This window comes from Bradyrhizobium oligotrophicum, assembly GCF_051168495.1.
In the GTDB taxonomy this organism is placed as follows: Bacteria; Pseudomonadota; Alphaproteobacteria; order Rhizobiales; family Xanthobacteraceae; genus Bradyrhizobium; species Bradyrhizobium oligotrophicum_A.
The window spans coordinates 227,124-283,350 of sequence record NZ_JBNPVB010000002.1 but is presented as its reverse complement, the minus strand read 5'-3'; the positions used below and the strand labels follow the sequence as shown (position 1 = coordinate 283,350).

The window sequence follows — 56,227 nt, the reverse complement described above, 5'->3', positions numbered from 1 at the left end:
GCGACGGCGCGACAGCGCCGGCGTGCGCCGACCCGGGACCCATAACCCCGATCGCTTGTGAGGCGGCAGGCTCGAGCAACACCGTGCCTCACACGAATGATGGTGGCTATGGGTCCCGGGTCGAGGCAGCTCTGCGGCCCGCATCGCGAGGCCGTGTTCGTGGCACTCGTCGTCGGTGCTGAGTCGCCCGACGGGCTGTCAGGATCCAAGCCTACGCGCACCACGAACTAACAAATTCGGCTGTACCGAAGTTTTCTTTTCGCGAGCAGATCCAGCGTGATCGGCCGATCCAGCCCCGTTCGCACGAAAATTCTTCTTTCATATTTTCCGAAATCGTGGTTGTCTATCCCCATCCCGCCTCAAAGCGAGGGGCGTACGCGTCGTCACGGACGTGAGGTGGGATGCGATGGACGTGGTGGCTGCAACTGACGAGTGCGGCCGGCACGGACGGCGAAGTCGCGTGGTCCTGGCACCCCGACGCTGGTGTCCCGCGGCAGCGCGCAAGCGTTGTCGCGCACGGTGGCCAAAAAGCCCGGTGCACCGAGGAGAGCGCGTATAAGTCGTAAGCCATCGCGCAGGGAAGGCCGGGTCGCTTTGGCTGAACCTGTGGTTCCTGCCCCGTGCATTCTTGTTCGCACGGGGGCCGCGGGTGCCAGCCGGCATCCGGTCTTCCCTGCGCCCTCTGCTTCGTGGAGGGAGAATGTCTTGCAGAGCTCGGGCGCCGGTCGCGCCGCGGGAAGGTAAAGCTGCGCGGATCGGGAGAAGACGGTTCCGCGGGCGGGCTGTCTGTGAAGTCGTCGGCTCTCTCCAAGTCATTGCGAGGAGCACAGCGACGAAGCAAGCCAGAATCCCGCCCACCACCCTGATTGCTTTGCTTCGCTCGCAATGACGGAGGAGCAGCAGTTTTGACGAGCAGTCTCGACTGGAGCCCGGCTGGAAGCCACATTCCCCGCCATCATCCCCGCGCAGGCGGGGATCCAGTACGCCGCGGCGGCGCGGTCGACCACGGCCGTCGCGGCGTGCTGGATGGCCCGGTTGAACCGGGCGATGACAGCGGAGTGGGGAGGGGCATCGGCCCGGCGCGACATGCCGCCTGCCGCTCCAGGACCCGCCCGTAACGCCGCCGTAACCCGCCGCCGTGACCATCCCGCGGCAACAACCGGTTTCGCGCGCGGGGCAAAACCATTATGGTGCCGGACCATGTTGCCGCCGGGCGGTTTCGATCTCGAATTCAATCAACGGGTTATGGCCTGGTGACCCAGGTCTGGAGAGCGGTTTGACGCGCTATGTTTCGACCCGCGGGGAAGCCCCCGCGCTCACCTTCTGCGATGTGATGCTGACCGGGCTCGCCCGCGACGGCGGCCTGTACGTGCCCGAGACCTGGCCGCAGCTGACGCCCGCGACCATCGCCTCGTTCTTCGGCCGGCCCTATTGGGAGGTCGCGGTCGAGGTCATCAAGCCGTTCGTCGCCGGCGAGATCTCGGACGCCGAGCTCGGCCGCATGGCCAACGAGGCCTATGCCACCTTCCGCCACCCCGCCGTGGTGCCGCTCGACCAGATCGCGCCGCATCAGTTCGTGCTGGAGCTGTTCCACGGCCCGACGCTCGCGTTCAAGGATGTGGCGATGCAGCTGATCTCGCGGCTGATGGACCACGTGCTGGCCGAGCGCGGCGAGCGCACCACGATCGTGGTCGCGACCTCCGGCGACACCGGAGGCGCCGCCGTCGACGCCTTCGCCGGCCGCGACAATGCCGACCTCATCGTGCTGTTCCCGCATGGCCGCATCTCCGAGGTGCAGCGGCGCATGATGACGACGTCGGGCGCGGCCAACGTCCATGCGCTGGCGATCGAAGGTCATTTCGACGACTGTCAGGCGCTCGTGAAGGGCCTGTTCAACCATCACGGCTTCCGCGATTCCGTCAAGCTGTCCGGCGTCAACTCGATCAACTGGGCGCGCGTCGTTGCCCAGGTCGTCTACTACTTCACCTCGGCGGTCGCGCTCGGCGCGCCGCACCGCGCCGTCGACTTCACCGTGCCCACCGGCAATTTCGGCGACGTCTTCGCCGGCTATGTCGCCAAGCGCATGGGCCTGCCGGTGCGCACCTTGCGCGTCGCCACCAACGTGAACGACATCCTGGCCCGCACGCTGACAACCGGCATCTACGAGGTGCGCGAGGTGCACGCGACGGCCTCGCCGTCGATGGACATCCAGGTGTCGTCGAATTTCGAGCGGCTGCTGTTCGAGGCCGGCGGCCGCGATGCAGGCACGGTGCGGCGGCTGATGGAAGGCCTGAAACAGTCGGGCCGGTTCGTCCTGCCGGATGCGATGCTGGCGGCGATCCGGGCCGATTTCGAGGCCGGGCGCGCCGACGAGACCGAGACCGCGGCGGCGATCCGCGCGGCGTTCCGCGAGGCCGGCGATCTCGTCGATCCGCATACGGCGGTGGCGCTCGCCGTGGCCGACCGGGACGGCACCGATACATCGGTGCCCAACATCGTGCTGGCGACGGCGCATCCGGCCAAATTCCCCGATGCGGTGGAGGCCGCCTGCGGAATGCGGCCGCAGCTGCCGGTCTGGCTCGAAGGGCTGATGAGCAAGCGCGAGGATTCGAAGATCATGCGGAACGATCAGGCCGAGGTGGAGACATTCATCCGCTCGGTCAGCCGGGCCGCCAAACAGGGAATGGCATGATGGGCGTGGAAGTCACCAAGCTGCCGACGGGTCTGACTGTCGTCACCGACACGATGCCGCATCTGGAGACGGCCGCGCTCGGCGTCTGGGCCGGCGTCGGCGGCCGCGACGAGAAGCCGGACGAGCACGGCATCTCCCATCTGCTCGAGCACATGGCGTTCAAGGGCACGACGACGCGCAGCGCCCGCGAGATCGTCGAGTCGATCGAGGCCGTCGGCGGCGATCTCAATGCCGGCACCTCGACCGAGACGACGGCCTATTATGCGCGCGTGCTGAAGGCCGACGTGCCGCTGGCGCTCGACGTGCTCGCCGACATCCTCGCTAATCCGTCCTTCGTGCCGGAGGAGCTGGAGCGTGAGAAGAGCGTCATCGTGCAGGAGATCGGCGCGGCGCAGGACACGCCCGACGACGTCGTGTTCGAACATCTCAACGAGCTCTGCTTCCCGGACCAGCCGATGGGGCGTTCGCTGCTCGGCACGGCCAAGACGCTGGAGGCGTTCGACCGCGACAAGCTGCACGGCTATCTCTCGACGCATTATCGCGGACCCGACATGGTCGTCGCCGCGGCCGGCGCCGTCGACCATCAGCGCGTGGTCGAGGACGTGACCCGGCGCTTCGCCAGCTTCAATGGCGGCCCCGCGCCGAAGCCGCAGCCGGCGGCGTTCGGCAAGGGCGGCTCGCGGGTCGTGCATCGCGACCTCGAGCAGGCGCATCTGACCCTGGCGCTCGAGGGCGTGCCGCAGGCCGATCCGTCGCTGTTCTCGCTGCAGGTGTTCACCAACATCCTCGGCGGCGGCATGTCGTCCCGGCTGTTTCAGGAGGTGCGCGAAAACCGGGGACTCTGCTACTCCATCTACACGTTCCACGCGCCCTATAGCGATACCGGGTTCTTCGGCCTCTACACCGGCACCGATCCGGCCGACGCGCCGGAGATGATGGAGGTCGTGGTCGACATCATCGGCAACGCGGTGGAAACGCTCGGTGACGCGGAGGTGGCGCGGGCCAAGGCGCAGATGAAGGCCGGGCTCTTGATGGCGCTGGAGAGCTGCAGCGCCCGCGCCGAGCAGCTCGCGCGTCACATCCTGGCCTATGGACGGCCGCAGACCCTGCAGGAGATGATCGCCAAGATCGAGGCCGTCAGCGTCGAGAGCACGCGCGATGCGGCCCGGGCGTTGCTCGCCCGCAGCAAGCCCGCGGTGGTGGCGCTCGGCAGCGGCAGGGGTCTGGACACGGCGGTGACTTTCGCCGAAGGTCTGACCGGGCCGAAGTCGAAGGCCCAGCTGCATTGAGCACGCGTCCCAAACTGCGGTGCACCGGGCGAATCGCCGCCGTCAGGCGCGCCGATCGCGGATTCGGCTGCTGAAAGGCAGGGGGAGCATCAGCGATGGCCCTGTTTCGCTTACCGTCCAGCGGACCGGCCGCGCTCGCTCCGCGCGGCAACGGCCTGATGTTGCGCGCGCCGCAGATGGCGGACTACGCGCAATGGGCGCGGCTGCGCGAGATCAGCCGGGACTATCTGACGCCCTGGGAGCCGATCTGGCCGTCCGACGACCTGACGCGGTCGGGCTTTCGCCGGAGGCTGCGCCGCTATGCCGAGGACATCTCGGCCGACCGCTCCTATCCGTTCATCGTGTTCCGCGAACAGGACGGCGCCATGCTCGGCGGCATCACTCTGGCCAATGTCCGCCGCGGTATCGTCCAGGCGGGAACGATCGGCTACTGGATGGGCCAGCCGCATGCCCACCACGGCTACATGACCGCGGCGCTGCGGCTGCTGCTGCCGACCTTGTTCGGCGAGCTCAATCTGCACCGGGTCGAGGCGGCCTGCATCCCGACCAATACACCTTCCATCCGCGTGCTGGAGAAGTGCGGTTTCACCCGGGAAGGGTTGGCGCGGCGCTATCTCTGCATCAACGGGGTCTGGCAGGATCATTACCTCTACGGCCTGCTGCAGGAGGATTTTCGGGGGTAAATTGTGATCGGGCGGTGAATGGAGGCCGCGGATCGGGGCTGGTCCGGCGCTCCGAAATGGGTATAGACGCCGTGTGCAGCTGCCTGTGTTCCGCCGTCATCGCGTCCGAGCGTGTGCGGCGGTACGCTAGGCGGCCGAGATGCCGGGGACTTCGAGAATGCGACAGACGCGTGTGATTCGGGTTGGGACATTGGCAGCATTGCTGCTGGCCGTGGGCGCCGCTGGCGCCGCGCCGCCAGCCGCCGCGCAATCGCTGACCGACCGTTTCAAGAGCCTGTTCGGCGGTGGTTCGGACGACAAGGGGCAGCAGAACCTGCCCGCCGGCGGCCCGCCGGTCGATCCGACCGATGGCTTGACCTGCCCGCCTGTAAACATCCGGGCGGGAGCCTCGACCTATGCGGTGGCCGCGCCCGGCAAGCAGGCGGTCGGCAACGATGTCCGTTTCCAGGCCTCGATCACCAAGACCGCCCGCGAGTGCAATCTCAACGGCGCCGAGATCGTCGCCAAGATCGGCATCCAGGGCCGGGTCGTCGCCGGTCCGGCCGGCGCGCCGGTAACCGTCGACATTCCGATGCGCATCGCGGTGGTCCAGGGCGGCATCGGCGAGAAGGTGGTCGCCACCAAGGCCTATCGCACCACCGTGCAGATGACCGGCGAGGGCAGCGTGCCGTTCACGATCGTGGCCGAGGACATGGTCTATCCGGTGCCGGCGCCCGGCACCAACGCCGACAACTACGTGTTCTACATCGGCTTCGATCCGCAGGCCCTGACGCCGGAGCGGGGGGCCAGGAAGCGGAAGTGAGGCCGGCCTTCGCGCTGGCGCTGCTGCCGATCGCCATTTCCGGTCGCAAGGACGGAGGTGGCCGGACCAGGTTCAGAAAGCAAAAGGCCGGCGCATGGCACCGGCCTTTTGAAAGATGTTGGAGGATGATGGACCGCGGCTCAGTTCAGCTTGCGGCCGACTTCCGCGATGCCCTTGGCGACGAGGTCTTCGCCGAGAGCGCCCTTGACCGATTGCGACAGCACGGTCGCGGCGGCCTGGACGGCGGCTTCGGCTGCCGCAGACCTGACGTCGGCGAGCGCCTGGGCTTCGGCGAGGGCGATCTTGCTCTCGGCGGCCTTGGTGCGACGGGCGACGAAGTCTTCCATCTTGGCCTTGGCGTCCGCCGCGATGCGCTCGGCTTCCGCCTTGGCGCTGGTGACGATCTCCTCGGCCTCGCGTTCGGCGCTGGCGCGGCGGGTCTTGTAATCGGCGAGCACCTTGGCCGCCTCTTCCTTGAGCCGCTTGGCCTCCGCCAGCTCGGTCCTGATGCGCTCGGAGCGATTGTCGAGCGCCTTCAGGACCGTGCGGTGGACACCGAGATAGGCGAACAGGCCCATCAGGATCACGAAGGCAATCGCAACCCAGGTTTCCGGATCAGCGAGCAAATGCATCAGGCTGTTCCCTTCAACGATGCATCGACCGCAGCGTCGACCGTCTTGGCCGTGGGGGCCTTGCCGGTGAGCTGCTTCACGATCGCGCTGGCCGCCTCCGCAGCGATGCTGCGGACGTTGCTCATGGCGGTCGTGCGCGTTGTGGCGATCGAGGTCTCGGCAGCGGCCAGCTTGGCCGCCAGGCTTTCTTCCAGTGCCTTGCGTTCGGCGTCCGAAGTGGCCGCAAGCTTTTCGCGGGTCTCGGCACCGATGGCCTGGGCGCGGGCGCGGGCCGTCGCCAGCTCGCTCTCATACGCCTTCATCGCGGCTTCGGATTCATCCTTCAGCCGCTGCGCTTCGGCCAGGTCGCCGTCGATCGACTTCTGACGGGCGTCGATGACGGCGCCCACCTTCGGCAGTGCCACACGTGAGACGATCACGTACAGCGCCACGAAGGCGATCACCAGAGAGACGATCTGGGAGGGAAAGGTTTCCTTCTGGAACGGAGGGAAACCATGCCCGCCTTCGGCCTCCGTATGGGCGCTTGCGGTGCCCTTGGCCTCGCCGCCCTTGGCCTCGCCATGACTTTCAGCCACGGGCTTCTCCTGTCCGGCTCGGGCCGTCTTAGACGGCGTACAGCAGGAGCAGGGCGATCAGCAGCGAGAAGATGCCGAGCGCCTCGGTCACCGCGAAGCCGAAAATCAGGTTGCCGAACTGGCCCTGGGCGGCCGACGGATTGCGCAGAGCGGCCGACAGGTAGTTGCCGAAGATGATGCCAATGCCGGCACCCGCGCCACCCATGCCGATGCAGGCAATGCCCGCGCCAATGTACTTCGCTGCGACCGGATCCATGAAACGAACTCCTTTGAGAGGTTTGGTAGGGTGGGCCGGATCAGTGGCCCGGATGGATAGCATCGTTGAGATAGATGCAGGTGAGGATCGTGAAGACGTAGGCCTGAAGGAACGCGACCATCAGCTCGAGGCCGGTCAGGGCGACCGTGAGACCGAGCGGCAGCAGCGCGCCGACCTTGCCGACGAAGCCGAGCGCGCCCAGCATGGTCACGAAGCTCGCGAACACCTTCAGCGTGACGTGGCCGGCCAGCATGTTGGCGAACAGACGGACGCTGTGCGAGATCGGGCGGGAGAAGAAGGAGATGATTTCGATCACGACTACCAGCGGCAGGATCACCACGGGAATGCCGGAAGGCACGAACAGCTTAAAGAACTTAAGGCCGTTCTTGTAGAAGCCGTAGATGATGACCGTCAGGAACACCAGCAGCGCCAGCGCGAAGGTGACGATGATGTGGCTGGCGATGGTGAACGTGTAGGGGATGATGCCGACGATGTTCGAGACGAAGATGAACATGAACAGCGAGAACACCAGCGGGAAGAACGTCATGCCGTGCGAGCCGGCGCTGGTTCTGATGGTGTTGGCGACGAATTCGTAGGACAGCTCGACCACCGACTGGAAGCGGCCCGGCACGAGCTGGCGCCCGGCGGCCATCATCATGACGACGATGAGTGCGACCGCCAGCAGCATGTATGCGGTCGAATTGGTGAAGGCGATCTCCTGATTGCCGATATGGCCGATCGTGAAGATCTTGTTGAGGTGGAATTGATGGATCGGATCGATCATCCGCGTGGCGTCTCATTGTTGACCGGCCACGCCGGCGCTTTGCAAAATCACTCGACGGTCTTCCGCGCGCGTCTCATTGACGGGGCCTGTCCGGGGCAATGCCTGCGGATCTGACCACGTTCAACACGCCGGCGGCGAAGCCGAGCAGGAAAAACACGATAAATCCGAAGGGCGATGTCGACAGCAACCGGTCGAAGCCCCAGCCAAGCAACGCACCGACGAGGACACCGGCAATCAACTCGGACGACAGTCGCAGGCCACGCGCCATGGCCGAAGCCCGGGCTGCAGTGTCACCGCTGCCGATTCCAGGTTGATCAGTCCCGATGCTGCGGCCGTCACGTAGTTTGGACAGCCGCTGGTCGAGACTTCCGAGCCTTGCGGAAAGCGCGGCCTCATCCGGCGACTCGTCGCGATCCCCATGTCCGCTGCTCTCGTTCGTGCCGTCCGCCATGTGCCATCTGCCACGTGTGGAGACCCGACGCGTTGCCGCGAGTGTCAGGAAATAGCGCCCCATCGCCCTTTGAAGCCGCGCGGACCATACTGACCGCATCCCCCCAAGTCAAGATTGCGTGTTGATCTGCTAGATACCTGAATTTGCACGCTTTCTCGGCTTTTTCGTCAGATCGGTCGCACGTGTCACCGCGCCGCATCAACAGCGTTCTCTGCGGTTGTGACCTTGCGCGCCTGCGGGCCGTCTGATCCGATACCGCTCGACGCCAACCCGCGCAGGAATCCGCATGTCGCGCCAGATCGACTATTATTTCTCGCTGCAATCGCCGTGGGCCTATATCGGGCACCGGCTGTTCCGTGACATCGCCGCGGATCATGGGGCGGGCGTGACCTACAAGCCCGTGATGCTGGTCGATCTGTTTGCCGAAACCGGCGGGCTGCCGCTCGCCAAGCGCCATCCGGCGCGGCAGCGCTATCGGATCGTCGAGCTCAAGCGCTGGCGCGACAAGCGCGGTCTCGATTTTCATCTGCAGCCGAAGAACTGGCCGTTCAACGCCCGCCTCGCCGACGGCGTCGTCATCGCGACGCTGCAGGCGGGGCTCGATCCCGAACCGTATCTGCAGCGCGCCTTCCCGGCGATCTGGGAACAGCAGCTCAATCTTGCGGATGCTTCGGTCATCGCGGGCCTCGCCGATGCGGCGGGCTTGCCGGGCCGCGACCTCGTGGCGCGGGCGGCAACGGATGCCGTCGGTGCGGTCTACGAGCAGAACCGCCAGGACGCCATTGCAGCCGATGTGTTCGGTTCGCCGGCCTATGTTCTCGATGGCGAGATGTTCTGGGGCCAGGACCGGCTCGAACTGCTGGCCGACGCGTTGAAATCCGGCCGTTCCGCCTATACGTCCGAGGTCTAGGGGCGGCCCGTGGCAGGTGACCGCACCCGAGGCAATGTCATGGCGTCGACACAATGCGGGCGTGCATGACGGCCTCTGCGAAGGTGCCCCGTCACGTGCCTTGGAGATCCAGCCATGAGCCTCACGAAGCCATATCGGCGGCCCCTGATTGCCCTCCTGGCGATGGGCTGCCTGGGCGGAGAAGCGCTGGCCGTCGAGGACGCCGCGCCCGATGGTGACAAGGGGCGCTACACGATGTCGACGACGCCGGACGGCGTGGTCCGGCTCGATACCCGCACCGGGGCGGTCTCCACGTGCAACAACAATGCCGGCACCGGCTGGGCCTGCTACGCGGTGCCCGACGAACGTGCCGCTTTGGATGCGGAGATCGGGCGTCTGCAGGCGGAGAATGAAAGGCTCAGGTCCCAGCTCGCCTCGCGCGATCACAGCATTTCCGGCAAGATCGACGAGCCGCTGCCAAAGGATCAGGCGCTGCCCAAATCCGATCAGTTGAAGAAGTCCGAGCCCAGAGTCGGCGAGCCGAAATCCGCCGACGGGACGCGCAAGCTCGAGATTCCGTTGCCCAGCGACCAGGACATGGACCGCGTGATGGGCTTTCTCGAGCAGGCCTGGCGCCGGCTGCTCGACATGGCGACACGGGTGCAGAAGGACGTCTCGGGCAGGATCTGAGGCGAGGCCGGGGAGGCCGCCAGCATGCATGCAAGATCGACCTCGCGCAGTGTGCCCGTGGCCGCCGCCGTCACCACGGTCGTGACGTCGGTCCTGACGGTGCAGACCGCGGGCCGCGGCTTCACCGACCTCACGCGCGAGGTCGAGGCGTTCCTGCGCCAGATCGCAGCGAGCGAAGGCGCGGTGACCGCGTTCATCCGCCACACCTCGGCGTCGCTGACCATCCAGGAGAATGCCGATCCGACCGTGCTGCGCGATCTCACCACGGCCCTGGCGCGGCTGGCGCCCGAGAATGCCGGCTGGGTTCACGACACCGAGGGGCCGGACGACATGCCGGCCCACATCAAGACGATGTTGAGCGCGGTGTCGCTGCAGGTGCCGGTGCATGACGACCGCATGATGCTCGGCACTTGGCAGGCGATCTATCTGATCGAGCATCGGTCTCGCCCGCATGTCCGCGAGGTGGTGTTGCAGTTCATCGGTGCGACCTGACGCCAAAAAGAAAAACTCCCGGCCTGAAATGCGGAACGGCCGCGGAGTGATCCGCGGCCGTTCGTCGTCGAAAGAGATGCGAGCGGCGTGCCGCTCGCGTGGTGAATCAGGTCGACTGGATGTCGACATCCTTGGTTTCCGGCAGGAGCAGGAAGCCGACGACCGCCGTGATCACCGCGAAGAAGATCGGGTACCACAGGCCGGCATAGATATCGCCGGTCGAGGCCACGATCGCGAAGGCCGTCGCCGGCAGCAGGCCGCCGAACCAGCCGTTGCCGATGTGATAGGGCAGCGACATCGAAGTGTAGCGGATCTTGGTCGGGAACAATTCGACCAGCATCGCGGCGATCGGGCCATAGACCATGGTGACGAAGATCACCAGGATCAGCAGCAGGCCGATGATGGCCGCGACCTGCGGCCGGAAGACGTCGAACGGATGCGCCATCTTCACGATGGCCGCGTCGCCCGCCTTCGGGTAGCCGACCTCGGCGATTGCGGCCGTCAGCGCCGGATTGCTGGTCTTGGCGTCGGTGTAGGGCACGTCCTTGCCGTTGAAGGAGACCTTCACACCTGAGCCGGCCGGGCCGGGCACGGTCGCGTACTTGACCGACGACTTGGCCAGGAAGTCACGGGCGGTATCGCACGGCGCGGTGAAGACGCGGGTGCCGACCGGGTTGAACAGGGAGCCGCAGCCGGCGGGATCAGCCGCCACTTCCACCTTCACCGATTCGATCGCCTTCTCCAGCGCCGGGTTGGCGTTGCTGGTGATCATCTTGAAGATCGGGATGAAGGTCAGCGCCGCGATCAGACAGCCGCCCATGATGATCGGCTTGCGGCCGATCTTGTCGGAGAGGATGCCGAACACGATGAAGAAGCCGGTGCCGAGCAACAGCGACCAGGCGATCAGGAGGTTGGCGGTGTAGCCGTCGACCTTCAGGATCGATTGCAGGAAGAACAGCGCGTAGAACTGGCCGGTGTACCAGACGACGCCCTGGCCCATGGTGGCGCCGATCAGCGCCAGCAGCACGATCTTGCCGTTGTTCCAGTTGGCGAACGCTTCCGTCAGCGGCGCCTTGGAACTCTTGCCCTCTTCCTTCATCTTCTGGAACACGGGCGATTCGTTGAGGCGCAGACGGATCCAGACGGAGACGCCGAGCAGCAGCACGGAGACCAGGAACGGCACGCGCCAGCCCCATTTGGCGAAGTCGGCCTCGCCGATGATGGTGCGGGTGAACAGGATCACCAGCAGCGACAGGAAAAGGCCCATCGTCGCGGTGGTCTGGATGAAGGAGGTGTAGTAGCCGCGCTTGCCCATCGGAGCATGCTCGGCGACATAGGTGGCGGCGCCGCCATATTCGCCGCCGAGCGCGAGGCCCTGGAGCAGGCGGAGGCCGATCAGGATCACCGGCGCGGCGAAGCCGATGGTGTCGGCGTTCGGCAGGATGCCGACGATGAAGGTCGACAAGCCCATGATCAGGATCGTGACCAGGAAGGTGTATTTGCGGCCGACGATGTCGCCGATGCGGCCGAACACGATGGCGCCGAACGGACGGACCAGGAAGCCGGCGGCGAAGGCCAGCAGCGCGAAGATGTCACGGGTGGCCGGCGGATAGGCCGAGAAGAACTGCGCGCCGATGATCGAGGCCAGCGACCCGTAGAGATAGAAGTCGTACCACTCGAACACGGTGCCGAGGGAGGACGCCAGAATGACGAAGCGTTCGTCCTTCGTCATGCCTCCCGATCTCGCTTGTGTGGCTACCATTGTTGACATCGGCATTCGCTCCCCAAGATCGTTGTGATGATGGCTTCGCCTCCGCATGCCGGACTTGGACGGCGCTCGTCGCGGAGACATTGGCGCTTAAGTAACATTGCAGTGAAAGTCGGCCCAATACGACTTTCGGCCCTGGCCGGCTGCGGCGCACAGGACGCTCGCGGCCGTGACGGCGACTCGCGTTCGCTGATTGGCCGTCGCGCAATCGATGTTGCGTTGCACAAGGCGCGGATTAACCGCCTTCCCCGCGCGTGGAATTGCATGCTTGCATGCAACCGTTCGCCGGGCGAGTATTTCCGGAAACGAAGGCGGCGCGCAGCCGACGTGCGTGGCCGGAGTCGCAAGGTCAAGTCAGCATTCATGGCGGTTGCCAGCACCCATCTCGTCATCGCCGATGATCATCCGCTATTTCGCAATGCACTGCGGCAGGCGGTTGCGAGCGTGCTTGCGGAGGCCGTGGTCGACGAGGCCGGCTCATTCGAGGACCTCACCGCTCTGCTGGAGAAGGATTCCGAGGTCGACCTCGTGCTGCTCGACCTGACCATGCCCGGCATCTCCGGCTTTTCCGGCCTGATCTATCTGCGCGCGCAATATCCGGCGATCCCGGTCGTCATCGTCTCGGCGAGCGACGATGGCGCCACCATCCGCCGCTCGCTCGATTTCGGCGCGTCCGGCTTCATTCCGAAGCGTTTCGGCGTCGAGACGCTGCGCGACGCCATCAAGAAGGTGATGGAGGGCGATATCTGGGTGCCGCCGGACACCGATCTCGCCGCCGGCGCCGATCCGGAGATGACGAAGCTGCGCGACCGCCTGGTCACGCTGACCCCGCAGCAGGTGCGGGTGCTGATGATGCTGTCGCAGGGGCTGCTCAATAAGCAGATCGCCTACGAGCTCGGCGTCTCCGAGGCGACCATCAAGGCACATGTCTCGGCCATCCTGCAGAAGCTCGGCGTCGAGAGCCGCACCCAGGCGGTGATCGCCGCGGCCAAGATCGCAGGCAGCGCGTGGCGACAGGACACGCCGACGGGGAAGTGAGGGGATGATCATTTCCATGCTCCGGTGTGCAGCGGCCTCTGGCGCTTGACCCTCTCCACGAGCGCGCGGCTGACGATCAACCTGCAGCGCCGGCCTCGGAACCCACTCCTCTCCATGAACACGGCTCTCGGCGTGTTCATGGTCCGGTGTGCAGTGCCTCGGCTTTTGCTCCTCATGGTGAGGAGCGCCGCGCCGCACATGTCTGATGTAAGGCGAGACTGCCTCGGCGCGGCGCGTCTCGAACCATGAGGCCACCGAAGCCAAGGTCCGGGCCTCGCCCTTCGAGACGCCCGCCCAGGGGCGGGCTCCTCAGAGTGTGAGAATGTTTTGTCGTTTCCACCAGTTTGCGACTGTTGGGTGGGGTTTTCCAAGAAACTCTCGGTCAAGCGGGTTGCGAGGCAGCATGCCTCGTGGAACGAGGTGGTGGGATGCTTGGTTTGCGCTTTTGGCATTCGTTTCCGCTGTCATGCCGTTGCTTCCGCGCTCAAGGCAAAGAGACGCATCATGTTGTGAGCGATCGCAAACCAGAGCAACTGTATCCGAGCCTTGACCCGGCCGCGGAGGGACAGCTGCCGAAGGCCCATGCGGCGGGCTTGGGCGTTGATGCATTCGTGCTGAGCACGCAGCCGATAGAGCGCCTCGTCTTTCTTCCCTTGCTCGGCCTTCATGCGTTCTCGCCAGTCCGCAACGCCGACACCATCATCCTTCTTCGGAGCATAAGGGTCGCTTCCGTGCTTAGTCTGCCCCGGCGGGCACCACATTTTTATGCCGTTGGCATGTGCCCACTCGATGTCGTCCTTTTTGGTGAAGCCGCCGTCGACCAGATAGTTGCGGGGATTGTAACCCTGGGCCTGCACGGTCTCGATCCCTGGCCGGCCCAGACCTCGATCCGAACCGGTGGTGTCGATGTCGACGGCGACGATTACCTGATACGCGGGCGCCGATATGATCTGCATATTGTAGGAGGGGCGCCAGCCGCCATCCGCCATCTTGATGACCCGTGCCTCGGCGTCGGTGGTGGAAGCGCGTGGCTCCTTTTGCTTGGCCACTTCCTTCTTGTTGGTCTTTTCCCGCCGCTCCCGTTCGGCCTCCAGCTCCTTCATTCGCTCTTGGGCCGCTTTGATCCGCGCCTCGCGCTCGCGAGCGCCCCGCTCCTTTGCCGCGCGCTGTCGCCGATCCCCGGCAGCTGGATCCGTCTCGACCTCCGCACGCAGGCGTTCCACACGCTCCTGTGCCGCGGCGAGCAGCTTATCAAGTCGCTCATGCCGCCGGAACGATCCGGCGCCAGCACCCGCGCGAACCCGCAAGCCATCCTGCGCCAGAGTGTCGGCCGACACCAATCCTGCCTGGACCATCGCGGCGACGCCCTGCGCCAGGAGCCGCTCCAGAACCGCCATGTGGGCAATCCGGAAGCTCGACAGCGTATGGTAGTTCATCGATACGCCGCCGCAGAGCCAGCGGTAGACCAAGTGATCGCGGCACAGCCGATCCAACTGACGGGCGCTGCCCACACCTTCGACCGTCGCCCACAGCCAAAGCGCAACCATCAGTTCCGGCGCTGCCGGAGGATGTCCGGGGTGACCTTCCCGGGCTTTGACGAGGTCGTACAGATGCGACAGGTCCAGACCCTCGACGAACGCCCAGACCGAACGCACCGGATGATCCTCTGCAATCAGATCATCCAATGCCGCTACCTGCATGGCGATCTGGCTACGCTCCGGCACCCGCAGCCGAACCGAACCGCGCCCGCCGGGCTGAGACTTATCCTGCTCAGGCAAGTTCTCGAACAATTGCTCGTCACCCATGGCCCGCCCACCACCGCTACGATTGACAGCGAATCACACCGGTCATCCCCTGGCAAACCCGAAATCTTTGAGAAAGATTCACACCCTCTCAGGGTGAGGAGCGTCACTGTCGGCGCGAAAGCCGTAGGGCCCGCACTGTGCGGCAATCCCAAGAAGCCCAAGTCATCTGGCAGATCCATCGCGACACACCAACTCGACCTCGCGGCGCCATCAGCGTCCGAGCTTTGCCAGTCATCCGCCCTCTCGAAACAGAGGGCGCAGGGAAGGCCGGGCGCTGGCCGCGCCCGTGGCCCGCCTGCGAAAAAAATGCAGGCGGCAGGAACCACAGGTCTGGCCTGGAACACCCGGCCCTCCCTGCGCGATGGTTTTGACGGCTGCTCCGTGCTCTCCCCGGGGACCGGCGTTCTTGCCCCCGTCATCCGCAACATCGTCGTCACGGACTTGGCATCAGCGTCGGGATGCCAGGACCACACGGCTTGACCGTGCGCGCCGGATCGTTCGTCCGCGGGACAAAGCCCGCTGCGACCCGACGCGCCCACCGCATCCCGCGCCCCACGTTCGTGACGATCGCGAAGCGCCCCTCATGGCGGGCACGGGATGACGCGACTCATAGCATGATTTCGGGGAAAAAGAAACAGAATTTCTGGGAAATTCTGAAGTCCAGATAGATGGCGTTTGGTGGGATTTCGATCGGCGTTCGCTGGCGGGGCGACGACGCACAGTCCGGCTGCGGTAACGGAAAGCCGGCGACCGCTCGCCGTGCCCGATCAGGGATTGACGTTGTGTAAGTAAAGTATATTGTACTAGATAATGCATACACAGCTGATGAAATCGCTTTGTCTGGAGGATTCGGGGGTCCCGATCTACGTCCAGCTGCGCGACCAGATGCTGCGCAGTCTCGGCGCGGGCGTTCTGCGCCCAGGTGACCGGATGCCGACGATGCGCGAGATGGCAGTCGCGTTGAGGATCGACCTCAATACGGTTCGGCACGCCTATGACGAGCTGGAGCGGATCGGCGCGATCACCCTCATCAGAGGGCGCGGCAGCTTCGTCGCCCAGCCGCCGCGGCCCCCGAATGCGCGTGCGCTGGCACAGCAGGTCGACGGTCTCGCCAAACAGACGCTCGCGACGGCCGCCGCCGCCGGCGTCGATCCAATCGCATTGGCTCAACGAATGATCGCGCTCGTCAAACAGGAGGCCTCGAATGACTAGATATCTCGGTACAAGGGGGGCCAACCAACCCGCCATCGTGCTCGCCATCCTGATGCTGGGGCTCGCCGCATGGATCGCCTCGTCTGGTCGCGAGGCCGGTTCAGTCGTCCCGTACGTGGTCGCTGCGTTGTTGGCCGTGACCGCAGTCCTGATCCCGAAGGCCATCATGATCGCCGATCAGTGGGAGCGGGCCGTCGTGCTCCGGCTAGGGCGATTGGCGGCAATCCGGGGACCCGGCCTGTTCGTCATCATACCCTTTATCGACCAGGTGGCCGTCTGGCTCGATCAGCGCATCCAGACCACGGAGATCGATGCCGAGCAGGCCCTGAGCAAGGATACCGTGCCGGTCAACATCGACGCCGTGGTGTTCTGGCAAATCCACGATCCCGAGCGCGTCGCGCTCGAGATCATCGATTATCGTCAGGCGATCACCCGTGTGGCGCAGACCTCGCTGCGGGAGATGGTCGGCTCGTCCTTGCTCTCGACCCTCTTGTCCGAGCGCAAGCAGGGCGACGCTTTGCTGCGCGAGGAGATCGGGCGCAAGACAGCGGATTGGGGCGTGGCGGTCCTGTCGGTCGAGATCAGGGATATCGGCGTGCCGCCAGCGCTCCAGGATGCCATGAGCCGGCAGGCGCAGGCCGAGCGCGAGCGGCTGGCCCGCGTTCTCCTGGGTCAGGCCGAGCAGGAGGTCGCACAGAAATTCGTCGAAGCCGCCGACATCTACGCCCGCAGCCCCGCAGCGCTGCAGCTACGCGCGATGAACATCATCTACGAGACCACCAAGGAGCGTGGCGCAACCATCCTGATCCCGACGGCCATGGTCGACAGTATGAACCCGGTCAACGCGCTGGGGATCGTTGCTGCGGCGAGCTAGATTTAGGAGGCGATGAGGGCCCATGTGTCATGGTTTTCCCGAAGCCATGCCTGGGACCGTCGCCCGGACAAATTCGGCCTCGCCGAACCAGTCGTGCCATCGGAGTCGGTCGATTCGATTGCTGGCCGGTTGAAACCGGATTTGCGCGCGCTCACCTCTCGGCGCCGTCGGGATGGCGATCGCCGGCCAGGCCATGGCGTCGCGGTCGCCCTGGTACTCGAAGCTCAGGCCGGAATAGCGCATCAGCGGGCCATCGAAGCCTGACAGGCCGTCGATGCGAAACCACAGGTGATCGGCGCTCGGCTCGACATGCAGCGAGCCGAAGCCCTGGTGATGGTAGGTGCCGACGAAATCATCCTGCGACCAGCGAGATGCCGAAACAGGGTCGCTCGATCTCTCCCCCTCGAACCGGGCGACGCGTTCGCGGATCTCTCTGTTAGCCATGTCGTCGAAATGTTTGATCCAGTCAGTCACCGTCTCGCCGCGCATCTCCTGGATGATGCGATAGGTGACGGCGAGGTGAGCGAAGCCGGCGCCGAGATTGGTTGCCACGAAGATCGCGAGGTCGCCGTCCAGATCGCACCAGACGTTGGCGCGAAAGCCGCGGATGGCGCCATCATGCTGAATGCGTCGGTTGCGCACATGCCAGCCGAGGCCGTATCCGTCGTTCGCCGTCCGATCCCTTCGCACGGTTTGCAGCAGATGCGTCTCCCAGAGCTGAGGCGCCGAGACGGGATGGGCTTCGCGCGCGCCCTCTTCCAGATGGAGCCTGAGCCAGTTCGCCGCTTCGCGGGCACTCATCGAGCGGTCGATCGCCCCCTGAAGGTTATCCGTCGCCATCGGCGGCACCGTCTGAACCTTGCCGTCGATCTCGTAGTGGGGAGCGGCGAAGTTGGACGTTGCTCCCGTTGATCTGCTCCGGTCGAATTCGAGCCGCTTCAGCAGACATTCGTTGATCAGCCCGTCGAACGACTGACCCGCAGCCGCGGCCATCGCCTCCGCAGCGACGACGAAGCCGACGTTGCAATAGGTGAACTGATCGCGAAATTGCGCGATCGGCTGAATGAAGCGGGCGCGGCGCAATGTTTCCGCCCGTGTCAGGTCGGAGCCGTATTCGCCAATGCTCGCGCGCGACAGGCCGGTCCGATTGGCGAGGACATCCCGGAACGTCAGCTGGTCGCTGATCCAGGGATCGTACAGACTGAACGACGGCAGATATTTGCGAATCCGATCATCCCATCCGATCACGGCGGCATCCACCAGCACCGCCGCCAGCGTGGCGGTGAAGGCCTTCGAGCACGAGCCGACCGCAAAGGCCGTATCGATGTCGGCGGGAGCGGAGGTCGCGACATCACTCACGCCATAGGCTTCAACGAGCAGCGGACCGTCGCGACGCACGACGGCGACGGCCATGCCGGGGATCCGCCAACGCTGCCGCACTTCCGCAATGAAGGGATCGAGCCGGGTGGACAGGGACACGGATGGAATCTCCGAACCTGAGACCGTCGATGCTATACGCCGAGTGGTTGCAGGCTGTTCCGCCTCGGGAAGCGATCGACAGATTCCATGACATATCCCACGGAGGCCGGCCGCAGTATACTGCAGCTGTTCAGGAGTGCGACGATGCGGCGAAGAGATTCGTGGCTGCCTTCGGTTGGGCGGCGGCTTGGTCTCTGGCTTGGCCACCCCAGGCGCAGGCGCAGCCGTTGCCGACGCCGGAACGCCTGGCTCGCCCTCCCGGCTCATCAGAGCTATCAGCTCGTCGAGATGGAGCGGGAATGACGAGAAGCATCACGGCACGGGCGGCCCTCAACAACGCCATCTGGTGCGATGCGGTGTGCCGGGCGCAGGATCATCCCGGCGAATTTGGCGAAACGCTCTGGCTGACCCGGCTGGGAGCGCCACGCTTCTATCCCGACGTGGTGACGACGGCCGGCGTGGAGGCCGCGGCGGCCCAGCTGAAGGCCATCGCCGACCTGGTTGGCTCGACGCGACCAAGGGAGTGGTTCGTCAAGGACAGCTTCAATTGCCTGCACTTGGAAGCGCTCGGCTTCGCGCCGTTGTTCGATGCCGATTGGATCGCGCTGACCCGGGCGCAGCCCGACGTCAGGCCCGATCGGTCAGGCTACCGTTCGACCATCGTGACCGACGAGGCCGGCTTGACCGCCTGGGAGCGGTCCTGGGCCGGCGACGCACCCAATCCGGTTGCGAGCCCGCCGCCACGCGTGTTCATGCCCGGCCTGCTTGCAGACGACAGCATCGTCTTTGTCTCCCTGCGGGGAGACGATGGCCTCGTGGGCGGGGGCATCCTCAATCGAGGAGCCGATGCCGTCGGCCTGTCGAATCTGTTTGGCTCACGAATGGAGCTGGTGTGGCAAGATCTCATCGCGCTGGCGGGCGACATCTTTTCCGGCCTGCCTTTGGTCGGCTACGAGCACGGCGATGATCTGGCCGCCGCCAAGCAGGTAGGATTCGAGAGTCTCGGTTCCTTGAGGATCTGGAGACGTCGTGCCGGGGCGCTATAGGTGGCTCGGGCGAAGGATTGCCATCACGTTCTGCTGCAGAGCGGACGCAAGGATCCGCGCGTGCATCGCTTCTATGAGAATTGCGGCTTCGAGCCGGGACGTCGGACCGCCTACGTCGCGCATCGCCCGGCACGCTGAGCCGCGCAGGCTCCCGATCCGCGCCTTGCGTTCGAGATGACCGCAGGCGCCCTCATGGGGCAGGGCTATCGCATATGAAGCTGAGGAACTGTCCCGGCGGGTAATCCTGCCGAATGAGCTACTCCGTCATGCCCGGGCTCCGTCCCGCCTGCGCGGCCGAAGCCGCTTCGGCGCGGCGAAGGCCCGGGCATCCACGTCGTTCTCAGCATGCCGGACGACGTGGATGGCCGGGACGAGCCCGGCCATGACGACGTCGAGAGAGACGAGGACAAACCGCGATCATCGTATGCGATAGCCGTGCTCATGAGGGATGATCCGCAGTGTGACGTCTTGAAAAAGAAATCAGGATAGGGATCGCTGCGCCAGGAGCTCCGATGTCTCTTGGCGGGCGCTGCAGCTTCCGGCCGCTTGGCAGCCTGATCTGTCATAAACAGGTACCTTGTAATACACACTACCTTGTGATACCTTCTCTCCATGACCGAACAGATGCAGGTGCAGCTCAAGAAGGGAGCGCTCGAAATGTGCGTGCTGGCGCTATTGGCGCGGGGCGAGAGCTACGCCTACGAGATTGCCAGCGAGCTCGCGACCGGAGTCGGCATGGGCGAGGGAACGATCTATCCGCTGATGCGGCGCATGCAGGACGACAAGCTGGTGGAAACGCGCCTCGCCGAATCCAACAGCGGCCCGCCGCGCAAATATTATCGGCTCACGCCGGCGGGCCGTGCCGCCTTTGCGGCGCAGAAGCGCGAGTGGCGAACGTTCGCCGACGCGGTCAACAGATTGCTGGGAGAACGCTGATGAACCGCGTCGCCTTCCTGGGCCTGCTCAAGGACGGTCTCGCCGGGTTGCCCGCTGATGACGTCGACGAGATCATCGCGGACTACATGTCCTATTTCGACGAGGCCGCCGCCTCGGGGCGCGACGAGGCGGAGGTGGCCGCCGCGCTGGGTGACCCGCGGCGCTTGGCGCGCGAGCTGCGCGCCGAGACCGGACTGCGCCATTGGGAGAACCACCGCAGCCTGGGCAACTCCGCCGCCGTGCTGCTGGCGCTCGGCGGCCTGGCCACCGTCGACATCCTGCTGCTGCTGCCGCTGCTGTTCGCCGTCATGCTGGTGACGCTGGCGGTTGGTCTCGTGGTCTTGGTGCTCGGCATCGTCGGCATCGGCTTGCTCCTCAGTCTCCTGAAGATCGGGCACTTCGCTTCGGTTGCCGCGATGGCGTTGCGCGCGGTGGCCGGCATCGGGTTCATCGCCGGCAGCGTCGGCTGCGGCGCGCTGCTGCTGTTGGCGCTCAATGCTGCGGTGAAGATGCTCGGCAATTATGCGCGGCTGCACTACCGGCTGCTCAGGCCGGAACACGACCCTGCTTGACCAAGATCGGAGGTGCGCAATGAGCGGACAACTCGGAAGGATCGCGGTGGTGTCATTGGGCATCGCCGCAGCGTGCGGGATCATCACTGCGCTCGCGTCGGCGGAAGATTGGACCGCCGGCGAAGATCTCCCTTGGGCAGGACGGTCCTGGATCGGCAGATCTTGGGTGGGAAAATCCTGGGCAGGCGGGCCAAGCTGCGGAGCGATGCCGTGGTCGACCAATTCGGCCTCGCGCGAGCGCCGGACCGTCGATCTCGCATGGTCCGGCGGCAACGCCGTCAAGATCAGGATTCCGGCGCATGTGCACTATTCGCCTGCGCCGACGCCAGGGGCCAGCCTCACGGGTGACGCCGATCTGGTCGGCCACGTGCGCCTGCGCGATGGGATCCTGGAGTGGGACGCGGCCGAGTGGGGCAGGCTGGTCGACTGCTTCCGCGCAGATGATCTCGTCGTCCAACTCTCGGGCCCTGCGGTCACGGAATGGACCGTCGATGGGGCGGCGGGCCTCGATCTTTCCGACCTCCGCCAGAATGCGCTGCGCGTCACCGCGCGCGGCAGCGGCGCCGTCACCGCCAGCGGCGAAGTCGGCGACGCCGCCGTCGATGCGTCAGGCTCGGGCCGGGTCGATTTCGGCCGCCTCGTCACCCGCGCCACCACTGCGAGCCTGCGCGGCAGCGGAAATCTCAATCTCGCCGACGTGCAGGAACAGCTTCGCATCACGTTGCACGGCAGCGGAGGCATCACTGCCAGCGGATCGGCGCATGAGGTGTCGCTCGCCTCCACCGGCTCCGGACGCGCCGATCTGGGCAGGCTGATCGCCGAACGCGCCACCGCCAAGGTTCACGGCAGCGGCGACGTCGATCTCGCGCCACGACAGGACGCCGATATCTCCGTCTCGGGCAGCGCCGCGGTGCGACTGCATGGTGCGGTCGCACGGCTCAACTCCCACGTTTCTGGATCAGGACAGATCAAGCAGATGCCTTGAGCCCCTCCGACACCCGTCGGATCACTCCAGGAGAGGTCGATGTCCCGTTTGATGAGTAGCTGCCGCGTCGTTTCGACGCTCGTCGTCTGTCTCACCGCAACGCTGACGCAAGCCGCCGGCCTGCGCTCGATCGACATTCCAGCTGACGCAGAGGGGCCGGCGATTCACGGCATGGTCTGGTATCCCTGCGACGAAAAGGCGGACGAAATTTCCGTCGGCATCTTCACCCTGAGAGGCGTGAAGGACTGTCCGCTCGCGGGGCAGCATCTGCCGCTCGTCGCGATGTCTCACGGACGCGGCGGCTCGTTTCTCGGCAATCACGATACGGCCGAGACGCTTGCCGACCACGGTTTCGTGGTCGCAGCGATCAATCACCCCGGCGATACCGCGCGGGATCTGAGCCGGTCCGGCGATCTCTCGGTGTTCGTCGAGCGGCCGACCGACATCAAGCGGCTGATCGATGTCATGACCGGCCCGTCGCCGTTTGCGGCCCACATCGACCGCGACCGGATCGGCTTCTTCGGCTTTTCCCGCGGCGGCTATACTGGGCTCGTGCTGCTCGGGGCCGATCCGGACTGGGCCGGCGAGGCGTCGCATAATTGTCAGCAAGCCCAGCGGCGGTTCTGCCAGGAGATCCTGGCCAAAGAATACCCTGCCCAACCGCTCGCGCATGATCCGCGGATCAAGGCCGCCGTGCTCGCCGATCCCTTGGCGATCTTCCTGTCCGCCGAGAGTCTGGCCCCGATCAAGGCGCCGGTTCAACTCTGGGCCTCGAGCCGCGGCGGCGACGGCGTGCTGCCCAGCCATGTCGCCTTTATCGACGCAAATCTTCCAGCAAGACACGACTATCGGGTGGTGCCGAACTCCGGCCACTTTGCCTTCTTCCCCTGTCCGCCGGCACTGATCCAGGCGCAGTCCGACCTCTGTGCCGATGCGCCGGGCTTCGATCGCGCCGCCTTCCACGCAGAATTCAACGCCGAGGTGCTCGCCTTCTTCCGGGCGCGGCTGGCCCGACCGGCGGAGTGAGGCCTCAATTCGGCTCCGTTCGTCACGACACGGAACATGGACGGCACCTTGCACGGCTGATCCAACTCGGCCGCCCCGCTCACTTGCCCCAGAAAACAGGACGCCTGCTCCATGACCGCCCACAACCGCGTCGTGCTCTCCAGCGACCACGCCGCCATCCCCTTGCGACAAGCCATTGCCGCTCATCTCGCGCTGAAAGGCTGGGTGGTGGTCGATATCGGACCGACGACGCCGGAGAGCACGCACTATCCGAAGCATGGCGAAGCCGCCGCGCGTCGCGTCGCGTCCGGCGATTGCCGGCTGGGTATCATCCTGTGCGGCACCGGCCAGGGCATCATGATGGCCGCCAACAAGATCAAGGGGGTCCGCTGCGGCGTCTGCGCGGACACCTTTTCGGCGCGGATGATCCGCCAGCACAACGACGCCAACATGCTGTCGATCGGTGCGCGCGTGGTCGGCGAGGGGCTGGCGCTCGATATCGTCGACGCGTTCCTCACTGCGGATTTCGAGGGCGGCCGCCATGCGGCGCGGGTGGATATGATCACCGCGCTGGAGGCGTAGTGCCGACGCCTGACTGCGAGCGGACCAGAAATTGCGGCAGACAAGGGCAGGTCCAGGTGCGCCGCGCTGCTGCGGGTCAGCGTTCCCGCCCTGGTGAACCTTTCACTTCTTCGTCTGACCTATTTCAAGACGGGGGAGGTAGAGGTCGCATATGACTGCCATGGCCAGGGCTCTTTCGAGGGCTTTTTCCGAGTCATCGGATGGTGCAAAAGACGAGTTGCTCAAACATCTGGTGCTGTTTTTCGCTGCTTCATTTTTCGTATGGATATTGACGCTGACCTACGGGCTGGATCTCAGTCCCGGTCTTTTCTGATCGTCTTGTTCGCCCGGCGGGGCTGCCTGTTTTTCGGGTGAGCCGCTACGCCTTTGCGAACTACTCCGCCGCCACCATCTGCTGGATCCGCCACTGTCCCAACAGCGCGCGCAATGAGGCCGGCTTCAGCGGCTTGTTGAGCACGGCGATGTTGTCGTCGCGGGCGGCGGCACGGACGTGGGGGCTGCGGTCGGCGGTGATCAGGATCGCGGGCAGCGCCTCGTTGAAGCGGCGGCGGATGTCGCGGATCGCGGCGATGCCGTTGCCGCGGTCGAGGTGATAGTCGACCAGCAGGCCTGTGACGGCGCCGCCGCGGGCCGCGATGGCGTCGACGGCGGATTCGGGGTCGGGCACGGCGATCACCTCGGCATCCCAGGCGGTCAGCAGCGTCTTCATGCCGTCGAGGATCGCCGGGTCGTTCTCGATGCAGACGATCAGCGCGCCGGAGATCGGCGTGGTCGCGAGCGGCGTCGCGCTGGTCACGGCTGCGGTGTGGTTGATCGCCGCGGCGATCGGCACCGTCACCGAGAACACCGAGCCGCCGCCGGGATTCGCGGCCAGCGCGATGCCGTGGTTGAGCACGCGGGCGATGCGCTCGACGATCGACAGCCCGAGGCCGAGGCCGCGCGCGATCCGTGCGCCCTGTTCGAGCCGGTGGAATTCCTTGAAGATCTCGCCGCGCTTGCCGGGCGGCACGCCGACGCCGGTGTCCCATACGCCGATCTGCAGCGATCGCCCACGACGGCGGCAGCCGACCAGCACGCGGCCGTGCGGGGTGTATTTGATGGCGTTGGAGATGAAGTTCTGCAGCAGCCGGCGCAGCAGCAGGCGGTCGGATTCGACCGGCAGTGATGACGGCACGAACACCAGTTCCAGGCCCTTGGCGCGCGCGGCCGGCGCGAACTCGATCTCCAGCGAGCGCATCAGGTCGGCCATCTTGAAGCTCGACACCTGCGGCGTCATCGCGCCGGCATCGAGCCGGGAGATGTCGAGCAGCGCGCCCAGGATCTCCTCGATCGCCTCGAGTGAGTCGTCGATGTTCTCGACCAGCCGCGAGTCTTCGCCGGCCGTCTGCCGCTCGACCAGGCTGGTGACGTAGAGCCTCGCCGCGTTCAGCGGCTGCAGGATGTCGTGGCTGGCGGCCGCGAGGAAGCGGGTCTTGGAGATGTTGGCGTCCTCGGCGGCGCTCTTGGCCAGCGCCAGCTCCGAGTTCAGCCGCGTCAGTTCCTCGGTGCGGTCGCGCACGCGCTTCTCCAGGGTCGCATTGGCGCGCTCCAGCGCTTCCGCAGCCTCGAACGACGGCGTCACGTCGGTGAAGGTGATGACGAGGCCGCCATCCGGCATGCGGTTGGTGCGGACCTCGATCACCATGTGGCGGTCGGCGAGGCGCTCCAGGTACGGCTCGCCCTCTCTGGTGTAGGCCGCGAGCCGGCGCGCCAGGAGCGCCTCGCCGTCCTCATCGGTCGGCGCGCCGATCGTGCCCATGAATTCGAGGATCTCCTTCAGCGGGCTGCCGATCTGCACCAGATGCGGCGGGAGGCCGAGCAGGTCGACGAACTGGCCGTTGGAGCAGATCAGCTGCAGATCGGCGTCGAACACCGCGATGCCCTGGCGCACATGGTTGAGCGCCGTCTGCAGGATCTCGCGGTTGAAATGCAGCGCGGCGTGGGAATCGTCGAGCAGCTTCAGCGCGGCCTTGGCGGAGACCGTGCGCTTGCGCAAGAGCAGCGACATCACGAGGCGCGACGAGGCGGCGCCGATCGAGGAGGCGATCAGGTGCTCGGCATGACGTAAGAGCTCGAAATCCGCCGGCGCCGATGGATCGAGCGACATGTTGCGCTGGGCCGCGAAGGTCTCGAACGAGGCGCGGGCGCGGTCGGGCCCGAGATATTGTCCGACCGTGCTCTGGATGTCCTGCACCGTCACGGTCGAGCGCCAACGCCGGAAGCTCGGCGCGCTCGGCGTCAGCTCGGCCGGTACGAACAAATCGGCCTGCAGCAGCTCGATCGACGACGGCTGCCGCGCCAGCGACAGCACGACGTAGGTCAAGAGATTGAGCGACAGGCTCCACAGCACGCCATGCAGCAGCGGCGGCAGGTCGGTGCCGAGCAGCGCCTGCGGCCGCAGCGGCTCGAAGCCGAACGGACCGTGCTGCAGGAACAGGATGCCCGTGGTCGAGGTGTCGAGGAAGCTCGGGATGAACAGCGTGTAGAGCCAGACGCAAAAGCCGACCAGCATGCCGCCCATCGCGCCGCGCGCGGTGGCGCGCCGCCACAGCAGGCCTCCGAAGAAGCTCGGCGCGAGCTGGGCGATCGCGGCAAAGGACAACAGGCCGATCGCGGCGAGCTGGGCGTTGCCGAGCGCGCGGTAGTAGAAATAGGCCATCACCATGATGGCGAAGATCGCGATGCGGCGGGTGCCGAGCAGGAAGCCCGCGAAGTCGCGGCCGACCTCGCGCTGCTCCTGCTGGCGCTGCAGCACCAGCGGCACGACGATGTCGTTGCAGACCATGATCGACAGCGCCACGCATTCGACGATCACCATCGCGGTCGCCGCCGACAGGCCGCCGACGAAGACGAGGATCGACAGCCATTGCGAGCCCGCCTCGATCGGCAGCGCCAGCACATACATGTCGCTGTCGACGGCGCCGAACGGGAAGGTGACGAGGCCGGCGAGCGCGATCGGAATCACGAACAGGTTGATCGCAACCAGATAGAGCGGGAACAGCCAGCGGGCGCGCGACACCTCGACATCGCTGGCATTCTCGACCACGCTGACATGGAACTGGCGAGGCAGCAGCATCGCGGCGCAGAACGACAACAGCGTCATGGTGAGGAAATTGCCGATGCCCGGCACATATTCCAACGCCCGCTCGGCCTCCGGCGATTTCATCGCGCGTTCGATCAGCTCGACCGGCGAGAACATCCAGAAGGTGACGAAGGCGCCCGCGGCGATGAAGGCGACCAGCTTGATGATCGACTCGGTCGCGACCGCCAGCATCAGGCCGTGCTGGTGCTCGGTGGCGTCGGTCTGCCGCGTGCCGAACAGCACCGCGAACACGGCCATCGCGAGCGTCACCATCAGCGCCATGTCGCCGACGAAGGGGATGTGGGCGAAGGCGCGGTCGTCGATCAGGATGGTCTGCAGCGAGGAGGCGACGGCCTTGAGCTGCAGCGCGATGTAGGGCACCGAGCCGATGATCGCGATCAGCGCCACGGTGGCCGCCACCGCCTGGCTCTTGCCGTAGCGGGCGCCGATCAGGTCGGCGACCGAGGTGATGTTCTGGGTCTTGGCGAGCTGGATCACCCGGCGCAGCAGCGGCGTGCAGGCGCCGACCATCAGAATCGGGCCGAGATAGATCGCCAGGAAATCGACGCTGGTGCGCGAGGCGAAGCCGACCGAGCCGAAGAAGGTCCAGGAGGTGCAGTAGATCGCCAGCGACAGCGGGTAGATCAGCCCGGACAGCCGCCCGCGCCCCTCCGCCGGCCGCCGGTTGCCGGCCCGGTTGCCGCGGCTGGCGACCAGGAACAGGAAGCCGATATAGCCGAACGCGGCGGCGATCACGCCCCAGTCATGCAGCATGGCCTAAGCGACCTCCTCAATCGCTCCGCCCCTTGAATTGGGCTGCGAACTTAGCGCTTTGCAGCAGGCGCGGCGATAGGGATGTGGCGGTTCGTGGTGTTGGGAGCCGAACTCGTTCGGTGCGGCCGGTCGGCTCCCCTCCCCGCAAGGGGGAGGGGAGCGCACCGCCTTGCGGCGGGAGCTGTGCGCTCACCAAAACAGAAGCTAGAACTACTCCGCCGCCATCGCCGTCTTGCGCAGCGGAAGTCCGAGACGCTCCCAGACCTGCAGCAGCGCCTCGGCGAGGCGGTCGATCAGGCCGTCGTCGTGATAGGGCGAGGGCGTGATGCGCAGGCGCTCGCTGCCCTTGGCCACCGTCGGGTAGTTGATCGGCTGGATGTAGATGCCGTGCTGTTCCAGCAGCAGGTCGGAGGCCTGCTTGCACTTCTCGGGATCGCCGACGAACAGCGGCACGATGTGGGTGTCGTTGGCCATCACCGGCAGGCCGGCGGCGTTGAGGATCGCCTTGAGGCGGGCGGCGCGGTCCTGATGGCGCTCGCGCTCCCAGCTCGATGATTTCAGGTGCTTGATCGCAGCCGTCGCGGCCGAGCAGATCGGCGGCGGCAGCGCGGTCGTGAAGATGAAGCCCGGCGCGTAGGAACGCACGGCGTCGATGATCTCGCCCCTGGCGGCGATGTAGCCGCCGAGGCAGCCGAACGCCTTGGCAAGCGTGCCTTCGAGAATGTCGATCCGGTGCATGACGCCGTCGCGCTCGGCGATGCCGCCGCCGCGCGGGCCGTACATGCCGACCGCATGGACCTCGTCGACATAGGTCATCGCGTTGTAGCGCTCGGCGAGATCGCAGATCGCAGCCAGCGGCGCGACGTCGCCGTCCATCGAATACAGGCTCTCGCAGGCGATCAGCTTCGGCCGGGCGGGGCCGGCGGCGATCAAGAGCTGCTCGAGATGGGCGAGGTCGTTGTGGCGCCAGATCTGGCGCTCGCAGCCGGACTGGCGCACGCCCTCGATCATCGAATTGTGGTTCAGCGCATCCGACAGGATCAGGCAGTCGGGGATCAGCTTGGCCAGCGTGGCGATGCCGGTCTGGTTGGAGACGTAGCCGGATGTGAACAGCAGCGCCGCGTCCTTGCCGTGCAGATCGGCGAGCTCGGCCTCGAGCTGGACCAGGGGATGGTGGGTGCCCGCGATGTTGCGGGTGCCACCGGCGCCGGTGCCGACGCGGGTCGCGGTCTCGACCATGGCGCCGACCACCTTCGGGTGCTGGCCCATGCCGAGATAGTCGTTGGAGCACCAGATCACGACGCTGCGCGGACCGTCCGGCGAATGCCACGTCGCATGGGGAAAGCGGCCGGCGATGCGTTCGAGATCGGCGAAAACGCGGTAGCGGCGCTCATCATGCAGACGACCGAGAGCGGCACTGAAGTACTGGCTGTAGTCCATCACGAAACCTGCGTGCTGCACTGCAGCGCAGCGCATGGAAACGGACCCTCGCAGCGGCGGGGTGTGCAGGCCTTATTAGAGCGTTTCCAGAGCGGCTGTCGAGCCGGAATCCCACGGTCCGAATTGGGCGATTTGTCCAAGAGGTTTGTCCAAGAGACATGATGACGGCCGAACCGCGTCGGCTTTGCGGCAACGCCGCGCATCAGCGCGAGCCCTCGGCCTCAAGAGCCGCTGTCGGGCTCCTCCGAGGCCGATTTCACCATCGGATGGGCGAGACGCTCCTGGTAACGGCGGATGTTTGCCACCACCTCCGGCGGCCATTCGCGCGAAGTCAGCTCGGCCGGATCCACGCTGCCGATGCGATCAGCCTCGCCTTCGGTTTCGAACGCCACGGCACCGCCGCCAAGATTGAGACGAAACATGGTTTCTCCTGAAGTCCCGTGGATCGATTCTCGCCGTGCACCCGCAGCCGACCAATTTACGATAATGGCCGATCCGCTGCGCCGCAAGACGTCGAGCCGTCCGCCTCGTCGCGCTCGCCGCGTACCGCACGGATGATGTTGTCCATCTGCGCCTGCGCCAGCGCGCGCAGCAACAGCCGCTGCTTGTCGTCCATGTCCTTGATAGAAGAAGCATAAGAGGATGAATCGACGGTAACCACGCCGATCGTGGCCCAGGGCGGCGGCCGTCGGGCGTCCTCGGTGCCGGTATGATAGACCGGCAGGGCGAGAACGTGGACCGCCTCGTCGCCATCCTCGGTCGGCGGATAGGGCACCGGCGTGATCAGGGACTGTGCGACCCCTTGGGGGTCGCTGATCACGCCACGATGGCTCCAGGCGATGGTCCGCCGCTGCTGGAAGGCGGCCCCGCTGACGCCGTCGCCATAGGGGATGCTGAAGCTGCGGGGCAGCTGCTCGCGCCGTGGACCGGAGCGCCGGCTGAGAACGGGCCGCAGGACCAGCTGCGCGGCGTCGTGGACCAGCAGCGCGATGGTCCATTTTTCGTCCCGGCTGGCGCGGCCCAGCCGCAGCTCTTTTTCCAGGGTCTGGATCAGAAGCCCGAACTGCCGGATCGCCTCGCGATCGTCATCGGTGGTCTCGCCATCATCGATGCGCTCGCCCAGATTGAGCAGCGTGCGATGCCATTCCCGTGTATTGCCCGCGATCGTAACATCCTCGGGCTCACCAGGCACCTGCCAGCGCAGTGAATATTGGTAGCCCACCAGCGGGTGGTCGATCACCAGCTTCCACGTCTGCGAGCGTGCGTCGTAGCTGAGGGCCGGCGCTTCTTCCTGCAACGTCCCGGAGTCGATCTCCAGCCCGGACGGCGCGTCGACGGCGCCGTCGTCGCCATCGAGCTTCGCATCGCCCCATTCGTCAATATCGTAGTTGGGATAGCGGGGAGGCCGCCGGCATTCGACGTAGGGCTGCACGTCGGCCAGACTCTTCGGAAACCGCACCTTCAAGATCAGTGTTCGTGCCGGAAAGGTGACACGCGTCGCGACCCATTCATCGTCGAAGCCTGGCGGATGCTGCTTTCGGGTGCCGCGTTCCAGCCGCTCGACGGCTTCCCACTGCGTCATCATCATGCAGTTGGCGCAGCCATGGCTGAACTCGTACGCCAGCGGCTTGTCACCCTTCGAGATGCCGCCGCCGGGAAATTTGAGCCAGTAGTAGTCGCGTTGCTGGTCGTTCCTCGCGCTCCTCGGATAGTCGGGCGCCGGAACGATCGCGAAACCCGCTTTCGCCGTCTCCGGCGCCGGCATGAGGGTGTCGTGCACGAAATGGCCGTAGGTCGGCAGATACATGATCAGTGGACGCTTTTCGTAGCGGCCGATGTCGCCCTGCACCCGCAATCCCTTGATCCGGTGGGTCAGCCAGAGATCGCCATTCTCGGTGATTTCGCAGCTCTGCTCGCGCTCCTCGCACTCGATCGGGTGCCGCTCGCGGGCACGCACATGGGCACGACGCTTCGCGGCCGCGAGCGGCTCCTTGTAGACGCGGTAGTCGGCGCCCGCCGTGCCGTCCGGTCGCGGCGACTGGCCGGCGCCATAGAACACGCTCTTGACCTCGATCTGGCCGGTCGGCGCCACCCTGATCAGGTTGATGCTGTTGTGGTTGGTATTGTCGGGCGTGGCCATGGCGGCGCTGCCGGCCGACACCACCGCCATCGGATAGCCGTCGCTGGAATCGTCGCCGAAGTCGATGCGCGCGAATTGCGCCTTGTGCCAGTGGCCGTGCAGGACGAGGTCGAACTGATGGTTGGCGAGAATTCGCAGCAGCGCGCCTGCGTTGCGGAACACCATCATGGGCTCGCCGGTCTTCTTGTTTCCGTTCGGCGCAAAGGCGATCGGCAGCACATGGTGGTGCACGATCGCGACGCGCGCCACATAGTTCTCCTTGGCCTGCTGCAGCTTGGCCGGCAGCGTCAGCAGCACGTCGTTGTCGACGGTGCCGGTCGCGAAGCCGAGATCGCCGCCTGGGCCGTTCGAGTCGAACAAGGCGAGCAGGATCGGCGCCGACCGGGCGACGCGGACCATCGGCATCGGCGCTGCGGCGGGCAGCAGCCGGGCGAAGTCGTCGGCCTGATCCCAGGGCATGATGGCTCGCCCGCCGAACAGCGCCGTCGTTCGTGCCCAGGCCCTGCGAAGCCAGCCGGCGTCCTCCGGCCGCATTCCGGCCGGCAGCCCGAGCGGTTGCGGGCCGAAGTCGAGCGCGGTCGTGCCGAGCTTCGTCTTCAGCGCCTGCTCGGCACTCGTGGTGTCGCCCCCGAAGAAGATGCGCTCGAACCAGGGCAGTCGCGGTATGCCCATGGCGATACCGCTTTCGAACACGTCGTGATTGCCGGGCACGACGAACAATTCGGCATTGCGGCCGTTGCCGCGCCAGCGCGTGTTCGAACCGGTGCGGGTGCGCTGCAGGAGCGCATCCAGCGCTCCCTTGGCGGCCAGCAGATGTTCCGGCGACGGATCGTCGACGAGGTCGCCTGATACCACGATGATATGAGGATCGAAGTCGGCCACGCAGGCGACGACCGCCTGCCACGTGGCCTCGCTGAATTTCTGTCCGAAATGGATGTCTGAAATATGCGCAATATGGATCATGACCGCTCCACCCGATCATTCTAGTTCGGGTTGAGCGCACGACGAAAGGGGAGTCTTCGAGCCGCGGGTCCGTTCCCGCCCGGCCCTCAGGTGGTGCGATAATGCAGCACGCCGTCGACCTCGCGGGCGGTCAGGCGGCCCTCGACCAGCATGTAGTTGACGTGGGCGATCAGTTCGCCGGCGGCGAAGCCCATCTGGTGCGGGTCGAGCACGTGCTTGTGGAACACGACCGGGACGAGCTGCGCCGACGTCTTGGTCTCGTCGCGGCAGGCGTCCGCGATCATGCGGCAGCGCTCCTCGTGATGGTCGGCGAGCTGCTTGATGCGGGTCTTCAGGCCGTAGAATGGCACGCCATGGCCGGGCAGCACCAGCACGTCGTAGGGCAGGGTGGTGGTGAGGCTCGCCAGTGACGCCAGATACTCGCCGAGCGAGTTCTGGTCCGGCTCGACCGCCCAGACGCTGACATTGGGCGAGATCTTGCTCAGCACCTGGTCGGCGGACAAAAACAGCTTGTCGGCCGCGCAATACAGCATCACCTGGTCGAGTGCGTGGCCGCCGCCGGTGATGATCTTGAAGCGCCGGCTGCCGATCTCGATCTCGTCGCCATGGGAGATGCGGCGGTAGGACGCCGGCAGCACCGAGACGCGCTGCAGATAGTCCTGGCCGCGGCCGAGCAGCTTGTCGGTCAGGGTCTCGTCCATGCCGTGGCGGCGGAAGAACAGCCGCTGCGCGTTGCGGCGCTCCTCGGTGCCGCGGCTCTGGTGATATACGGACTGCAGATATTCGACCTGCGACATCACCAGCGGGCAGTCGAAGCGCTCGACGATCCAGCCGGCGAGCCCGACATGGTCGGGGTGGGAATGGGTGACGATCAGCCGGCTGATCCTGACGTGCTTGAGCGGTCCGTCGAGCAGCCGCGTCCAGGCGGCGATCGACTCTTCGTTGCCGAAACCGGAATCGACTGCGACCCAGCCGTCGCCGTCGGCCAGCAGGTAGATGTTCACATGGTTGAGGCGGAACGGCAGCTTCAGCCGCAGCCACAACACGCCGGGCGCGACCTCGACGACCTGGTCCTCGCCGGGATGCTGCTCCCAGGGGTACCGCAGGGCTTCGGCCGAGGAGTGAACGGTGTCTGTCTTGGTCATGCCTCATCGATTAACGGCCGCCGCGGGCGAGCGCCAGCCGAAAAACACGCCGACAACACATGGCTGGACGGCATTACATGGCTGGACGGCATTCCGGGACGCGGCAGGCGGGGCCTCATGGTTCGAGACGCGCCGCGAGCGGCATCCTACCTTAGATTGGCGCAATCGGCGCGGCGCTCCTCACCATGAGGGGCAAAAGCCGAGGCACTGCACACCGGACCATGAACACGCCGAAAACGCATTTAGGGGGAGCGGAGAATTCTTGCTTCGATCTTTTCTGTTGCCATGTGTCGAATTCAAACCCTCACCCTGAGGGCCCGCCGCAGGCGGGCGTCTCGAAGGGCGAGGCCCGGATGGTAACTACGCCGCCCTGATGTTGCTCAGGAACGCATCGACCTCGGCGCGCAGCGTGTCGGCCTCGCGGCGCAGCGCCGCCGAGGCGCTCAGCACCTCGCTGGCGGAGGTGCCGGCCTGGGCCGAGGCGCTGGAGACGCCGGTGATGTTGTTGGAGACCTCGCTGGTGCCCGAGGCCGCCTGCTGAATGTTGCGGGCGATCTCGTGCGTCGCGGTGCCCTGTTCTTCGACGGCGGCGGCGATCGCGGTGGTGACGTCGTCGATCTCGGCGATGGTGCCGCCGATGTTGCGGATCGCCGACACCGCCGACGAGGCGACCTGCTGCATCCCGGCGATCTGGGTGCGGATCTCGTCGGTGGCCTTGGCGGTCTGGCTGGCGAGGCTCTTGACCTCCTGGGCGACCACGGCGAAGCCGCGGCCGGCCTCGCCCGCGCGCGCCGCCTCGATGGTGGCGTTGAGCGCGAGCAGATTGGTCTGCGAGGCGATCGCCTGGATCAGGTCGACGACCACGCTGACGCGGCTCGCATTGTCGGCGAGGCCCTGCATGGTGGCGTCGGTGGCCCCGGCCTCCTCGACCGCCTTCTTGGCGATCTGCGCCGAGGTCACGACCTGGCGGCCGATCTCGGCGATCGACGACGACAATTGCTCGGTGCCGGCCGACACCGTCTGCACGTTGACCGACGTTTCCTCCGCGGCGGCCGCGACCGCGCTGACCAGCGCGTTGGACTGGTCGGCGGTCTGTGACATGCTCTGCGCCGTCGTCTGCATGGTGGTGGCGGAGGTCTGCAGATTGGCAAGCGCGCTACGCACCGTCGCCTCGAATTCGGCGATCCGTGCCTCCATGCGCGCGGCGCGCTCGGCCTTGCCGGTGTTCTCGCGATCCTGCTCCGCGGCCAGCGTGCGGGCGCGGACCATGTTGTCGCGGAACACCTGCAGGGTGTCGACCATCGCGCTGATCTCGTCGCGCTGCTTCGAGACCGCAATCTCCGTCTCGAGATCGCCGCTCGACAGCTTCTGCATCGCCTGCTGCAGCCGCCTGATGCGGCGCAGGATGTTGCGGCCGACATAGAGCGAGACGAACAGGAACGAGCCGAGCAGGGTGGCGGCCCCCGCACCGATCATGGCGAACGTCGCCAGTTCGATCTCGCGGCCGGCGGTGCCGGTCGCGCCTTCCGTCGACCTGCGCACGCCTGCGACCAGCTGCTGTACGCTGATGTCGAGGCCGACATTGAGCTTGCGCGTCTCCTCCAACACGGTCTGTCCGTAGTCGTTGGCGTCGAGCTCCTTCTCGCGCGTCTTGAACACGCGGGTCTTGCCTTCGCCGAGCGCGGCGAGCTTCAGCGCGGCCTCACGGATCGCCTTGGTGCCCCGTCCGCTCGGCAGCAATTCGAGATTGGATTTCAGCTGGGCGAGCGAGTCCTTGAACTGGCGTTCGATCGTCTCCAGCGTGTCGCTGTCGTTGGCCGAGAGCGCGGCAGCCATCTGCGCGACGATCAAATTGCCCGATGCGATGACGTTGCCGAGCTGCTCGACGAAGCGGGCCGCGGCGGTGGCGTCGTCGGCCGACACTTCGGCCGCGCCGAGCACGGCGTTGAGCTGGGTCTGGGCGTCCAGCATCGGCTCACTGGCCGCGACGGTGAACTCCGCCTGCGCCTTGCGCAGCGCATCATACTGCTGGTTGTGCATGGCCGCGACCGCGAGGCGCTCGCGCGCCGCGGAGACCAGGCTCTGGTTGGCCTCGTTGATGTTCTTGATCGTCTCGGCCAGCGGCGCGACCACGCTCTTCTCGGCGCCGAGCGCGCTGATGTCGGAGAGCCGCTGCTGGGTGGCCTTCTGGATGTCCTGCATCGTCTTCAGGCGTTCGTTGAGCGCGTCCTCGCTCTGCGAGCCCAGCAGCGCAGGCCCGAGGCTCGCGAGGCTGGAGCTCTGCGCCAGCAGTTGCAGGCTCGCGGTCAGCCGCGGGATGTCACGGCCCGAGAGCTCGACCATGGTGCTGCCGATATGGCGCAGCATCAGCCCGGCGCCGATGCTGATGACGATGGCCATGCCGGCGATCACGCCGAACGCTGCGAACAGGCTGCCCCGGACGCCCCATTTGGGTCGCAGGACTCCGAACACCCTGCCGAAACTGAACCTCATCGCCATTTCTGTTTCCCCCGATACGCGCTACTTGTAGCTGAAGCTTTCGCGCAGTATCGCGGGAGGCGGTTAACAAATCCGGGAAACTACGGGATCGTTGTTGAACTTTCGCGCATTTCTGCATTTCATCGTGCGGGATTTAACGGTGCGGAAAGGATTGCTGGGGCGCGCATCGCTTCATCCATGACGGAAAAAGGCCGGCATCGCTGCCGGCCTTTGCCCTGGTTTCTTGTTTGACGCCTGCGGATCAGTAGCGGGCCGCGACCGGTGCGCCCCAGTTGAAGCGGTAGTTCACGCCGGCCTTGAAGGTGTGATCATCGGTGGTGAAGCTGCCGGTCGGGATCAGTGCGGCCGGGCCTGCGAAGCTGGCTTTGCCGAAATTGTAGTACTGATACTCGGCCTTGGCCGACCAGCTCGGTGCGAACATGTATTCCAGGCCGCCGCCGACGGTCCAGCCGTTGCGGTGATCGCCCGACGTGGCGAAGCCGATCGGCGTGCCGGCCAGCGTCACCTTCTCGTTGTTGTCCGAATAGGCGTAGCCGCCCTTCACGTAGAGCAGGCCCGGACCCCAGGTGTAGCCGAAGCGGCCGGTAATCGAGCCGAGGCCGCGCTGGCTGTTGGTGTAGGTATAGCCGCCGGGGAACGCCGCGCCGACGCTGCCGCTCAGCCAGCTGTACTGGCCTTCCGCACCGATCACCCAGGTCGGGGCGAACTGCCAGTCGGCGCCGACCTGCACGCCGCCCAGGAAGCGGCCGTTGGAATTGTTGCCGGTGGCGAGGCCGGAGAAGTTGTTGTCGCTGGAAAATGCGCCGCCGAGATGGGCGCCCAGATAGAATCCGGTCCAGTTGTAGATCGGCGCCGCATAGGCCGGCGCCTTGGTGGCATAGGGATAGTTGCGCGCGCCGAGATCGGCGGCGAAGGCGGACGGGGCTGAGGCGAGCGCGGCAAGTGCGGCGGTTGCGAACAGGAACTTCTTCATGGCGGATCTCCAACTCAGACTAACAAGGCTCGCGCATCGCGCGCCGTCGATGGATTGGAGATAGATCGGATTTGAGTAAAATGCTGTCACTCGCGCAGCACACCGGTCCCGAAGCCCGCTTGTTCGCGACCAAACGTTTTCGCGTAGTTAGCAAAGCGTAAACGAAGCCGCGAGCAGGCGTTGAGGACGTGCGCCGCCGTGCCGCCGTGGCACAACCGGTTAACGCGCGTTAAGAGCCTGGTGCAGCGTCGCGACGGCGTCGCGCAGCTGGGCGCGGTGCAGGACGTCGTCCTCGGGAATGGCGCCGATGCCTGCGGCGATCTCGTTGAGGATCGCGGCGAGCAGCCCGTAGTTCAGATGCATGTGGATCGACTTGCGGACATCCTCCGGTCCGGGCCGCTCCAAGGTCAGCGCCAGCCCGGCGGGTTCGAGGTGGGCCTCGAAGCGTGAGGACCGTTCGAATGTGCCGACATAGAACTTGTCGGGGTATTCGAGCGCGATCTCGGCCTTGTCCGGGACGGGTTTCGACATCGGCATTCCTCGTTGGCGGAGGCTCGTATCCTGGCAGACGCGCCAGGGCGCGCCTTGCGCCAGATCAGACGGCCGCAGCAGCGCAGGCTGGCCTGGAACGGTGGACCCCAACCTGGACGAGGAGGCCGCAATGCTACGGGGTCGAAAATTTACAATCCTTGAAAACAGGCCGTGCACGCTGATCGCGGCTCAAGATCCAAGACGGGCGCGAATGGAGACATGGTCTGACCGGCGGCTTCGCGCGAAATCCACGCTGAGGGTGTCCCCGACATGAATATGCGCTTCTCGACGTCCGCGATCATTGCCGGGCTACGCGACATTCTGGACAAGGTGGCGCACACGCCGGACGCCGATCGCCGCCGCTCGCCTCGTATCCGCACCAGCCTGCCGATCAAGGTCATCGACGACCGTACGGGCCCCGTGAACGCCGAGCTGGTGGATATTTCCGAGGGCGGTGCCTGGTTCCGGTTCGACCTCGAGCCCGGGATCGGCGATCGCGGCATCCTGCAATGCGCGGGTTTCGACGCCGACATTCCCTATCACGTCCGCGCCCGCGACAATGACACGCTGCACGTCGAGTTCGAACTCGGCGATCAGCGCGAGGCCTACCTGGCCTGGTTCAGATCATCGTTTGAGGCCGGCGGCGCGATCCCGGTGCGAAAGCTCATGAAATGAGAAGAGCCTCCGTTCCGGTCGAGGAACGGAGGCTGCTGTGTCCTGCAAAGGCGCGCCCTACGCTCAACGGCCGGAGCGCAGGAGATCGCTGATCCGCACCGGGAAGCGCCGGACGCGAATGCCGGTCGCATGCGCCACGGCATTGGCGACGGCACCGGCCGAGCCGGTGATGCCGATTTCGCCGACGCCCTTGATGCCGAGCGGATTGACGAACGGATCATGCTCCTCGACCGTGAACGCCTCGATGGCGGGGACATCGGCGCTCACCGGCACATGATACTCGCCGAGATTGGCGTTCATGATCCGCCCGCTGCGGCGGTCGGTGATCGCCTCCTCGTGCAGCGCCAGCGAGATGCCCCAGATCATGCCGCCGGTGAGCTGGCTGTTCACCAGCTTCGGATTGATGATCCGCCCCGCAGCGAAGGCGCCGACCATCCGCGTGACGCGCACCTGGCCGAGATCGGGATCGACCTTCACCTCGGCAAAGACGGCGCCGTGCGAATGCATCGCGTATTGCGCGTTGGCGGCCGGATCGGGCACGCCTGCGCCGGAGCCCTCGACCTCGGCAAGCCCGGCGCGCGCGAGGATGTCGGCATAGCTCTCGCCGCGGCCCTCGTCGTCGCGCCGGAGCAGCCGGCCGTTGCGGGCGATGACGCCGGCATTGCCGGCGCCGTAGAGCGGCGAGCGCTGGTCCGCCGTGGCCAGTTCGGCGAGCTTGGCGATGACCGCGGCGCCGGCATTGTGGATCGCGGTGCCGACGGTGGCGGTGTGGGCCGAGCCGCCGGCGATGCCGGCATCCGGCAGGTCGGAGGTGCCGGCCTTGAACGTCACCTGATCGAGATCGAGCGCCAGCGCGTCAGCGGCGATCTGCGCGAACGCGGTCCAGGCGCCCTGGCCCATGTCGTGGGCGCCGCTCTCGACCACGCCAGAGCCGTCACGCCGGATCACCGCACGTGCCTGGCCGGCGAACATCAGCGCATGGAAGGTCGCGGTGCCCATTCCCCAGCCGACCAGGAAGCCGTCCTTGTCGCGCATCGTGCGCGCTTTCAGCGGCCGCTCCCACCAGCCGAACCGCTCGGCGCCTTGCGTGTAGCATTCGCGCAGCGCCTTGGATGAGAACGGCTTGCCCGTGGCCGGCTCGACTTCGGCGTAGTTCTTGACCCGGAAGGCGAGCGGATCGAGGCCGCAGGCTTCGGCCATCTCGTCGACCGCGCTCTCCAGTGCGACAGATCCTGGCGCAATGCCGGGGGCGCGCACGAACAGCGGCGTGCCGGTGTCCATGCGCACCGCGTCGTAGGTCGTGGTGATCGCCGGCGCCGCATACAGCGTGTGGGTCAGATGCGCCGCGGATTCGTAGAAGTCCTCGAAGCGCGAGGTCGCGATCCGCGCATGGTGATGGATCGCCGAGAGCTGCCCGGTGGTGCTGGCGCCAAGCCGCAGCGTCTGCCGCGTCGGCGAGCGATGGCCGAACGGGCCGTAGAGCTGCTCGCGGCGCACCACCAGCTTCACCGGGCGGCCGACCAGCTTCGCGGCGAGAATGCCGAGGATCTGCGGGCCGGCGACCAGCCCCTTGCCGCCGAAGCCGCCGCCGAGATAGGGGCTGCGGATCAGGATGCTCTCCGGCGGGATGCCGAACAGCTCGGCGAGGCGCCCGCGCATCAACACCAGGCCCTGGGTCGGCGTATCGATGACGAGCCTGTCGTCCTGCCAGTCCGCCACGATCGCATGCGGCTCCATCGCATTGTGATAATGCGCCGGCGTCTCATAGGTCGCCGTGATCAGCTTGTCGCTGGCTGCGAGCGCAGCCTCGACGTCGCCATGGCGCTCTTCGGCCGGCGAGCCCATGCCGACGGCGGGCGGGACATAGGCCGCATCGGAATCGAGACCGATGCGCGCCGGCTCGGCCTCGTAGCGCGGCGCCAGCAGCGTGGCTCCTTCGGTGGCCGCTTCCAGGGATTCGGCGACGACGACGGCGATCGGCTGGTTGGCGTAGCGCACGCGATCGTTCTGCAGCGCCTCGAACCTGAAGGCGAACGGGTTCGGTTTGCCGTCGGGATCCGCATGCAGCGGCGGACGGTTGGCGGAGGTCATGACCTCGACCACGCCGGGATGGGCCCTGGCGGCGTCGACGTCGAGCGCGACCACGCGGCCACGGGCAATGCTGCTGACGGCCAGCACGGCATAGAGCAGGCCGGGCGGATTGTTGTCCGCGGCGTAGCGCGCCGTGCCGGTGACCTTGGCGCGGGCGTCCACACGCGTCAGCGACTGGCCGATGTTGGAGCCGTGGCGCAGATGGGCGGGATCGCGGGAGAGATTGAGCTCAGGCGTCATGGAGCACTCCTGGAACGGAGGAGAAGGGAGAGGCCGGCAGCGCCGGCATGCGCGCCGGCGTGCCTTGGGCCGCGGCCGTGAGCGCGCGCACGATCAGGCTGCGCGCCAACGGGATCTTGTAGGCGTTGTCGCCGGAGGGTTTTGCGTCGCGCAGCGCCGCCGCGGCGGCACGTTCGAACACGGGCACGTCCGCCGGCTGTCCTGCGAGCAGCGCTTCCGCCTCATGGGCGCGCCATGGCTTGGCCGCGACGCCGCCGAGCGCCAGGCGCGCCTGGGCGATGCGGCCGTTCGCGATCACCAGGCCGGCTGCGGCCGAGACGATCGCGAACGCGTAGGAGTTGCGCTCGCGGACCTTCAGATAGCGCGCGTGCCTGGCGAAAGCCCGGGCCGCTGCCGGCAGCCGAATCGCGACGATCATCTCGCCCGGCCCGAGCGCCGTCTCGCGCTCCGGCGTGCTGCCGGGCAGCAGATGCAGCGCTTCCAGCGCGACCTCGCGCCGGCCGCCCGGACCTTCGATCTCGACGACGGCATCGAAGGCCGCGAGCGGCACGCAGAAGTCCGAGGGGTTGGTGGCGATGCAGGCCTCGCTCCAGCCGAGCACGGCGTGCTGATGATTGTCGCCGCCCCGCGCATCGCAGCCCGCGCCTGGGGTGCGCTTGTTGCAGGCCGAAGCCACATCGTAGAAATAGGCGCAACGCGTCCGCTGCAGCAGATTGCCGCCGACGGTCGCCGCGTTGCGCAGCTGCGCCGATGCGCCGGACAGCAGCGCTTCGGCCACCGCTGGAAAATCGCGCGCAAAGACCGCATCATGCGCGAGATCGGCATTGCGCACCAGCGCGCCGATCCTGACATCGCCATTGCCTGATGTCTCGATCCGCGTGAGCTCTGTGAGCTGGGTGATGTCGACCAGCCGCGACGGCCTGACGACATCGCCCTTCATCAGGTCGAGCAGGTTGGTGCCTGAGGCGAGATAGGCCGCGCCCGGCGCGCTGGCGGCTGCGATCGCGTCCGCGATCGTCGACGGCTTCACGTAGTCGAACCGGTTCATGCCGCGCGCTCCTTCGCATCAGTGAGCGTCGCCTGCGCGTCGAGCACCGCCTCGACGATGCCGACATAGGCGCTGCAGCGGCACAGATTGCCGCTCATGGCCTCGCGCACGCGCTCGGGATCAGCGCCGGCCTGGCCCTCGCTGATGAGGCCGACCGCGCTCATGATCTGGCCCGGCGTGCAGAAGCCGCATTGCAGGGCGTCATGGGCGACGAAGGCCTCCTGCACCGGGTGCAACTGGTCGCCGGTGGCGAGCCCTTCGATGGTGGTGATGGCGGCGCCGTCGAGACTGACGGCGAGCGTCAGGCAGGAATTGATGCGGCGGCCGTCGACGAGGACTGTACAGGCGCCGCACTGGCCGCGGTCGCAGCCCTTCTTGGTGCCGGTGAGGTGGAGGCGCTCGCGCAGCAGGTCGAGCAGGGTGACTCGGGGGTCGTCGAGCGCAAGGGTTCGCGGCTCACCGTTGACGGTGAGTCTGACAGTCCAATTCATGCGTTGTTCCGATCGAAGCAATGGCCTAATCGGATCGCAGCGGACACCGCCTTACGGGCAGTGCTCCGTCCAGATCCAGCGCACGGGGGACGACGGCAGGAAAGTTGGCGGTCCCGGGTGGCAGGTCTATGTATACGGAGGATGCCTCCGTTTAGCAAGGGGCGATCGGGAGCCGCCGTTCAAGAGCTGGTGAGATGACCACGAATTCACAAGAGCGGTCGCGCAAGCCTCGCGCGGATGCGCAGCGCAACCGCGAGCGCGTGCTGGAGGCGGCGAAGGCGGTGTTCAGCGTCGGCGGCGCGGAGGCGAGCCTCGAGGCCGTGGCTCGTCAGGCCGGCGTCGGCATCGGCACGCTGTATCGCCATTTCCCGACCCGCGAGGATCTGTTCGAGGCGGTGTATCGCCGCGAGGTCGAGCAGCTCTCGGAACTGGCGGAGGCGCTCAAGAGCGAGCCGTCGCCGGTCGAGGCGCTCCGGCGCTGGCTGCGCTCGACGGTGCAGTTCGTCGCCACCAAGAAAGGCATGATGGCCGCGCTGGCGATCGTGATGACCGCGAACTCCGAACTCGCCGCCTATTCGCACGGTCATCTCATGCGCGCGATCGGCGCGCTGCTGGCGCGGGCCGTCGACGCCGGCGAGATCCGCGCCGACATCAGCGCCGACGACGTGCTGCGCGCGCTGATCGGCATGTGCTACATGCACGACCAGACCGGCTGGCAGCAGAGCGTGCTGCGGCTGCTCGATGTGTTCGTGGATGGGATGAAGGTGGGGAAGGCATAGGACCGTCGTCGGGCTTTGATTGAGGACGACCCGCGGACCCTCGCGCGATTGAAGATGCTCTGGGCTACGAATCGCCGCCTGCGATCGCTTCGTCTTCGGTGGTGTATTCAAGGAGTGGAAAGCGATCGTCGCCCGCCTCTTCCAGGCGTTGCCGTATTTGCACCAGCGTGTCGAGGACTGCTTCACCCTCGATCTTGGCACCAAGAGCCGGGCGCAGCACGGATCGTGATCCGCAGGGCTTCGCGGCCTTCGGAGTCCGCACGGGGCGATGTCGTGACGTCTGTGACGGCGGCGGAGCTGCCCAGATTCGTAGTGGCGACCTGACGGGCGATGTTGGCGATCTCAGCGTTCTCCAGCATTGGTGGTTTACGCTGCATTCGGAGAGTTGCCATCGGCGACCGTCCTGAGTTTCGATTGCGGCAACGGAAGCCTCACCCCCGCAGCCACTCCATCAGCGCCTGGGCCGTCTCCTCCGGCTGCTCGGGCTGCGGCAGGTGACCGCAATTCTCGAGTACGACGAGCCAGCTGCCGGCGATCTCGTCGGCCATCTCCTTGGACAGGCTGTTCGGGATGGTGTTGTCGGTGTCGCCGGTCAGGATGAGGGTCGGGCAGCGGATCGCGGTCAGCGTCGGCCGCGAGTCCGGCCGCGACATGATGGCCGTCAGCTGCCGGACGAAGCCGTCGACGCCGACCTCGTCGGCCATGTCGTGCACGAGTTGGCGCAGCCGCGGATCGTCCTGGCGCGAGGGATGGACGAAGCCTGAGAACAGCTCGTCGACCACGCCGTGATAGTCGCCGTCGCGTGCGCGCGTGATCATGGTGCGGCGGCGTGCGCTCGCCTCCGGCGTATCCGGTCGCGCCTGGGTGTTGATCAGCGCCAGCTTGGAGACGCGTTCCGGCGCCTGGCGCATGATCTCGAAGGCGATGTAGCCGCCCATCGAATGGCCGGCGAGCGCAAAGCGCAGCGGCGCCTCGGCCAGGATACGGCGCGCGATCGCGGCCATGGCGTCATCGCGGATGTGGTTGGCGATCATGACGGGGCCGAGCCGCCACAGCGCCGGGATCACGGGCGCATAGATTCGGGGCGACGAGATCAGTCCGGGAACCAGCACGAGCGGCAGCGCGTCTGTCATGGCTTGTCCTCTGGAACGGCGTTTCCCTGTCGGATCGGGCGGCCGGAGTGCGTCCGGCGCCGAGTACCATTACGCGCGAGGCGCGGCCGATGTCCAATGAAGTCGTTCACTTCGATCCGAGCCGCCGGGGCGATGATCGGGTCGACGGCTTGACGCGGCCGGCCCGCGCCGACCGCGGAATTCGCTTTCTCACCATCAGGGCGCGGCTGGGCGCCAAATCGTATGTCTATACCTTGGTCCGCCTCGCATGAGCGCGGGCCATCGCGAGATGGCGGCCGCCGCTGTTCGCGGCTTTCCGGTGGCGGCGCCCAGAGCTCGCCGCGATCGCCGCATCTCATTAGTTTCATTCCGGATCAGGTCACCGCCGCAGGCGGCGCAATGTTACCTGGAGAGCCCGGCAATCGTGGCGAGGCGGTCCGCTCGTCACGATAAGATCACGTAATTGGCAGCCCATCCCGCGATGAACCGCGTCCGGTCAGAGCGATGCGTTGGCGGGACGGGTAACCTCACGCGGCAAGGCACAACGCTCTGCTTCCCGCGCCGCGCCAGCGGGCCAGTGGTGGCATCTCTCATCACCGCCACGCCGGCGGAGCGCTTGTCACAGGTGAGGCCCGATGAGCGCCTCGACGTCGCCTCGCGCAGCTCGACGGTCGGTGAGACGCGATGCCGATGCCTCGCGTCGGAGATCAAACGAGCAGCGGCTGGGCCGTTGCCGACAGCCTCGTCAGCAGCGGCAGGAAGCGCTCCTTCATCTCGTCGACCGTGATGCGGTCGACATGGCCGCCGATGTTCGCGGCAGCGACGATGCCGCCGTCGTAGCGGCGGATCGGCACGGAGATCGAGCGAAAGCCCTGCTCCGCCTCGCCGTCGACCAGCGAGTAGCCGTCGTCACGGACAGCGATGATCGCAGCGATCAGCGCCTCCCTGTCGGTGACGGTCTGCGGCGTCATCTCGGTGAGCGTCATGCGCCCGATGGTCTGCCGGAGCTGATCGTTGGGCATCCGGCTCAACAGCGCGCGGCCGACGGAGGTGCAGAACGCCGGCAGGCGATAGCCGATTTCGAGCCCTGACGAGAACACCCGTGTCGGCGCCGCGCGCGCGATGAAGACGACGTCGTCGCCGTCGAGGACGGCGAGCGAGCAGACCTCGCGCGCCTCCGTCGCGGTGCCGTCCATCAGCGGCTGCATCACGCTGTTGATCTGGTTGGAAGCGAGATAGCTGGAGGCCAGCAGCAGCACCCGCGGCGTCAGCGAGAACAGCCGGTCGTCGCCATGGACGAAGCCGGAGGCTTTCAGCGTCAGCAGGATTCGCCGCACCGTGGCGCGGGCGAGGCCCGTGAGTTCGGCGGCCTTGCTCAGCGTCATCGGCCGGCCTTCGCGGCTGAAGGCTTGGATGACGCGCAATCCACGGTCGAGCGCCTCGACGAATTCAGGCCCGTCGCCGCGCGCCTGCTTCTTCTCCTCATCAGTCCGCTTGAGTTTTGGCATCGGCCTGACACGATCCGCTGTTGTTGTTTTCGAGCGCAATGAAGCCGCTGCCCGTCCGCCCTTCGGCTTGGGTTGTAGCTTTTTCACTTGCCCTTCTCCCGTTTTAAAGCGAATCTAATCGAGGCGAACATATGTTCGTCTAGCGAACATTATTGGATCATCGCGTGACGCTCAACGCCCGACTTGCGACGGAACAGGAGAGACGGCCATCATGATGAGCAAGGAGCAGAACGACCTGATCACGCGCATCGGTTCCGACGCCCCCGCCGGTAAACTAATGAGGATGTACTGGCAGCCGGCCGCGCTGGTCGATGAACTCGTAGGCGAGCGGCCGGTGCGCGCGGTCAAATTGCTGGGCCAGCAGTTTGTGCTCTTCAGAGATGCGCAGGGCCGCTACGGACTACTAGACCGCGACTGCCCGCATCGCGCCGCCGATCTCGCCTTCGGCCGTCTGGAGCAGGGCGGGCTGCGTTGCGCCTTCCATGGCTGGCTGTTCGACGTGGAGGGAAATTGCCTGGAGACGCCAGCTGAACCGGTCGGGTCACCGCTGTGCAAGAACGTCAAGCAGCGCTCATACCCGGTGGTCGAGAAAGGCGGCATCCTGTGGGCCTGGCTCGGCGAGGGCACGGCCCCGGCGTTCCCGGATCTCGATTGCTTCACCGCGCCCGATACCTACACCTTCGCCTTCAAGGGCCTGATCGAGTGCAACTGGCTGCAGGCGCTCGAGGTCGGCATCGATCCGGCGCATGCCTCGTTCCTGCACCGCTTCTTCGAAGACGAGGACCCCTCGACCGCCTATGGCAAGCAGTTCCGCGGCGCCTCCGCCGACAGCGAGCTGCCGATGACCAAGGTGCTGCGCGAATACGACCGTCCGATCATCAATGTCGAGCGCACCGAATACGGTCTTCGCATCATCGCGCTGCGCGAGATCGATGCCGAGCGCACCCATGTCCGCGTCACCAATCAGCTGTTCCCGCATGCCTTCGTGATTCCGATGAGCACGGAGATGACGATCACGCAGTGGCACGTTCCGGTCGACGACGAGACCTGCTATTGGTACGCGATCTTCACCTCCTATGGCGCGCCGGTCGACCGGGCGAAGATGCGGGCGCAGCGGCTCGAGCTCTATGAGTTGCCGGACTACCGCTCGCGCAAGAACAAGAACAACGATTACGGCTTCGACCCACGGGAGCAGGCGACCGTGACCTATACGGGCATGGGTAACGACATCAACGTGCACGACCAGTGGGCGGTGGAGTCGATGGGCCGGATCCAGGACCGGACCCGCGAGCATCTCGGCCAGTCCGACAAGGCCATCATCCAATATCGCCGGCTGCTGCGCGAGCAGATCGAGACGGTCGCGCGCGGCGAGACGCCGATGCTCCATCTCGATGCGGCCGCAGCGCGCAGCGTCCAGGGCCCGGCGACGATGGACGGCATCGGCCCGACCCGCGGCTGGGAGACCTACTGGATGGAGGTCGACGTCCGCCGCCGCCGCGGCGCGCCGTGGACCGCGCCGGTGCCTGCGGATATCGTGCGTCTGGCACCGCATCTGAGCGCTGCGGAGTGATCAGCCGCGTGTTCGGAAGACGATCAGTTGAAGTGATTGGCGAGCGCTCGCCTCGACCGCGGTGCGCTCCCTCTCCCCGTTCTTCACGGGGAGAGGGCTGGGGTGAGGGGCAGCCACGCGCACCGACCTTGCGGAGAGCCCCCCTCACCCGGATTGCATCTGACGATGCAATCCGACCTCTCCCCGCACGCGGGGCGAGGTTGCATCGTGCTCGCGGTCAGACCGCACGAACGATCTCTCAATCCCACATCGTATCACGGAGTCATCGTTGAGTTTCGTTGCCAAGCATCAGTTGTGGACCGCCGAGCAGGCCGAGGCCGCAGCTCGCATGCGCCGTCTCGCCGAGGAGCACGGCCTCACCACGATCCGCTTCTCGTTCCCGGACCAGCACGGCATCCTGCGCGGCAAGACGCTCACCGTCGATGCCGCGCTGTCCTCACTGGAAGACGGCTGCTCGATCACCACGACGTTGCTCGCCAAGGACACGTCGCACCGCACCGTGTTTCCGGTGTTCACCGCCGGCGGCGGCTTCGGCATGGCCGAGATGCAGGGCGGCAGCGATGCACTGATGGTCGCCGATCCCACCACCTTCCGCGTGCTGCCCTGGGCGCCCGGTGCGGGCTGGGTGCTGTGCGATCTGTATTTCGCCAACGGCGCGCCCGTTCCGTTCGCCACCCGCAATCTCTATCGGTCAGCGTTGGCGACGCTCGCGCAGCGCGGCTATCAGTTCAAGGCCGGCCTCGAGGTCGAGTGCCACATCTTCAAGGTCGACGACCCGCGTCTCGCGCCCGGCGATGCCGGCTCGCCCGGGCAGCCCGGCACGCCGCCGGCGGTCAGCCTGCTCACCCAGGGCTATCAATACCTCACCGAGCAGCGCTTCGATCAGATGGAGCCGGCGCTCGAGATCATCAGGGCCAATCTCACAGCGCTCGGTCTGCCCCTGCGCTCGATCGAGCTCGAATATGGCCCGAGCCAGTGCGAGTTCGTGCTGCAGCCCGGTATCGGTTTGGAGCCGGCGGATACGATGGTGCTGCTCCGCAGCGCCGTGAAGCAGATTGCGCAGCGCCACGGCTATCACGCCACCTTCATGTGCCGGCCGCGCATTCCCAACGTGATGTCGTCGGGCTGGCACCTGCACCAGTCGCTGGTCGCGCGCGACGGCAGCAACGCCTTCATGTCGGAGGATGCCGACGGTCTCTCCGCGCTCGGCCGCGCCTACATGGCGGGCCTGCTCGCGCATGCGCGCGCCGCCGCGGTGTTCTCGACGCCGACCATCAACGGCTATCGGCGCTACCGCGCCTATTCGTTAGCGCCGGATCGTGCGATCTGGGGCCGCGACAATCGCGGCGTCATGATCCGCGTGCTCGGCGGTCCCGGCGACCGCGCCACGCGGCTGGAGAACCGCATCGGCGAGCCCGCCGCGAACCCCTATCTCTACATGGCCTCCCAGATCGCAGCCGGTCTCGACGGCATCGACCGCAAGCTCGATCCCGGCCCGTCGGCCGACGTGCCCTATGAGACCAAGGCGAGCCTGCTGCCGAAATCGCTGCGCGAGGCGGTCGACGCGCTGAAGGACGACGCGTTCTTCCGCGAAGCCTTCGGCGCCACCTTCATCGACTACTACACCTTCCTCAAGAACGCCGAAATCGAGCGGTTCCAGGCGGAGGTCTCCGACTGGGAGCAGCGCGAATATTTCGAGATGTTCTGATGACGGTCGCAGACCATCGCAGTGGCCGAAGCCAGGTCTGTCTCCGTCGTCATGGCCGGGACAAACCCCAGGCATGACGGCGAACTATCCGTGAGGCCTGTCCCTGGTCGCCCCTCCCGTCGCAGGCGCGTCGTCGGTCAAGTGTCGCGCCTCACACGCTGCGCGTCAGCCCGCCGTCGACGCGGATGTTCTGCCCGGTGATGTAGGCCGCGCCGTCGGAGGCGAGGAAGGCGATGGTCGCGGCGATCTCCTCGGCCTTGCCGTAGCGGCCCATCGGCACGGTGCTGCGGCGTTCCTCGGTGGCCGGCAGGCTGTCGATCCAGCCCGGCAGCACGTTGTTCATGCGGACGTTGTCCGCGGCATAGGTGTCGGTGAAGATCTTGGTGAAGGACGCGAGCCCGGCGCGGAACACGGCCGAGGTCGGGAACATCGAAGACGGCTCGAAGGTCCAGGCGGTCGAGATGTTGATGATAGCACCGCCCTTCTGCGCCTGCATGATCGGCGTCACCATGCGCGCGGGGCGGATCACGTTGAGCAGGTAGGTGTCGAGGCCCGCGTGCCACTGCTCGTCGCTGAGTTCCAGGATCGGCGCCCGCGGGCCGTGGCCGGCACTGTTGACGAGCACGTCGATGCGGCCCCAGCGGCTCATCGCGCCATCGACGAGGCGCTTGAGATCGTCGTTCGACTTGTTCGAGCCGGTGACGCCGAGGCCGCCGAGCTCCGCCGCAAGCGCCTCGCCCTTGCCCGACGACGACAGGATCGCAACGTCGAAGCCATCTGCGGCCAGACGGCGCGCGGCGGCCGCGCCTATGCCGCTGCCGCCCGCAGTAACCAGTGCGACCCGTTGTGTGGCCATGACGATGACTCCCGCCCTTTGAAATGATGCCGACAGCGATGTAGCGCACCGGCCCCGGCGGCGTCGAGCGGCAGGGTATCCGAATAGACCTCGGATGTGTTCCGGCGGCCAGCATCGTTTTTTCGTGAGCATGGGTCCGCTGGTCACGACGCGCGCCGGCGCATCGCCGCGTTGCGGGAACCCGATCCCATCGAGCGGCATATCGAAGGGCAGCGTCGGCAGGAGCCCCGCTGTTGCGTGACGATGCGTCTCACCATTCGGGAAGGGCGGAGCACTATCAGATGTCAGACCAGCAGCCGCAGCGCGATCGGGCGGTCGTCGACAGCGGCGATGCGTCCGATCTGTCATCGGAGCGCCACGACATCTTCTTTGCCGCGGTCGAGACGACGCGGATGCCGATGATCGTCACCGATCCGCGCCAGACCGACAATCCGATCCTGTTCGCCAACCGCGCGTTCCTGGAGATGACCGGCTACGCGCTCTCCGAGATCGTCGGCGCCAATTGTCGATTCCTGCAGGGGCCGGACACCGACCACGACACCATTGCGGCGATCCGCGCCGCGATCGCCAACCGGCAGGACGTCGCAGTCGAGATCCTCAATTATCGCAAGAACGGTGCCGCATTCTGGAATGCGCTGTTCATCAGCCCGGTCTACAACCGCGACGGCGATCTCGTCTATTTCTTCGGCTCCCAGCTCGACGTGTCGCGGCGGCGCGATGCCGAGAGCGCGCTGATCCAGGCGCAGAAGATGGAGGCGATCGGCCAGCTCACCGGCGGCATCGCCCACGACTTCAACAACATCCTGCAGGTGATCGTCGGCTACACCGAGACGCTGCAAGGCGCGGTAGCCGATCTCGCCCCGCGCCATCGGCGCGCCGTCGACAACATCCGCGCCGCCGCCAACCGGGCCGCGACCTTGACGCAGCAACTGCTGTCGTTCGCGCGCAAGCAGCGGCTCGACAGCCGGCCGATCAACCTCAACAACATGATCGAGACCCTGGTGCAGATGGCGCGCCATACGCTCGGCGAAAGCGTTCGCATCGTCGTCAAGGCGCAGCCGGGGCTGTGGAACAGCCGCGTCGACCAGACCCAGGCCGAGGTCGCGCTGCTCAATCTGTTCGTCAATGCGCGTGACGCGATGCCCAACGGCGGCACGCTGACCATCCGCACCGAGAACAAGGAAATTGCGGACGAGGACATCGTGCAGTTCGGCGTCCCCAAGAGCGGCCGCTATGTCGCGCTGAAAGTCTCCGACGACGGCGTCGGCATTCCGCACCATATCCTCACCCGCGTCGCCGAGCCGTTCTTCACCACCAAGGAGGAGGGCAAGGGCACCGGTCTCGGGCTCGCGATGGTTTACGGCTTCACGCGCCAGTCGGGCGGTAGCACCTACATCTACAGCGAGGTCGGGCAGGGCACCACCGTTCAACTGCTGTTCCCGGCCACCGAGCAGGCGATCGCCGCGCCGTCGGTACGGGCGCCGATGGCGATGGACCGCACCGGCAGCGAACGCATCCTGATCGTCGAGGATCGGGCCGAAGTCGCCGAGCTTGCGCGCTCGATCCTGGAGGATTTCGGCTATCGCACCGAGGTCGCCGCCAACGCGCATGCGGCCTTGGAACTGCTGGATTCCTCGGTTCGCTTCGATCTGCTGTTCACCGATCTCGTGATGCCCGGCGGTATGAACGGCACCGTACTGGCGCGCGAGGCGCGCAAGCGCCAGCCGAAGCTGAAGGTGCTGCTGACGACCGGCTATTCCGATGCCGCGGTCGAGCGCGCCGATGCCAACATCGGCGAGTTCGAGATCATCAACAAGCCATACCGGCGCACCGACCTGGTCCGCCGCGTGCGGCAGCTGCTCGACGGCCCGACGGGGGTCACTTGACCGGACGAGTCCGCGTGCCGAGAGTCGGCGCCGACAGCGGAGAGCCACGATGCGCCATGTGACGATGCAGACGCCGGCCGGCGCCCCCGCAGGCCCGGTTCGCAGCGAACCTCGCGAGCCCGGCGTGGTCGCGGCCGGCGTCTATGCTAATGGCCGCCGCGTCGCCGACATCCCGATCGAGGACGCCGGCACCTGGAGCAAGCGCCCGGGTCACGTGGTCTGGATCGGGCTGCACGAGCCGGATGCGGCGCTGCTGCAGCGGGTGGCCGATCAGTTCGGCCTGCACGAACTCGCCATCGAGGACGCGTCGAAGGCGCATCAGCAGCCCAAGGTCGAGCGCTATGGCGATGCGCTGTTCATCGTCGCCCGCACCGCGCAGCTCGTCGACGGCCACATCGTGTTCGGCGAGACCCACATCTTCGTCGGCCCGGGCTTCGTCGTGTCGGTGCGCCACGGCGCCTCGACCTCTTATGGCGCGGTGCGCGAGCGCTGCGAATCCTGCCCGGGTTCGCTTGCCAAGGGCGAGGACTACATCCTCTATGCGATCCTCGATTTCATCGTCGACAACTACCGCCCGGTGACCGAGAGCATCATGGCCGAGGTCGAGACCCTGGAGGAGGTCGTGCTGCAGCGTCCCTTGGCGCGCAGCGAGGTCGACCGGTTGTATCGGCTGCGGCGTGACTTGCTGCGGCTGCGCCGCGCCGTCGGGCCCGTGGTGGATGTCTGCAAGCGGCTCGAACATGCCGACAATGTCGCGATTGATGCCGAGATGGCGCCTTTGTTCCGCGACGTCCTCGACCATGCCAGGCGGTCGGAGGAAGATGCGGATTCGCTGCGCGAGATCCTCGCCTTCGTGTTCGAGGCCAGCATGATGGCCGGCCAGGCGCAGCAGACCGACATCGCCCGCAGGCTCACGGCCTGGGCCGCCATCCTCGCGGTGCCGACCGCGGTCGCCGGCATCTACGGCATGAACTTCGATCACATGCCGGAGCTGAGATGGCAATATGGCTACTACGCCGTGCTCGGCTTCATCGCCACGGTCTGCAGCGTGCTGTATTGGCAGTTCAGGCGGAGAGGATGGTTGTGAGGGCGCGGTGCAATAGCAGACGCTCAATATATCAGTAAGGCGATATGCAAGCCACAGCGACGGTCACCCTCTCCCCTTGAGGGAGAGGGTGACTTCGATGCAAAGCATCGAAGGCGGGTGAGGGGTCTCTCTCCACATCCGACCGGGCCGATGGAGACCCCTCACCCAAGCGAATATGCGGTTGGGCCGGCGATGCCCTCTCCCAAAAGGGGCGAGGGCGCAGTATCGGGCCGTCCCGCTGCGGCGCTGGTCGAAGCAGACGGCGTCCAATCGGATCAGCGCAGTGGCCGTGACTGCGCCCTCTCCCCTTGTGGGAGAGGGCCTGCAAGGTAGAGCGGCAAGCTCGGTTGGGTGAGGGGTCTCTCTCCACATCCGACCATGCCGATGGAGACCCCTCACCCAAGCGAATACGTGGTTGTGCCGGCGATGCCCTCTCCCACAAGGGGCGAGGGCGTTGTATCGGGCAGCCTTGCTGCGGCGCTGGTCGCAGCAGACGGCGTCTATCGGATCAGCGCAGTGGCCGCGACTGCGCCCTCGCCCCTTGTGGGAGAGGGCCTGCAAGGTGGAGCGGCAAGCTCGGTTGGGTGAGGGGTCTCTCTCCGCATCCGACCATGCCGTTGGAGACCCCTCACCCAAGCGAATACGCGGTTGGGCCGGCGATGCCCTCTCCCACAAGGGGCGAGGGCGCAGTATCGGGCAGTCCTGCTGCGGCGCTATCTAACGAACAAACACCTACCCCTTCGCGAACTGCCGGTAGTCCGGCTCCCGGTGGAACCAGAACTCGTAGCCGCTCACGGCCCTCTGCATGGCGACGTCGTGGATCGGCTGGTTGAGCGGCACCACCGGGACCTCGCGCATGCAGAGCGCGATGAAGGCCTTTACCGTCGCCTCGTATTCCGCCGCGTCCGTGGTGAAGCGCGCCTTCTCGATCAGCGCGTCCATCTCCTTGCTCTGATAGGACGAGATGTTGAAGATCGAATTGCGGCCGTGGAAATTCCAATAGAAATAGTATTCGGGATAATCGAGCCAGCCTGAGAACCGGTTCAGCGCGATCGGCAGCTCCTTCTTGTTCAGCGTCGTGCGCCAGTTGGCGCCGGGGATCTTGTCGATGCCCGCCTTGATGCCGATCTTGGCGAGGCTCTCCTGGATCAGGATCGCGGTGGGCTCGCCGACCGTCGCGGTGCCGGCGTCGAGCGACAACGTCGTCTCCAGGCCGGATTCGAAGCCGGCCTCCTTCATCAGCGCCTTGGCCTTGTCGAGATCGGTCACATAGGGAAATGGTTGCGGCCACACCGGCTTGGTCACGTCGGCGTTGCCGCCATACATCGGCACCGCGCGGCCGAAGAAGGCGCTCGACTGGATCTGCTCATAGGGCATCGCCCAGGCGATCGCCTGGCGCAGCTTGACATTGTCGAACGGCGGCTTCGCGGTGTTGAGCGCGACATACCACAGCGCGTTCGGGATCGGCACGCCCGTGACCTTGACCTTGCCCTCCTTGATCAGCTGGTCGAAATCGCGCGGCGCGAAGCCGCTGGAGAGATCCGCATCGCCGCGCTCGAGCATCGCGCGTCTCGTGCCGGCGGAGGGAATGTCGCGCGCGATCACGCGCTTGATCTTCGGCAGCGGACCGCACTTCCAATTGTCGAACCGGCTCAGGATGGTCTCGGTGCCGGCCTTCCAGCTCTCGACCTTGTAGGCGCCGCTGCCGGCCTCGTTGTTCTTGAGCCAGGCCAGCGCCCACGGATCCTCGGCCGTCGCATTCTTCTTGGCGAGCTCCGAATTGATGACGAAAGGCACGACGACCGCGACGTTGAACAGCAGCATCTTGTCCTTGCGGATGTAGTCGATGCGGAAGCTGTGGTCGTCGACCACCACGAACTGCTCCGGCTTCTCCAGCGATCCCGCCGACATCTGGAAGGTCGGGAAGCCGCCGACCGAGACGGCGCGGTCAAACGACCATTTGACGTCCTTCGCCGTCACCGGCGTGCCGTCGTGAAAGGTCGCGTCCTTGCGCAGCTTGAAGGTGCAGGACATGCCGTCGGCGGCGACCTCCCAGCTTTCGGCGAGCTCCGGCGCCAGCGCGGCGCGGTCGTAGGAGGTGGTGCCGTCGGGCAAGGTCTTCGCAGCGTAGCTCAGCAGCCGGTCGTAGCAGTTCCAGGCGAGCCCGTTGACGGTCTGGTTCGAGCCCACGCCCTGCATGTCCAGCGAGTTCGGCCCGAGCTCCTGCACCACCAGCAGCGTCTCGGCGCGCCCCTGCGACCACGCGAGGCCGGGCGCCAGCGCGGTCATGCCGGCGGCGCCCAATCCTCCGAGCAGGACGTTGCGGCGTGTGACGTCGAAATCCGAGCTGCTCATTGGGCCCCCCTGTGGCGTGATCGATTGCCGTCAGCGAGGCAAGGCGCATGCCAGCGTCCGCAGGAGCCGGCGGCCGATTGGTCCCGACAGCGCGGGCCACCTTTGCTACGATGGTCCGCAAATCACGATGGAGGCGGGCGATGACGACGGATCTCGAAGGCAAGGTGGCGGCCGTCACCGGCGCAGCTTCCGGCATCGGGCTTGCCAGCAGCGAGGCAATGCTGGCCGCGGGCGCGCGCGTCGTCATGATCGATCGCGACGCCGCGGCATTGGCCGCTCTCCGCGACAGGCACGGCGCGGCGGCGATTCCCGTGGTCATCGACCTGCTCGATGCCCAGGACTGCGCCACCGTGCTGCCGCGCGTGCTCGACGCGGCCGGCCGGCTCGACATTTTCCATGCCAATGCCGGCAGCTATCTCGGTGGCGACCTGATCGAGAGCAGCGGCGAGGCAATCGACCGCATGCTGACCCTCAACGTCAACGTCGTCATGAAGAACGTGCGCGACGTGTTGCCGCACATGATCGCGCGTGGGGCGGGCGACATCATCGTCACCAGCTCGCTGGCGGCGCATTTCCCGACGCCGTGGGAGCCGGTCTATGCCTCGTCGAAATGGGCAATCGACTGCTTCGTGCAGACGACGCGGCGCCAGGTGTTCAAGCACGGCATCCGCATGGGGGCGATCTCGCCCGGCCCCGTCGTCACCGCGCTGATCGCCGACTGGCCTGCGGAGAAGCTGAAGGAGGCCCGCGAGTCCGGCAGCCTGCTCGAGCCGTCCGAGGTCGCCAACGTCGTCATGTTCATGCTGACCCGCCCGCGCGGCATGACCATCCGCGACGTCGTGATGCTGCCGACCAATTTCGATCTGTAGGAAAGCAACATGTCGTCATGAGTTGGAATCAGCCCGAAGTCATCGCTGCCCGTCGGGAGATCCTTCAGGCTGCGAGGGAAATCCTGTCGGGGGCTGTGTCTCCGATCGAGGGCGCGCGAATCATCGCAAGGCTGCGTTTCGCCGCGCGGCTCGAGACCGACGCCGACATCCTCGCTTTTGTGGGAATCGAGTCCGAAACGGACGCGCTCCCGATCGGCGGCGGGCGCGCGCACTGGCAGGCGCAGGCGCTGATCGACCTGCAGGAGCCGATCGATGACCTGCAACGCTCGGCGCGCGACGTTGGAAGCAGCCGTTGCCGCAACCTGTTGGCGCGCGCGGACAGCCTGCTGCAATGGCCGCCCTGAGGTGGGTCCACTTGCGGATCGGATTTTGTGACGCCCGCCTCTTCTGTCAGTCAGGCTATCTCACTCCGGCACCGGCACGTCGAACGTGTTCAGCGTGACCGACACCATGCAATAGATGCCGATCAGGTAGGACAGCTCGGCGGCGCCATGGGCGCCGAACTGCGCCACGGCGGCCTTGTAGGTCAGCTCCGGCAGCACGCCGCCATTGACCAGCGCCGAGGCGAAGTCGTAGGCGACGGCCTCCTCCTTGGTGAGGTCCACCGGCCGCTGGCCCGCGACGATGGTGGCGAGCTTGTCGTCGGACAGGCCGCGCTGCTCGGCGACCAGCACATGCGCATAGAGTTCATAGGCCGAGCGGAAATGCGCGCCGGTGACCAGAATCGCGACCTCGCGCACCGCCGCCGGCAGCGACGGCTGGTTGGCGATCGCCTTCACCAGCTCCCACACCGGCTTGCCGAATTTCG

51 protein-coding genes (1 of these 51 running past the window's edge) are annotated in these 56,227 nt (G+C 66.3%); 26 read left to right on the top strand and 25 right to left on the bottom strand.

Annotated elements, in window-relative coordinates; all coding sequences use genetic code 11:
- Positions 1 to 1,276 precede the first annotated feature (1,276 nt).
- The 4 genes from thrC to ACQR1B_RS04800 all read left to right on the top strand — a co-directional run bounded on the left by thrC (position 1,277) and on the right by ACQR1B_RS04800 (position 5,466).
- The gene (thrC, locus tag ACQR1B_RS04815; protein ID WP_434834421.1) at positions 1,277 to 2,692 is read left to right on the top strand and encodes a threonine synthase; all 1,416 of its coding nucleotides are present in this window, start codon (positions 1,277 to 1,279) and stop codon (positions 2,690 to 2,692) included.
- Positions 2,692 to 3,981: a M16 family metallopeptidase gene (locus ACQR1B_RS04810; RefSeq protein ID WP_434834446.1), complete on the top strand. Its 1,290-nt coding sequence runs from the start codon at positions 2,692 to 2,694 to the stop codon at positions 3,979 to 3,981. The genes thrC and ACQR1B_RS04810 overlap by 1 nt, the downstream gene beginning before the upstream one ends.
- A 95-nt stretch (positions 3,982 to 4,076) precedes the next feature.
- On the top strand, positions 4,077 to 4,664 hold the full coding sequence (locus tag ACQR1B_RS04805) for a GNAT family N-acetyltransferase (RefSeq protein WP_434834422.1): 588 nt from the start codon (positions 4,077 to 4,079) through the stop codon (positions 4,662 to 4,664).
- Positions 4,665 to 4,854: 190 nt separating this feature from the next.
- Positions 4,855 to 5,466, top strand: a complete 612-nt coding sequence (locus ACQR1B_RS04800) for a hypothetical protein (RefSeq protein WP_434834447.1) — start codon at positions 4,855 to 4,857, stop codon at positions 5,464 to 5,466.
- 140 nt (positions 5,467 to 5,606) lie between these two features.
- Here the strand turns inward: ACQR1B_RS04800 and ACQR1B_RS04795 are convergent, their stop codons facing one another.
- The 5 genes from ACQR1B_RS04795 to ACQR1B_RS04775 form a co-directional block, all read right to left on the bottom strand.
- Positions 5,607 to 6,098, bottom strand: a complete 492-nt coding sequence (locus tag ACQR1B_RS04795) for a F0F1 ATP synthase subunit B family protein (RefSeq protein WP_434834423.1) — start codon at positions 6,096 to 6,098, stop codon at positions 5,607 to 5,609.
- Positions 6,098 to 6,673 carry a F0F1 ATP synthase subunit B family protein gene (locus ACQR1B_RS04790; protein WP_434834424.1) on the bottom strand — a complete coding sequence of 192 codons (576 nt, stop codon included), beginning with the start codon at positions 6,671 to 6,673 and terminating at the stop codon, positions 6,098 to 6,100. The genes ACQR1B_RS04795 and ACQR1B_RS04790 overlap by 1 nt, the downstream gene beginning before the upstream one ends.
- Positions 6,674 to 6,701: 28 nt before the next feature.
- Positions 6,702 to 6,929, bottom strand: coding sequence for a F0F1 ATP synthase subunit C (locus tag ACQR1B_RS04785; RefSeq protein WP_006615622.1), 228 nt, complete (start codon positions 6,927 to 6,929; stop codon positions 6,702 to 6,704).
- A 40-nt stretch (positions 6,930 to 6,969) separates the two neighbouring features.
- Complete coding sequence (locus ACQR1B_RS04780) at positions 6,970 to 7,713, bottom strand: F0F1 ATP synthase subunit A (protein WP_434834425.1); 744 nt, start codon at positions 7,711 to 7,713, stop codon at positions 6,970 to 6,972.
- Between the two features lie 73 nt (positions 7,714 to 7,786).
- Positions 7,787 to 8,164, bottom strand: a complete 378-nt coding sequence (locus ACQR1B_RS04775) for an AtpZ/AtpI family protein (RefSeq protein ID WP_434834426.1) — start codon at positions 8,162 to 8,164, stop codon at positions 7,787 to 7,789.
- A gap of 286 nt (positions 8,165 to 8,450) precedes the next feature.
- Between ACQR1B_RS04775 and ACQR1B_RS04770 the strand changes: the two genes are divergently transcribed.
- From ACQR1B_RS04770 to ACQR1B_RS04760, 3 genes are all read left to right on the top strand, one after another.
- Positions 8,451 to 9,074 (top strand): 2-hydroxychromene-2-carboxylate isomerase, encoded by a 624-nt coding sequence (locus ACQR1B_RS04770; RefSeq protein WP_434834427.1) that lies wholly within the window; start codon positions 8,451 to 8,453, stop codon positions 9,072 to 9,074.
- Between the two features lie 114 nt (positions 9,075 to 9,188).
- On the top strand, positions 9,189 to 9,743 hold the full coding sequence (locus ACQR1B_RS04765) for a hypothetical protein (protein ID WP_434834428.1): 555 nt from the start codon (positions 9,189 to 9,191) through the stop codon (positions 9,741 to 9,743).
- A 24-nt stretch (positions 9,744 to 9,767) separates the two neighbouring features.
- Positions 9,768 to 10,235 carry a secondary thiamine-phosphate synthase enzyme YjbQ gene (locus ACQR1B_RS04760; RefSeq protein ID WP_434834429.1) on the top strand — a complete coding sequence of 156 codons (468 nt, stop codon included), beginning with the start codon at positions 9,768 to 9,770 and terminating at the stop codon, positions 10,233 to 10,235.
- 106 nt (positions 10,236 to 10,341) lie between these two features.
- On the opposite strand, the gene ACQR1B_RS04755 is transcribed toward ACQR1B_RS04760, so the two are convergent.
- Entirely contained in the window at positions 10,342 to 11,967 is a 1,626-nt protein-coding gene (locus tag ACQR1B_RS04755; protein WP_434834430.1) for an MFS transporter, read from the bottom strand.
- A 399-nt stretch (positions 11,968 to 12,366) separates the two neighbouring features.
- Here ACQR1B_RS04755 and ACQR1B_RS04750 point away from each other — a divergent pair, with 399 nt between their 5' ends.
- Positions 12,367 to 13,041, top strand: coding sequence for a response regulator (locus ACQR1B_RS04750; RefSeq protein ID WP_434834431.1), 675 nt, complete (start codon positions 12,367 to 12,369; stop codon positions 13,039 to 13,041).
- Positions 13,042 to 13,505: 464 nt separating this feature from the next.
- Here ACQR1B_RS04750 and ACQR1B_RS04745 read toward each other — a convergent pair whose 3' ends face one another.
- Positions 13,506 to 14,846, bottom strand: coding sequence for an IS1182 family transposase (locus ACQR1B_RS04745; RefSeq protein ID WP_434831192.1), 1,341 nt, complete (start codon positions 14,844 to 14,846; stop codon positions 13,506 to 13,508).
- Positions 14,847 to 15,656: 810 nt separating this feature from the next.
- Between ACQR1B_RS04745 and ACQR1B_RS04740 the strand changes: the two genes are divergently transcribed.
- Positions 15,657 to 16,058, top strand: coding sequence for a GntR family transcriptional regulator (locus ACQR1B_RS04740; RefSeq protein WP_434874961.1), 402 nt, complete (start codon positions 15,657 to 15,659; stop codon positions 16,056 to 16,058).
- On the top strand, positions 16,051 to 16,932 hold the full coding sequence (locus ACQR1B_RS04735; protein ID WP_434837239.1) for a slipin family protein: 882 nt from the start codon (positions 16,051 to 16,053) through the stop codon (positions 16,930 to 16,932). Before ACQR1B_RS04740 ends, ACQR1B_RS04735 begins: the two co-directional genes overlap by 8 nt.
- 27 nt (positions 16,933 to 16,959) lie before the next feature.
- On the opposite strand, the gene ACQR1B_RS04730 is transcribed toward ACQR1B_RS04735, so the two are convergent.
- Positions 16,960 to 18,678: a serine hydrolase gene (locus ACQR1B_RS04730; protein ID WP_434837240.1), complete on the bottom strand. Its 1,719-nt coding sequence runs from the start codon at positions 18,676 to 18,678 to the stop codon at positions 16,960 to 16,962.
- Between the two features lie 89 nt (positions 18,679 to 18,767).
- Between ACQR1B_RS04730 and ACQR1B_RS04725 the strand changes: the two genes are divergently transcribed.
- From ACQR1B_RS04725 to ACQR1B_RS04695, 7 genes are all read left to right on the top strand, one after another.
- Positions 18,768 to 19,457 carry a hypothetical protein gene (locus ACQR1B_RS04725; protein ID WP_434837241.1) on the top strand — a complete coding sequence of 230 codons (690 nt, stop codon included), beginning with the start codon at positions 18,768 to 18,770 and terminating at the stop codon, positions 19,455 to 19,457.
- Positions 19,458 to 20,069: 612 nt separating this feature from the next.
- Complete coding sequence (locus ACQR1B_RS04720; RefSeq protein WP_434837242.1) at positions 20,070 to 20,393, top strand: PadR family transcriptional regulator; 324 nt, start codon at positions 20,070 to 20,072, stop codon at positions 20,391 to 20,393.
- The gene (locus tag ACQR1B_RS04715) at positions 20,393 to 20,965 is read left to right on the top strand and encodes a DUF1700 domain-containing protein (protein WP_434837243.1); all 573 of its coding nucleotides are present in this window, start codon (positions 20,393 to 20,395) and stop codon (positions 20,963 to 20,965) included. Before ACQR1B_RS04720 ends, ACQR1B_RS04715 begins: the two co-directional genes overlap by 1 nt.
- A gap of 205 nt (positions 20,966 to 21,170) precedes the next feature.
- Positions 21,171 to 21,950, top strand: a complete 780-nt coding sequence (locus ACQR1B_RS04710) for a GIN domain-containing protein (protein ID WP_434837244.1) — start codon at positions 21,171 to 21,173, stop codon at positions 21,948 to 21,950.
- A gap of 39 nt (positions 21,951 to 21,989) precedes the next feature.
- Positions 21,990 to 22,976 (top strand): alpha/beta hydrolase family protein, encoded by a 987-nt coding sequence (locus tag ACQR1B_RS04705; protein ID WP_434837245.1) that lies wholly within the window; start codon positions 21,990 to 21,992, stop codon positions 22,974 to 22,976.
- Positions 22,977 to 23,087: 111 nt separating this feature from the next.
- Positions 23,088 to 23,537: a ribose 5-phosphate isomerase B gene (gene rpiB / locus ACQR1B_RS04700; RefSeq protein WP_434837246.1), complete on the top strand. Its 450-nt coding sequence runs from the start codon at positions 23,088 to 23,090 to the stop codon at positions 23,535 to 23,537.
- 151 nt (positions 23,538 to 23,688) lie between these two features.
- The gene (locus tag ACQR1B_RS04695) at positions 23,689 to 23,850 is read left to right on the top strand and encodes a hypothetical protein (protein WP_434837247.1); all 162 of its coding nucleotides are present in this window, start codon (positions 23,689 to 23,691) and stop codon (positions 23,848 to 23,850) included.
- A 60-nt stretch (positions 23,851 to 23,910) separates the two neighbouring features.
- Here the strand turns inward: ACQR1B_RS04695 and ACQR1B_RS04690 are convergent, their stop codons facing one another.
- The 8 genes from ACQR1B_RS04690 to ACQR1B_RS04655 all read right to left on the bottom strand — a co-directional run bounded on the left by ACQR1B_RS04690 (position 23,911) and on the right by ACQR1B_RS04655 (position 37,123).
- Positions 23,911 to 27,432: a PAS domain-containing hybrid sensor histidine kinase/response regulator gene (locus ACQR1B_RS04690; RefSeq protein ID WP_434837248.1), complete on the bottom strand. Its 3,522-nt coding sequence runs from the start codon at positions 27,430 to 27,432 to the stop codon at positions 23,911 to 23,913.
- Between the two features lie 210 nt (positions 27,433 to 27,642).
- Positions 27,643 to 28,872: a 5-aminolevulinate synthase gene (gene hemA / locus ACQR1B_RS04685; protein ID WP_434837289.1), complete on the bottom strand. Its 1,230-nt coding sequence runs from the start codon at positions 28,870 to 28,872 to the stop codon at positions 27,643 to 27,645.
- A gap of 221 nt (positions 28,873 to 29,093) precedes the next feature.
- Positions 29,094 to 29,294, bottom strand: a complete 201-nt coding sequence (locus ACQR1B_RS04680; RefSeq protein ID WP_434837249.1) for a hypothetical protein — start codon at positions 29,292 to 29,294, stop codon at positions 29,094 to 29,096.
- Between the two features lie 56 nt (positions 29,295 to 29,350).
- Entirely contained in the window at positions 29,351 to 31,975 is a 2,625-nt protein-coding gene (locus tag ACQR1B_RS04675) for a metallophosphoesterase family protein (protein WP_434837250.1), read from the bottom strand.
- An 86-nt stretch (positions 31,976 to 32,061) separates the two neighbouring features.
- A complete protein-coding gene (locus ACQR1B_RS04670) occupies positions 32,062 to 33,120 on the bottom strand; it encodes an MBL fold metallo-hydrolase (RefSeq protein ID WP_434837251.1) in 1,059 nt (352 codons plus the stop codon).
- A 360-nt stretch (positions 33,121 to 33,480) separates the two neighbouring features.
- Entirely contained in the window at positions 33,481 to 35,619 is a 2,139-nt protein-coding gene (locus tag ACQR1B_RS04665) for a methyl-accepting chemotaxis protein (protein ID WP_434837252.1), read from the bottom strand.
- 241 nt (positions 35,620 to 35,860) lie between these two features.
- Entirely contained in the window at positions 35,861 to 36,592 is a 732-nt protein-coding gene (locus ACQR1B_RS04660; protein ID WP_434837253.1) for an outer membrane protein, read from the bottom strand.
- Positions 36,593 to 36,811: 219 nt separating this feature from the next.
- Positions 36,812 to 37,123, bottom strand: a complete 312-nt coding sequence (locus ACQR1B_RS04655; RefSeq protein WP_434837254.1) for a hypothetical protein — start codon at positions 37,121 to 37,123, stop codon at positions 36,812 to 36,814.
- Between the two features lie 276 nt (positions 37,124 to 37,399).
- On the opposite strand from ACQR1B_RS04655, the gene ACQR1B_RS04650 reads away from it, so the two are divergent.
- Positions 37,400 to 37,798 carry a PilZ domain-containing protein gene (locus ACQR1B_RS04650; RefSeq protein ID WP_434837255.1) on the top strand — a complete coding sequence of 133 codons (399 nt, stop codon included), beginning with the start codon at positions 37,400 to 37,402 and terminating at the stop codon, positions 37,796 to 37,798.
- 63 nt (positions 37,799 to 37,861) lie between these two features.
- On the opposite strand, the gene ACQR1B_RS04645 is transcribed toward ACQR1B_RS04650, so the two are convergent.
- From ACQR1B_RS04645 to ACQR1B_RS04635, 3 genes are read right to left on the bottom strand one after another with little or no spacing between them, the layout of a single operon-like run.
- Positions 37,862 to 40,129: a xanthine dehydrogenase family protein molybdopterin-binding subunit gene (locus ACQR1B_RS04645; protein ID WP_434837256.1), complete on the bottom strand. Its 2,268-nt coding sequence runs from the start codon at positions 40,127 to 40,129 to the stop codon at positions 37,862 to 37,864.
- Positions 40,119 to 41,177, bottom strand: a complete 1,059-nt coding sequence (locus ACQR1B_RS04640) for an FAD binding domain-containing protein (RefSeq protein WP_434837257.1) — start codon at positions 41,175 to 41,177, stop codon at positions 40,119 to 40,121. The genes ACQR1B_RS04645 and ACQR1B_RS04640 overlap by 11 nt, the downstream gene beginning before the upstream one ends.
- Entirely contained in the window at positions 41,174 to 41,668 is a 495-nt protein-coding gene (locus ACQR1B_RS04635; RefSeq protein WP_434837258.1) for a (2Fe-2S)-binding protein, read from the bottom strand. The genes ACQR1B_RS04640 and ACQR1B_RS04635 overlap by 4 nt, the downstream gene beginning before the upstream one ends.
- Positions 41,669 to 41,862: 194 nt before the next feature.
- Here ACQR1B_RS04635 and ACQR1B_RS04630 point away from each other — a divergent pair, with 194 nt between their 5' ends.
- Complete coding sequence (locus ACQR1B_RS04630) at positions 41,863 to 42,447, top strand: TetR/AcrR family transcriptional regulator (protein WP_434837259.1); 585 nt, start codon at positions 41,863 to 41,865, stop codon at positions 42,445 to 42,447.
- 64 nt (positions 42,448 to 42,511) lie between these two features.
- Here ACQR1B_RS04630 and ACQR1B_RS04625 read toward each other — a convergent pair whose 3' ends face one another.
- Positions 42,512 to 42,667, bottom strand: coding sequence for a hypothetical protein (locus ACQR1B_RS04625; protein WP_434837260.1), 156 nt, complete (start codon positions 42,665 to 42,667; stop codon positions 42,512 to 42,514).
- Between the two features lie 211 nt (positions 42,668 to 42,878).
- Positions 42,879 to 43,580, bottom strand: coding sequence for an alpha/beta fold hydrolase (locus ACQR1B_RS04620; protein WP_434837261.1), 702 nt, complete (start codon positions 43,578 to 43,580; stop codon positions 42,879 to 42,881).
- A gap of 89 nt (positions 43,581 to 43,669) precedes the next feature.
- Here ACQR1B_RS04620 and ACQR1B_RS04615 point away from each other — a divergent pair, with 89 nt between their 5' ends.
- Entirely contained in the window at positions 43,670 to 43,831 is a 162-nt protein-coding gene (locus tag ACQR1B_RS04615; protein ID WP_434837262.1) for a hypothetical protein, read from the top strand.
- 435 nt (positions 43,832 to 44,266) lie between these two features.
- On the opposite strand, the gene ACQR1B_RS04610 is transcribed toward ACQR1B_RS04615, so the two are convergent.
- Positions 44,267 to 45,067 (bottom strand): IclR family transcriptional regulator domain-containing protein, encoded by an 801-nt coding sequence (locus ACQR1B_RS04610; RefSeq protein ID WP_434837263.1) that lies wholly within the window; start codon positions 45,065 to 45,067, stop codon positions 44,267 to 44,269.
- A gap of 211 nt (positions 45,068 to 45,278) precedes the next feature.
- Between ACQR1B_RS04610 and ACQR1B_RS04605 the strand changes: the two genes are divergently transcribed.
- Entirely contained in the window at positions 45,279 to 46,637 is a 1,359-nt protein-coding gene (locus ACQR1B_RS04605; RefSeq protein ID WP_434837264.1) for a Rieske 2Fe-2S domain-containing protein, read from the top strand.
- Between the two features lie 268 nt (positions 46,638 to 46,905).
- Positions 46,906 to 48,345 carry a glutamine synthetase family protein gene (locus tag ACQR1B_RS04600; protein WP_434837265.1) on the top strand — a complete coding sequence of 480 codons (1,440 nt, stop codon included), beginning with the start codon at positions 46,906 to 46,908 and terminating at the stop codon, positions 48,343 to 48,345.
- 151 nt (positions 48,346 to 48,496) lie between these two features.
- Here the strand turns inward: ACQR1B_RS04600 and ACQR1B_RS04595 are convergent, their stop codons facing one another.
- Positions 48,497 to 49,201, bottom strand: coding sequence for an SDR family oxidoreductase (locus ACQR1B_RS04595; RefSeq protein WP_434837266.1), 705 nt, complete (start codon positions 49,199 to 49,201; stop codon positions 48,497 to 48,499).
- Positions 49,202 to 49,482: 281 nt separating this feature from the next.
- On the opposite strand from ACQR1B_RS04595, the gene ACQR1B_RS04590 reads away from it, so the two are divergent.
- Complete coding sequence (locus ACQR1B_RS04590) at positions 49,483 to 51,087, top strand: histidine kinase famiy protein (RefSeq protein WP_434837267.1); 1,605 nt, start codon at positions 49,483 to 49,485, stop codon at positions 51,085 to 51,087.
- Between the two features lie 49 nt (positions 51,088 to 51,136).
- Entirely contained in the window at positions 51,137 to 52,174 is a 1,038-nt protein-coding gene (locus tag ACQR1B_RS04585; protein ID WP_434837268.1) for a magnesium and cobalt transport protein CorA, read from the top strand.
- A gap of 732 nt (positions 52,175 to 52,906) precedes the next feature.
- Here ACQR1B_RS04585 and ACQR1B_RS04580 read toward each other — a convergent pair.
- Positions 52,907 to 54,529, bottom strand: coding sequence for an ABC transporter substrate-binding protein (locus tag ACQR1B_RS04580; protein ID WP_434837269.1), 1,623 nt, complete (start codon positions 54,527 to 54,529; stop codon positions 52,907 to 52,909).
- 140 nt (positions 54,530 to 54,669) lie between these two features.
- Between ACQR1B_RS04580 and ACQR1B_RS04575 the strand changes: the two genes are divergently transcribed.
- Both ACQR1B_RS04575 and ACQR1B_RS04570 read left to right on the top strand, forming a co-directional pair.
- Positions 54,670 to 55,398, top strand: coding sequence for an SDR family oxidoreductase (locus ACQR1B_RS04575; RefSeq protein WP_434837270.1), 729 nt, complete (start codon positions 54,670 to 54,672; stop codon positions 55,396 to 55,398).
- A 17-nt stretch (positions 55,399 to 55,415) separates the two neighbouring features.
- On the top strand, positions 55,416 to 55,763 hold the full coding sequence (locus tag ACQR1B_RS04570) for a hypothetical protein (RefSeq protein ID WP_434874959.1): 348 nt from the start codon (positions 55,416 to 55,418) through the stop codon (positions 55,761 to 55,763).
- Positions 55,764 to 55,823: 60 nt separating this feature from the next.
- Here ACQR1B_RS04570 and ACQR1B_RS04565 read toward each other — a convergent pair whose 3' ends face one another.
- On the bottom strand, positions 55,824 to 56,227 hold the 3' portion of the coding sequence (locus ACQR1B_RS04565) for a carboxymuconolactone decarboxylase family protein (protein ID WP_434837272.1). 157 nt of this gene lie beyond the right edge of the window; only the last 404 of its 561 coding nucleotides appear in the window; its start codon lies off the right edge, out of view; its stop codon occupies positions 55,824 to 55,826.

Coding starts and splice junctions, on each gene's coding strand:
- ACQR1B_RS04590 (WP_434837267.1), top strand. CDS start 49,483: ATGTCAGACCAGCAGCCGCAGCGCGATCGGGCGGTCGTCGACAGCGGC.
- ACQR1B_RS04770 (WP_434834427.1), top strand. CDS start 8,451: ATGTCGCGCCAGATCGACTATTATTTCTCGCTGCAATCGCCGTGGGCC.
- ACQR1B_RS04730 (WP_434837240.1), bottom strand. CDS start 18,678: ATGAGCCGGGAGGGCGAGCCAGGCGTTCCGGCGTCGGCAACGGCTGCG.
- ACQR1B_RS04690 (WP_434837248.1), bottom strand. CDS start 27,432: ATGCTGCATGACTGGGGCGTGATCGCCGCCGCGTTCGGCTATATCGGC.
- ACQR1B_RS04595 (WP_434837266.1), bottom strand. CDS start 49,201: ATGGCCACACAACGGGTCGCACTGGTTACTGCGGGCGGCAGCGGCATA.
- ACQR1B_RS04760 (WP_434834429.1), top strand. CDS start 9,768: ATGCATGCAAGATCGACCTCGCGCAGTGTGCCCGTGGCCGCCGCCGTC.
- ACQR1B_RS04745 (WP_434831192.1), bottom strand. CDS start 14,846: ATGGGTGACGAGCAATTGTTCGAGAACTTGCCTGAGCAGGATAAGTCT.
- ACQR1B_RS04710 (WP_434837244.1), top strand. CDS start 21,171: ATGCCGTGGTCGACCAATTCGGCCTCGCGCGAGCGCCGGACCGTCGAT.
- ACQR1B_RS04720 (WP_434837242.1), top strand. CDS start 20,070: ATGACCGAACAGATGCAGGTGCAGCTCAAGAAGGGAGCGCTCGAAATG.
- ACQR1B_RS04665 (WP_434837252.1), bottom strand. CDS start 35,619: ATGGCGATGAGGTTCAGTTTCGGCAGGGTGTTCGGAGTCCTGCGACCC.
- ACQR1B_RS04715 (WP_434837243.1), top strand. CDS start 20,393: ATGAACCGCGTCGCCTTCCTGGGCCTGCTCAAGGACGGTCTCGCCGGG.
- ACQR1B_RS04585 (WP_434837268.1), top strand. CDS start 51,137: ATGCGCCATGTGACGATGCAGACGCCGGCCGGCGCCCCCGCAGGCCCG.
- ACQR1B_RS04570 (WP_434874959.1), top strand. CDS start 55,416: ATGAGTTGGAATCAGCCCGAAGTCATCGCTGCCCGTCGGGAGATCCTT.
- hemA (WP_434837289.1), bottom strand. CDS start 28,872: ATGGACTACAGCCAGTACTTCAGTGCCGCTCTCGGTCGTCTGCATGAT.
- ACQR1B_RS04675 (WP_434837250.1), bottom strand. CDS start 31,975: ATGATCCATATTGCGCATATTTCAGACATCCATTTCGGACAGAAATTC.
- ACQR1B_RS04695 (WP_434837247.1), top strand. CDS start 23,689: ATGACTGCCATGGCCAGGGCTCTTTCGAGGGCTTTTTCCGAGTCATCG.
- ACQR1B_RS04610 (WP_434837263.1), bottom strand. CDS start 45,067: ATGCCAAAACTCAAGCGGACTGATGAGGAGAAGAAGCAGGCGCGCGGC.
- ACQR1B_RS04795 (WP_434834423.1), bottom strand. CDS start 6,098: ATGCATTTGCTCGCTGATCCGGAAACCTGGGTTGCGATTGCCTTCGTG.
- ACQR1B_RS04785 (WP_006615622.1), bottom strand. CDS start 6,929: ATGGATCCGGTCGCAGCGAAGTACATTGGCGCGGGCATTGCCTGCATC.
- ACQR1B_RS04640 (WP_434837257.1), bottom strand. CDS start 41,177: ATGAACCGGTTCGACTACGTGAAGCCGTCGACGATCGCGGACGCGATC.
- ACQR1B_RS04655 (WP_434837254.1), bottom strand. CDS start 37,123: ATGTCGAAACCCGTCCCGGACAAGGCCGAGATCGCGCTCGAATACCCC.
- ACQR1B_RS04705 (WP_434837245.1), top strand. CDS start 21,990: ATGTCCCGTTTGATGAGTAGCTGCCGCGTCGTTTCGACGCTCGTCGTC.
- ACQR1B_RS04780 (WP_434834425.1), bottom strand. CDS start 7,713: ATGATCGATCCGATCCATCAATTCCACCTCAACAAGATCTTCACGATC.
- ACQR1B_RS04740 (WP_434874961.1), top strand. CDS start 15,657: ATGCATACACAGCTGATGAAATCGCTTTGTCTGGAGGATTCGGGGGTC.
- ACQR1B_RS04735 (WP_434837239.1), top strand. CDS start 16,051: ATGACTAGATATCTCGGTACAAGGGGGGCCAACCAACCCGCCATCGTG.
- ACQR1B_RS04670 (WP_434837251.1), bottom strand. CDS start 33,120: ATGACCAAGACAGACACCGTTCACTCCTCGGCCGAAGCCCTGCGGTAC.
- ACQR1B_RS04635 (WP_434837258.1), bottom strand. CDS start 41,668: ATGAATTGGACTGTCAGACTCACCGTCAACGGTGAGCCGCGAACCCTT.
- ACQR1B_RS04630 (WP_434837259.1), top strand. CDS start 41,863: ATGACCACGAATTCACAAGAGCGGTCGCGCAAGCCTCGCGCGGATGCG.
- ACQR1B_RS04775 (WP_434834426.1), bottom strand. CDS start 8,164: ATGGCGGACGGCACGAACGAGAGCAGCGGACATGGGGATCGCGACGAG.
- ACQR1B_RS04750 (WP_434834431.1), top strand. CDS start 12,367: ATGGCGGTTGCCAGCACCCATCTCGTCATCGCCGATGATCATCCGCTA.
- ACQR1B_RS04620 (WP_434837261.1), bottom strand. CDS start 43,580: ATGACAGACGCGCTGCCGCTCGTGCTGGTTCCCGGACTGATCTCGTCG.
- ACQR1B_RS04575 (WP_434837270.1), top strand. CDS start 54,670: ATGACGACGGATCTCGAAGGCAAGGTGGCGGCCGTCACCGGCGCAGCT.
- ACQR1B_RS04680 (WP_434837249.1), bottom strand. CDS start 29,294: ATGTTTCGTCTCAATCTTGGCGGCGGTGCCGTGGCGTTCGAAACCGAA.
- ACQR1B_RS04605 (WP_434837264.1), top strand. CDS start 45,279: ATGATGAGCAAGGAGCAGAACGACCTGATCACGCGCATCGGTTCCGAC.
- ACQR1B_RS04650 (WP_434837255.1), top strand. CDS start 37,400: ATGCGCTTCTCGACGTCCGCGATCATTGCCGGGCTACGCGACATTCTG.
- ACQR1B_RS04580 (WP_434837269.1), bottom strand. CDS start 54,529: ATGAGCAGCTCGGATTTCGACGTCACACGCCGCAACGTCCTGCTCGGA.
- rpiB (WP_434837246.1), top strand. CDS start 23,088: ATGACCGCCCACAACCGCGTCGTGCTCTCCAGCGACCACGCCGCCATC.
- ACQR1B_RS04755 (WP_434834430.1), bottom strand. CDS start 11,967: ATGACGAAGGACGAACGCTTCGTCATTCTGGCGTCCTCCCTCGGCACC.
- ACQR1B_RS04645 (WP_434837256.1), bottom strand. CDS start 40,129: ATGACGCCTGAGCTCAATCTCTCCCGCGATCCCGCCCATCTGCGCCAC.
- ACQR1B_RS04615 (WP_434837262.1), top strand. CDS start 43,670: ATGTCCAATGAAGTCGTTCACTTCGATCCGAGCCGCCGGGGCGATGAT.
- ACQR1B_RS04660 (WP_434837253.1), bottom strand. CDS start 36,592: ATGAAGAAGTTCCTGTTCGCAACCGCCGCACTTGCCGCGCTCGCCTCA.
- ACQR1B_RS04810 (WP_434834446.1), top strand. CDS start 2,692: ATGGGCGTGGAAGTCACCAAGCTGCCGACGGGTCTGACTGTCGTCACC.
- ACQR1B_RS04765 (WP_434834428.1), top strand. CDS start 9,189: ATGAGCCTCACGAAGCCATATCGGCGGCCCCTGATTGCCCTCCTGGCG.
- ACQR1B_RS04805 (WP_434834422.1), top strand. CDS start 4,077: ATGGCCCTGTTTCGCTTACCGTCCAGCGGACCGGCCGCGCTCGCTCCG.